The sequence below is a fragment of the Streptomyces sp. NPDC003248 genome (genome assembly GCF_055563235.1).
Window position 1 is genome coordinate 56,762 of the sequence record NZ_JBVHDT010000018.1, and the last position, 56,329, is coordinate 113,090.

Annotated in this window: 54 protein-coding genes and 1 pseudogene (1 of these 55 only partly in view); 17 read left to right on the forward strand and 38 right to left on the reverse strand. The window is 68.7% G+C overall.

Annotation, left to right across the window (positions count from 1 at the left end; genetic code table 11):
* The first annotated feature begins 37 nt into the window (after nucleotides 1-37).
* Complete coding sequence (gene hflX, locus ACZ3KJ_RS30825) at nucleotides 38-1,531, forward strand: GTPase HflX (RefSeq protein WP_467531783.1); 1,494 nt, start codon at nucleotides 38-40, stop codon at nucleotides 1,529-1,531.
* Between the two features lie 207 nt (nucleotides 1,532-1,738).
* On the opposite strand, the gene ACZ3KJ_RS30830 is transcribed toward hflX, so the two are convergent.
* Both ACZ3KJ_RS30830 and ACZ3KJ_RS30835 read right to left on the reverse strand, forming a co-directional pair.
* A complete protein-coding gene (locus ACZ3KJ_RS30830; protein ID WP_467531784.1) occupies nucleotides 1,739-2,962 on the reverse strand; it encodes a trypsin-like serine peptidase in 1,224 nt (407 codons plus the stop codon).
* 284 nt (nucleotides 2,963-3,246) lie between these two features.
* Nucleotides 3,247-4,617, reverse strand: a complete 1,371-nt coding sequence (locus tag ACZ3KJ_RS30835; RefSeq protein ID WP_467531785.1) for an alpha/beta hydrolase — start codon at nucleotides 4,615-4,617, stop codon at nucleotides 3,247-3,249.
* 621 nt (nucleotides 4,618-5,238) lie between these two features.
* Here ACZ3KJ_RS30835 and ACZ3KJ_RS30840 point away from each other — a divergent pair.
* The 4 genes from ACZ3KJ_RS30840 to ACZ3KJ_RS30855 all read left to right on the forward strand — a co-directional run bounded on the left by ACZ3KJ_RS30840 (nucleotide 5,239) and on the right by ACZ3KJ_RS30855 (nucleotide 12,238).
* Nucleotides 5,239-6,849, forward strand: coding sequence for a diaminobutyrate--2-oxoglutarate transaminase family protein (locus tag ACZ3KJ_RS30840; RefSeq protein ID WP_467531786.1), 1,611 nt, complete (start codon nucleotides 5,239-5,241; stop codon nucleotides 6,847-6,849).
* 266 nt (nucleotides 6,850-7,115) lie between these two features.
* Nucleotides 7,116-9,236, forward strand: coding sequence for an IucA/IucC family protein (locus ACZ3KJ_RS30845; RefSeq protein WP_467531788.1), 2,121 nt, complete (start codon nucleotides 7,116-7,118; stop codon nucleotides 9,234-9,236).
* A 112-nt stretch (nucleotides 9,237-9,348) separates the two neighbouring features.
* Nucleotides 9,349-9,969 (forward strand): GNAT family N-acetyltransferase, encoded by a 621-nt coding sequence (locus tag ACZ3KJ_RS30850; protein WP_467531790.1) that lies wholly within the window; start codon nucleotides 9,349-9,351, stop codon nucleotides 9,967-9,969.
* A 271-nt stretch (nucleotides 9,970-10,240) separates the two neighbouring features.
* Nucleotides 10,241-12,238 (forward strand): ATP-dependent DNA helicase, encoded by a 1,998-nt coding sequence (locus ACZ3KJ_RS30855; RefSeq protein ID WP_467531792.1) that lies wholly within the window; start codon nucleotides 10,241-10,243, stop codon nucleotides 12,236-12,238.
* A gap of 357 nt (nucleotides 12,239-12,595) precedes the next feature.
* Here the strand turns inward: ACZ3KJ_RS30855 and lexA are convergent, their stop codons facing one another.
* Nucleotides 12,596-13,375: a transcriptional repressor LexA gene (gene lexA, locus ACZ3KJ_RS30860; RefSeq protein ID WP_365458901.1), complete on the reverse strand. Its 780-nt coding sequence runs from the start codon at nucleotides 13,373-13,375 to the stop codon at nucleotides 12,596-12,598.
* A 581-nt stretch (nucleotides 13,376-13,956) separates the two neighbouring features.
* Between lexA and nrdR the strand changes: the two genes are divergently transcribed.
* From nrdR to ACZ3KJ_RS30895, 7 genes are all read left to right on the forward strand, one after another.
* Nucleotides 13,957-14,523 (forward strand): transcriptional regulator NrdR, encoded by a 567-nt coding sequence (gene nrdR / locus ACZ3KJ_RS30865; protein ID WP_467531794.1) that lies wholly within the window; start codon nucleotides 13,957-13,959, stop codon nucleotides 14,521-14,523.
* Nucleotides 14,524-14,686: 163 nt separating this feature from the next.
* On the forward strand, nucleotides 14,687-17,581 hold the full coding sequence (locus ACZ3KJ_RS30870) for a vitamin B12-dependent ribonucleotide reductase (RefSeq protein WP_467531796.1): 2,895 nt from the start codon (nucleotides 14,687-14,689) through the stop codon (nucleotides 17,579-17,581).
* A gap of 331 nt (nucleotides 17,582-17,912) precedes the next feature.
* Complete coding sequence (locus ACZ3KJ_RS30875) at nucleotides 17,913-18,056, forward strand: hypothetical protein (RefSeq protein WP_467531797.1); 144 nt, start codon at nucleotides 17,913-17,915, stop codon at nucleotides 18,054-18,056.
* A gap of 112 nt (nucleotides 18,057-18,168) precedes the next feature.
* Nucleotides 18,169-19,284 carry a tyrosine-type recombinase/integrase gene (locus ACZ3KJ_RS30880; RefSeq protein WP_467531798.1) on the forward strand — a complete coding sequence of 372 codons (1,116 nt, stop codon included), beginning with the start codon at nucleotides 18,169-18,171 and terminating at the stop codon, nucleotides 19,282-19,284.
* Entirely contained in the window at nucleotides 19,281-19,607 is a 327-nt protein-coding gene (locus ACZ3KJ_RS30885; protein WP_467531800.1) for a helix-turn-helix domain-containing protein, read from the forward strand. The genes ACZ3KJ_RS30880 and ACZ3KJ_RS30885 overlap by 4 nt, the downstream gene beginning before the upstream one ends.
* Entirely contained in the window at nucleotides 19,604-21,976 is a 2,373-nt protein-coding gene (locus ACZ3KJ_RS30890; protein WP_467531801.1) for an XRE family transcriptional regulator, read from the forward strand. The genes ACZ3KJ_RS30885 and ACZ3KJ_RS30890 overlap by 4 nt, the downstream gene beginning before the upstream one ends.
* Before the next feature lie 18 nt (nucleotides 21,977-21,994).
* A complete protein-coding gene (locus ACZ3KJ_RS30895) occupies nucleotides 21,995-22,744 on the forward strand; it encodes a hypothetical protein (protein WP_467531803.1) in 750 nt (249 codons plus the stop codon).
* Nucleotides 22,745-22,899: 155 nt separating this feature from the next.
* Here the strand turns inward: ACZ3KJ_RS30895 and ACZ3KJ_RS30900 are convergent, their stop codons facing one another.
* A complete protein-coding gene (locus tag ACZ3KJ_RS30900; protein ID WP_467531805.1) occupies nucleotides 22,900-23,433 on the reverse strand; it encodes a TerD family protein in 534 nt (177 codons plus the stop codon).
* Between the two features lie 153 nt (nucleotides 23,434-23,586).
* On the opposite strand from ACZ3KJ_RS30900, the gene ACZ3KJ_RS30905 reads away from it, so the two are divergent.
* From ACZ3KJ_RS30905 to ACZ3KJ_RS30920, 4 genes and pseudogenes are all read left to right on the forward strand, one after another.
* Nucleotides 23,587-24,192 (forward strand): YdbC family protein, encoded by a 606-nt coding sequence (locus ACZ3KJ_RS30905; RefSeq protein ID WP_467531806.1) that lies wholly within the window; start codon nucleotides 23,587-23,589, stop codon nucleotides 24,190-24,192.
* Nucleotides 24,193-24,311: 119 nt separating this feature from the next.
* The gene (locus tag ACZ3KJ_RS30910; RefSeq protein WP_467531807.1) at nucleotides 24,312-24,944 is read left to right on the forward strand and encodes a histidine phosphatase family protein; all 633 of its coding nucleotides are present in this window, start codon (nucleotides 24,312-24,314) and stop codon (nucleotides 24,942-24,944) included.
* A gap of 225 nt (nucleotides 24,945-25,169) precedes the next feature.
* Nucleotides 25,170-25,522, forward strand: a pseudogene (locus ACZ3KJ_RS30915) (hypothetical protein); the annotation flags it as partial.
* Nucleotides 25,492-25,854, forward strand: coding sequence for a hypothetical protein (locus ACZ3KJ_RS30920; protein ID WP_467531808.1), 363 nt, complete (start codon nucleotides 25,492-25,494; stop codon nucleotides 25,852-25,854). The pseudogene ACZ3KJ_RS30915 and the gene ACZ3KJ_RS30920, both read left to right, overlap by 31 nt.
* Before the next feature lie 116 nt (nucleotides 25,855-25,970).
* Here ACZ3KJ_RS30920 and ACZ3KJ_RS30925 read toward each other — a convergent pair whose 3' ends face one another.
* The 34 genes from ACZ3KJ_RS30925 to ACZ3KJ_RS31090 form a co-directional block, all read right to left on the reverse strand.
* Nucleotides 25,971-26,153 carry a hypothetical protein gene (locus ACZ3KJ_RS30925; RefSeq protein WP_467531809.1) on the reverse strand — a complete coding sequence of 61 codons (183 nt, stop codon included), beginning with the start codon at nucleotides 26,151-26,153 and terminating at the stop codon, nucleotides 25,971-25,973.
* A 2-nt stretch (nucleotides 26,154-26,155) separates the two neighbouring features.
* Nucleotides 26,156-26,368, reverse strand: a complete 213-nt coding sequence (locus tag ACZ3KJ_RS30930) for a hypothetical protein (RefSeq protein WP_467531811.1) — start codon at nucleotides 26,366-26,368, stop codon at nucleotides 26,156-26,158.
* Nucleotides 26,365-26,787, reverse strand: a complete 423-nt coding sequence (locus tag ACZ3KJ_RS30935) for an ATP-binding protein (RefSeq protein WP_467531813.1) — start codon at nucleotides 26,785-26,787, stop codon at nucleotides 26,365-26,367. Before ACZ3KJ_RS30935 ends, ACZ3KJ_RS30930 begins: the two co-directional genes overlap by 4 nt.
* Before the next feature lie 151 nt (nucleotides 26,788-26,938).
* The gene (locus ACZ3KJ_RS30940; protein ID WP_467531815.1) at nucleotides 26,939-27,787 is read right to left on the reverse strand and encodes a helix-turn-helix domain-containing protein; all 849 of its coding nucleotides are present in this window, start codon (nucleotides 27,785-27,787) and stop codon (nucleotides 26,939-26,941) included.
* Between the two features lie 10 nt (nucleotides 27,788-27,797).
* Nucleotides 27,798-28,322 (reverse strand): DUF6879 family protein, encoded by a 525-nt coding sequence (locus ACZ3KJ_RS30945; protein WP_467531816.1) that lies wholly within the window; start codon nucleotides 28,320-28,322, stop codon nucleotides 27,798-27,800.
* Nucleotides 28,294-28,536 carry a hypothetical protein gene (locus ACZ3KJ_RS30950; RefSeq protein ID WP_467531818.1) on the reverse strand — a complete coding sequence of 81 codons (243 nt, stop codon included), beginning with the start codon at nucleotides 28,534-28,536 and terminating at the stop codon, nucleotides 28,294-28,296. The genes ACZ3KJ_RS30945 and ACZ3KJ_RS30950 overlap by 29 nt, the downstream gene beginning before the upstream one ends.
* Before the next feature lie 312 nt (nucleotides 28,537-28,848).
* Nucleotides 28,849-29,736 carry a peptidoglycan-binding domain-containing protein gene (locus tag ACZ3KJ_RS30955; RefSeq protein WP_467531820.1) on the reverse strand — a complete coding sequence of 296 codons (888 nt, stop codon included), beginning with the start codon at nucleotides 29,734-29,736 and terminating at the stop codon, nucleotides 28,849-28,851.
* 73 nt (nucleotides 29,737-29,809) lie between these two features.
* Nucleotides 29,810-30,130 carry a hypothetical protein gene (locus tag ACZ3KJ_RS30960; protein ID WP_467531822.1) on the reverse strand — a complete coding sequence of 107 codons (321 nt, stop codon included), beginning with the start codon at nucleotides 30,128-30,130 and terminating at the stop codon, nucleotides 29,810-29,812.
* Between the two features lie 10 nt (nucleotides 30,131-30,140).
* The gene (locus ACZ3KJ_RS30965) at nucleotides 30,141-30,365 is read right to left on the reverse strand and encodes a DUF7620 family protein (protein WP_467531823.1); all 225 of its coding nucleotides are present in this window, start codon (nucleotides 30,363-30,365) and stop codon (nucleotides 30,141-30,143) included.
* 1 nt (nucleotide 30,366) lies between these two features.
* The gene (locus tag ACZ3KJ_RS30970; RefSeq protein WP_467531824.1) at nucleotides 30,367-30,705 is read right to left on the reverse strand and encodes a hypothetical protein; all 339 of its coding nucleotides are present in this window, start codon (nucleotides 30,703-30,705) and stop codon (nucleotides 30,367-30,369) included.
* Nucleotides 30,706-30,797: 92 nt separating this feature from the next.
* On the reverse strand, nucleotides 30,798-31,742 hold the full coding sequence (locus tag ACZ3KJ_RS30975) for a hypothetical protein (RefSeq protein WP_467531825.1): 945 nt from the start codon (nucleotides 31,740-31,742) through the stop codon (nucleotides 30,798-30,800).
* Between the two features lie 78 nt (nucleotides 31,743-31,820).
* Nucleotides 31,821-32,771, reverse strand: coding sequence for a hypothetical protein (locus ACZ3KJ_RS30980; RefSeq protein WP_467531826.1), 951 nt, complete (start codon nucleotides 32,769-32,771; stop codon nucleotides 31,821-31,823).
* Nucleotides 32,772-32,876: 105 nt separating this feature from the next.
* Nucleotides 32,877-33,035: a hypothetical protein gene (locus ACZ3KJ_RS30985; RefSeq protein WP_467531828.1), complete on the reverse strand. Its 159-nt coding sequence runs from the start codon at nucleotides 33,033-33,035 to the stop codon at nucleotides 32,877-32,879.
* 32 nt (nucleotides 33,036-33,067) lie between these two features.
* Nucleotides 33,068-33,325: a hypothetical protein gene (locus tag ACZ3KJ_RS30990; protein ID WP_467531830.1), complete on the reverse strand. Its 258-nt coding sequence runs from the start codon at nucleotides 33,323-33,325 to the stop codon at nucleotides 33,068-33,070.
* Nucleotides 33,326-33,332: 7 nt separating this feature from the next.
* Nucleotides 33,333-34,712, reverse strand: coding sequence for a hypothetical protein (locus ACZ3KJ_RS30995; protein ID WP_467531831.1), 1,380 nt, complete (start codon nucleotides 34,710-34,712; stop codon nucleotides 33,333-33,335).
* Nucleotides 34,713-34,720: 8 nt separating this feature from the next.
* A complete protein-coding gene (locus ACZ3KJ_RS31000) occupies nucleotides 34,721-36,748 on the reverse strand; it encodes a polysaccharide deacetylase family protein (protein WP_467531833.1) in 2,028 nt (675 codons plus the stop codon).
* Nucleotides 36,749-36,766: 18 nt separating this feature from the next.
* The gene (locus tag ACZ3KJ_RS31005; RefSeq protein WP_467531835.1) at nucleotides 36,767-38,068 is read right to left on the reverse strand and encodes a hypothetical protein; all 1,302 of its coding nucleotides are present in this window, start codon (nucleotides 38,066-38,068) and stop codon (nucleotides 36,767-36,769) included.
* Between the two features lie 67 nt (nucleotides 38,069-38,135).
* A complete protein-coding gene (locus ACZ3KJ_RS31010) occupies nucleotides 38,136-39,161 on the reverse strand; it encodes a hypothetical protein (RefSeq protein ID WP_467531837.1) in 1,026 nt (341 codons plus the stop codon).
* A gap of 7 nt (nucleotides 39,162-39,168) precedes the next feature.
* Nucleotides 39,169-40,413, reverse strand: a complete 1,245-nt coding sequence (locus tag ACZ3KJ_RS31015) for a siphovirus ReqiPepy6 Gp37-like family protein (RefSeq protein ID WP_467531839.1) — start codon at nucleotides 40,411-40,413, stop codon at nucleotides 39,169-39,171.
* A gap of 10 nt (nucleotides 40,414-40,423) precedes the next feature.
* Complete coding sequence (locus ACZ3KJ_RS31020) at nucleotides 40,424-41,290, reverse strand: phage distal tail protein (protein ID WP_467531841.1); 867 nt, start codon at nucleotides 41,288-41,290, stop codon at nucleotides 40,424-40,426.
* Between the two features lie 75 nt (nucleotides 41,291-41,365).
* Entirely contained in the window at nucleotides 41,366-46,390 is a 5,025-nt protein-coding gene (locus ACZ3KJ_RS31025) for a peptidoglycan DD-metalloendopeptidase family protein (RefSeq protein ID WP_467531842.1), read from the reverse strand.
* A 13-nt stretch (nucleotides 46,391-46,403) separates the two neighbouring features.
* Nucleotides 46,404-46,826 carry a hypothetical protein gene (locus ACZ3KJ_RS31030; RefSeq protein WP_467531844.1) on the reverse strand — a complete coding sequence of 141 codons (423 nt, stop codon included), beginning with the start codon at nucleotides 46,824-46,826 and terminating at the stop codon, nucleotides 46,404-46,406.
* Nucleotides 46,827-46,876: 50 nt separating this feature from the next.
* Entirely contained in the window at nucleotides 46,877-47,317 is a 441-nt protein-coding gene (locus ACZ3KJ_RS31035; protein ID WP_467531845.1) for a hypothetical protein, read from the reverse strand.
* A 59-nt stretch (nucleotides 47,318-47,376) separates the two neighbouring features.
* A complete protein-coding gene (locus ACZ3KJ_RS31040; protein WP_467531846.1) occupies nucleotides 47,377-47,964 on the reverse strand; it encodes a phage tail tube protein in 588 nt (195 codons plus the stop codon).
* Nucleotides 47,965-48,019: 55 nt separating this feature from the next.
* The gene (locus tag ACZ3KJ_RS31045; RefSeq protein WP_467531848.1) at nucleotides 48,020-48,439 is read right to left on the reverse strand and encodes a phage tail termination protein; all 420 of its coding nucleotides are present in this window, start codon (nucleotides 48,437-48,439) and stop codon (nucleotides 48,020-48,022) included.
* Between the two features lie 9 nt (nucleotides 48,440-48,448).
* The gene (locus ACZ3KJ_RS31050) at nucleotides 48,449-48,679 is read right to left on the reverse strand and encodes a hypothetical protein (RefSeq protein WP_467531849.1); all 231 of its coding nucleotides are present in this window, start codon (nucleotides 48,677-48,679) and stop codon (nucleotides 48,449-48,451) included.
* Between the two features lie 13 nt (nucleotides 48,680-48,692).
* Entirely contained in the window at nucleotides 48,693-48,998 is a 306-nt protein-coding gene (locus tag ACZ3KJ_RS31055) for an HK97-gp10 family putative phage morphogenesis protein (protein WP_467531850.1), read from the reverse strand.
* A gap of 3 nt (nucleotides 48,999-49,001) precedes the next feature.
* Entirely contained in the window at nucleotides 49,002-49,307 is a 306-nt protein-coding gene (locus tag ACZ3KJ_RS31060) for a head-tail adaptor protein (RefSeq protein WP_467531851.1), read from the reverse strand.
* 36 nt (nucleotides 49,308-49,343) lie between these two features.
* Nucleotides 49,344-49,724, reverse strand: a complete 381-nt coding sequence (locus tag ACZ3KJ_RS31065) for a hypothetical protein (RefSeq protein ID WP_467531853.1) — start codon at nucleotides 49,722-49,724, stop codon at nucleotides 49,344-49,346.
* A 6-nt stretch (nucleotides 49,725-49,730) separates the two neighbouring features.
* Entirely contained in the window at nucleotides 49,731-51,053 is a 1,323-nt protein-coding gene (locus ACZ3KJ_RS31070) for a major capsid protein (RefSeq protein WP_467531854.1), read from the reverse strand.
* Nucleotides 51,054-51,068: 15 nt separating this feature from the next.
* Nucleotides 51,069-51,695, reverse strand: coding sequence for a hypothetical protein (locus ACZ3KJ_RS31075; RefSeq protein ID WP_467531855.1), 627 nt, complete (start codon nucleotides 51,693-51,695; stop codon nucleotides 51,069-51,071).
* A 41-nt stretch (nucleotides 51,696-51,736) separates the two neighbouring features.
* A complete protein-coding gene (locus ACZ3KJ_RS31080; protein WP_467531856.1) occupies nucleotides 51,737-53,311 on the reverse strand; it encodes a phage portal protein in 1,575 nt (524 codons plus the stop codon).
* A 12-nt stretch (nucleotides 53,312-53,323) separates the two neighbouring features.
* The gene (locus tag ACZ3KJ_RS31085; protein ID WP_467531858.1) at nucleotides 53,324-54,643 is read right to left on the reverse strand and encodes a PBSX family phage terminase large subunit; all 1,320 of its coding nucleotides are present in this window, start codon (nucleotides 54,641-54,643) and stop codon (nucleotides 53,324-53,326) included.
* Entirely contained in the window at nucleotides 54,621-55,139 is a 519-nt protein-coding gene (locus ACZ3KJ_RS31090) for a hypothetical protein (protein ID WP_467531859.1), read from the reverse strand. Before ACZ3KJ_RS31090 ends, ACZ3KJ_RS31085 begins: the two co-directional genes overlap by 23 nt.
* 475 nt (nucleotides 55,140-55,614) lie before the next feature.
* Here ACZ3KJ_RS31090 and ACZ3KJ_RS31095 point away from each other — a divergent pair, with 475 nt between their 5' ends.
* Nucleotides 55,615-56,329, forward strand: the 5' portion of a protein-coding gene (locus tag ACZ3KJ_RS31095; RefSeq protein WP_467531861.1) for a TRADD-N-associated membrane domain-containing protein. 23 nt of this gene lie beyond the right edge of the window; only the first 715 of its 738 coding nucleotides appear in the window; it begins with the start codon at nucleotides 55,615-55,617; its stop codon lies off the right edge, out of view.

Sequence of the window (56,329 nt, forward strand, 5' to 3'; positions counted from 1 at the left end):
ACCATCGAATCGGCATCCCCAACGACGTAAGGACCCAATGACCTCCTCTTCTTCCCCTTCCCAGGACACCAAGCGCTTCGCGCACGCCTACCCCGAAGGTCTTCGGGCCGATGCCCTGATGGAAGAGGACGTCGCCTGGAGCCACGAGATCGACGGAGAGCGGGACGGCGAACAGTACGACCGCTCCGAGCGCGCGGCCCTGCGCCGTGTCGCGGGCCTCTCCACCGAGCTCGAGGACGTCACCGAGGTCGAGTACCGGCAGCTCCGCCTGGAGCGGGTCGTACTCGTCGGCGTCTGGACCTCGGGGACCGTGCAGGACTCGGAGAACTCCCTCGCGGAGCTGGCCGCCCTCGCGGAGACCGCGGGCGCGCTGGTGCTCGACGGCGTGATCCAGCGCCGCGACAAGCCCGACGCGGCCACCTACATCGGCTCCGGCAAGGCCGACGAACTGCGGGACATCGTGCTCGAAACGGGCGCCGACACTGTCATCTGCGACGGTGAGCTCAGCCCGGGTCAGCTGATCCACCTCGAGGACGTCGTCAAGGTCAAGGTCATCGACCGTACGGCCCTGATCCTCGACATCTTCGCCCAGCACGCCAAGTCCCGGGAGGGCAAGGCGCAGGTCGCGCTCGCGCAGATGCAGTACATGCTGCCGAGGCTGCGAGGCTGGGGTCAGTCGCTGTCCCGGCAGATGGGCGGCGGCAAGGGCGGCGGCCTCGCCACCCGAGGTCCCGGTGAGACCAAGATCGAGACGGACCGGCGCCGGATCCGCGAGAAGATGGCGAAGATGCGCCGTGAGATCGCGGAGATGAAGACCGGCCGCGAGATCAAGCGTCAGGAGCGCAAGCGCCACAAGGTGCCGTCCGTGGCCATCGCGGGCTACACCAACGCCGGCAAGTCCTCGCTGCTCAACCGTCTCACGGGCGCGGGTGTCCTGGTCGAGAACGCCCTGTTCGCCACCCTCGACCCGACCGTGCGCCGGGCCGAGACCCCGAGCGGCCGGCTGTACACGCTGGCGGACACCGTCGGCTTCGTCCGGCACCTGCCGCACCACCTGGTCGAGGCGTTCCGCTCCACCATGGAGGAGGTCGGCGAGTCCGACCTGATCCTCCACGTGGTGGACGGCTCGCACCCGAACCCGGAGGAGCAGCTGGCCGCCGTGCGCGAGGTGGTCCGGGACGTCGGCGCCACCGACGTACCCGAGATCGTCGTGATCAACAAGGCGGACGCGGCCGACCCGCTGACGCTCCAGCGGCTCCTGCGGATCGAGAAGCGTTCCATCGCGGTCTCGGCCCGCACCGGCCGGGGCATCGACGAACTGCTCGCGCTCATCGACGACGAGCTGCCGCGCCCGTCGGTCGAGATCGAGGCGCTCGTGCCGTACACGCTGGGCAAGCTGGTCGCCCGTGCCCACACCGAGGGCGAGGTGATCTCCGCGGAGCACACGGCGGAGGGCACCCTGCTGAAGGCGCGGGTGCACGAGGAACTCGCCGCGGACCTCGCGCCGTACGTCCCGGCGTCGCTCGCCTGACAGCCTCCACCACGACGGCCCGTCCCTTGCTCGGTGCAGGTGGCGGGCCGTCGGCGTGCACGGGTTCTGCTCCGCCCGGGGAGGGCGGTCGTCGTGACCGCCCCCTGGCCGTCGCCGAGCCGGTCGACGCACGCGACCGTCCTCAGCCCGCTCCGCGCCGGGCGACGGCGGCAGATGCCGGGCAGTCCCCGGCGCCCGCCGCGCGCATCACTGCCCGGCGAACTTGCCGCTCACCGAGTCGTACACGCTCTCGGCCACCTCACCCAGCCGCGGCCCCGCGAGCCAGCCCGCCTTCACCGGGCCGATCGAGGTGTTGGAGACCAGCGCCGGCTCGCCGTCCGAGCCGGTCGCCACCCAGCCGCCGCCGGACGCACCGCCGGTCATCGTGCAGCCGATGCGGTACATCGTCGGGTCCGTGGCGTTCAGCGACAGCCGCCCCGGCGCATCCTGGCACTGGTACAGCTTCTGCCCGTCGTACGGCGCCGCCGCCGGGTAACCCGTGGCGGTCACAGTGCCCACCTTCGCCACGGCCGGCGCCGCGAAGTCCACCGGCAGGGCCGAACCGACCGTCTCCTCCAGCGACTTGCCCGAACCACCCGCCTCGGGTGTCACATGGATCACCGCGAAGTCGTACGAGGCACCGTCACCACCGGTCTGCCCGCCCTGCGCGATCCACTGGTCCGAGGTCTGCGCCCAGTCACCCCACCAGACGCCGTACGGCGCCACCTGCTCCTTGGTGGCCGTCTGCAACTCCGCGTCCGTCATGCCCGAGTCGTTGTACGACGGCACGAACGCGATGTTGCGGTACCAGCCGCCCTCCTTGCCCGCGTGCACGCAGTGGCCCGCCGTCCACACCAGGTTGGACTTGCCGGGGTGTGCCGGGTCCTGGACGACCGTCGCCGAGCAGACCATCGTGCCCTCGGGGGAGTCGAAGAACACCTTGCCCGCCTCGGCGGCGTTGGCGTGGTAGGCGGGCGACACGGCCGTCGCCTCCACCACCGCGGGCGTCGGATCGGTCACGCCCTGGTCGTCCGCGAGGTCGCTGTCGTCGACCGCCCGCTCCGGATCCTCGGCCTCACGCATCCGGTCCTCGTCCCACAGACCCTCGATGATCGGGTTGATGTAGTCCTGTGCCTCGCGCAGCCAGTCGTCCCGGTCCCAGTCCTTCCAGGCGCCGTTCTTCCACTTGTCGAGGTCGATCCCGTGCTCCTTGAGCCGGTCCTTGATGTCGTCCGGGATCGTGATCTTGCCGTCGCCACCCGCCGAGGCGGACGCGGTGGCCTCGCCTCCCGCCTCGGCGCCGCCCGCGTCGCACGCGGTCGCGGTGAGCACGAGCACCGAGGCGAGAGCAACAGCGCCCAGCAAGGGGGAAGTTCCGCGGCGGGCGTCCCTCCCCCGACGAACGGTCGACGACGGCCGTATGGATCGCATGGTCTGACTCCCCCTGCTGTGAACGAACTTGGAGCGGTGGCCGTTCCCGGCGCGGAACTCATGGTGATCTCACGCCTGGTTCATATGAGCCTCACGGCCTCGTGGAACGGCCTCACACGATATGCGCTCGCCGCGGGGGACTTCCGCCGGAACGGCAACGGTTCGGCTACAAGCCGCCTGACCTGCTCATCGTCCCTGTGGGGAGGGACGGTTCCCGGTGCTGCCGACGACAGTGGGGCGAGGGTGGGGACGCGATCCGGCGCGCCCCCACCGCCGAGACACCGTCAGCGACCACCGCCCTGACGGTCACGGCCGACCGTCAGGGGCGCGGGCCGGTACACGACGTAGGCCGCCTCGCCCAGATCGAGCGCGGTGGCCGACCGCTGGAGCGCCGCCGGGGTCGCGGCGCTGCCCCAGTGCCCGGTGGTGACGCGGTGCTCCAGGGCGTGCAGGGCGGCCACCGTCTCCGCGGCGGTGAAGGTGCAGTGGCCCTGCCGCTCGACGTACGCCTGGCGCAACAAGGCGCCGTCACCCGCCGCGCGCACCCGGTCGCCGAACCGTCGCTCCTGCTCCACCGGCACGAGCGCGTCGGCCGTGGTGTGAACGTTCAGCAGCGGTACGGCCAGCCCCTGACCCGCCGACGAGGTGCGCTCGGCGGTGCGCACCGCGGCCGGATCGGCGATGATCTCCGCACCGCCCGTCAGCGCCTCCAGATCGGCGCCCAGATCCAGCCCGGCGCTCCGGTACAGGGCACGCACCTGCGGCGCGTGCACGGAGCCGGCCAGCAGGCCCGCGTAGTCGACGCCCCGGTTCCAGGAGTTGTTGCCTCCGACCGACTGTTCGACCGCGTACCGCCCTCCTTCGATGAACGACAGGACACCGCTCGCGAACCACGCGTACTGCTGTTCCTCCTGGCCCGCCCAGTCGTCCGCCGCGGGCCGGTCCCGGTCCGGGGCCCATGCCGGGAGGTTGAGGAAGGCCGCGGCCAGCGCGATGCGGGCCCGCCCCTGCGGTGTGACCTGCGCCGCTGTGACGGCGTCGGTGAGCACACGGGCGGTGTCGGCCGCCTCTGCGGCCGAGCCGAAGCCCACCAGCTCGACCTGCTCGCCGGGCAACAGCAACCGGGCGAGCGTGTACTCGGCGTCGAGCTGGTAGTTGTCCAGGTCGGTGCCGCCGGCCACCAGCCCGCAGAGCCCCAGCGCGCCGTCGATCCGGCCGGCTCCGTCCCGTGCGAGCTGAGCGTTGACCAGTCCTCCCATGGACTGCCCGACGGTGAGGGTGCGCTCGGGCTCCCCGATCTTCGCCTTGACCGCGTCCAGCGTGGCGAACTGATCGCGTTCCGCACTGGCCAGCGCCCACTTCGAGCCGTTGGGGTCGTAGGAGGAGCCGGCCAGCGCGTAGCCCTCGGAGAGCAGTTCCGCACGCACGGCTTCGGAGGGCGCGTTCTGCGCGACGAGCGAGCCGAAGCCGTGGCTGTACAGGACGAGGGTGCCGTTCCAGTCGGCGGGTACGTCGGCGATCCAGGTGGCGCCGTCGTCCAGGGTGCCGGTGAGGCGGGCGACCGCGGGTTCCGCCTGTGCGGCCGGGGCTGACAGCAGCGACGTGATCAGGAAGGCGGCCGCGGCGGCGAGGGTGAGGGCAGGACGGACACGCATGAGGCGACTCCTGTCGTGGGGGTGAGGCGTGGGGTGTGGGGGTGGGTGTGGCTACTGGCCGATGCGAGCGTCCCGGGAATGTAGGGCGATTATTGTGTCGCAGTCAATAAAATGCACAACATCTGGAAGGGGGGCGAGGTGAGGACGAAGGGGAGGTGATGGGTGAGCAGGCAACAGGTGGCCCTGACCATGGCCGAGCAATGGGGAGGGAAAGGCGGCATGCCGGGTCGCGCCCTCACCGCCTCGACGCGTCACCGCACGAGTCCCGACGCAACCCGTAACCCGCTGGACCTGCCGGGGTTGGTAGCCATGGGGCCTGCCGCCTGTGTGCTGCCCCGCGTGCGGAACCTCACCGAGGGGGTGGGGAACTCCGTCAACCGAGGCCGACGACCCCTACGCCGGCCCCCGGGGTTCCGCCACGCACCGACTCGCCTCTGCACAGCGGGAGGAACAGGAGCCGTGGCCGTGACCGAGCCTGTACCGGGGGAGGTGCCTTCGAGGTGCTCCGGCGACGACGGAGACGTCGCCCTGAGGACAGCCCCGGCCGGGGGAGCCGGCGTGGGAAGGCCCACGACTGCGACTTCCGCCGACGGGACTTCTGCCGCGGGGAAGTCCACCGCGGTGCCCGAAGCACGGAGTGCCGTCGGTGAGGGCGTCCCCGTTGAGAGGGCGTCGGCAGGGGGGCGCCCGGCCCATGAGGGGATCCTGCGGCGGCAGTCCCTGCGAGAGTCGGCGGCGCGCACCTACGCGCGCGCCCTGCCGATCGTGCCCGTGCGGGCGCGCGGGCTGACCATTGAGGGCGCTGACGGCCGCCGTTACCTCGACTGCCTGTCGGGCGCCGGCGCCCTGGCGCTCGGCCACAACCACCCCGTCGTGCTGGAGGCCATCCGCAAGGTCCTGGACTCCGGCGCACCCCTGCACATCCTGGACCTGGCCACCCCCGTCAAGGACGCCTTCACCACGGAACTGTTCCGCAGTCTGCCGTCCGGGCTCGCCGACCGCGCCCGCGTGCAGTTCTGCGGACCGGCCGGCACGGACGCCGTGGAGGCCGCGCTGAAGCTGGTGCGGGCCGCCACCGGCCGGACGGGCGTCCTGGCGTTCACCGGCGCCTACCACGGCATGACCGCCGGCTCCCTCGAAGCATCCGGTGGCGCCGTCGACGTACGGGTGACACGCCTGCCCTATCCGCAGGACTACCGCTGCCCGTTCGGTGTCGGCGGCGAGCGGGGCGCCGAACTCGCCGCCCGCTGGACGGAGTCCGTGCTCGACGACCCCAAGTCCGGAGTGCGAACGCCCGCCGGGATGATCCTCGAACCCGTCCAGGGCGAGGGCGGGGTGATTCCAGCACCGGACGCCTGGATGCGGCGCATGCGGCAGCTCACGGCCGAACGGTCCATCCCGCTGATCGCCGACGAGGTCCAGACGGGCGTGGGCCGGACCGGCGCCTTCTGGGCGGTGGAGCACAGCGGGGTCACCCCCGATGTCATGGTCCTCTCCAAGGCGATCGGCGGCAGCCTTCCCCTCGCCGTCATCGTCTACCGCGACAGCCTCGACGTCTGGGAACCCGGCGCCCACGCGGGCACGTTCCGCGGCAACCAGCTCGCCATGGCCGCCGGAACGGCGACCCTCGCCTACGTCCGTGCCAACGGCCTCGCCGACCGCGCCGCCCGCCTGGGCGTCCGCATGCTCTCCCAGCTCCGGCAACTCGCCCAGGGCGTCCCGTACATGGGCGACGTGCGAGGACGAGGGCTGATGATCGGGATCGAGATGGTGGACCCCGAGGGCACGTGCGACCGGGCGGGCGGCCCGACCGGAGTCGTCCCCTCCACACCGCACCCGCCGGCCGGTGCGACGAGTACCGCGGAGGAGGCCGCCCGTGGCCCTCACCCTGCCGCTCCCGGCCTGGCCGTGGCCGTCCAGCGCGAGTGTCTGCGCCGCGGCCTGATCGTCGAAATCGGCGGGCGCCACGGAAGCGTCGTCCGCCTGCTGCCGCCCCTGACGATCACCGACGAGCAGGCGGCCGCCGTACTCGACCGGCTGGCGGACGCGATGGAGGCGGTGGCCCGCACGCACGCCGACCGACCGTGCCAGGCCGGTCACCCCGGTCACGCCGGGCGACCTGGCCACATCGGCCGCTCGGGCCACACCCGCCACCACCGGCCCGGCCCACCGCGACAGCCGACCGGTCCACCCCCGCCGCCCGGGACCGCCGGCGCCGAAGGCGACAGCTGACCCGGCCCCCACCCGCACAGACCTGCCACGCAGGCCGAGCCCACCGGCGGCCCGTGTACCGCGACGCTCCCGCGACCCGTGACGGAGCAGCCCCACCGACCGCCCGCGGCCACCCCCGTCACCTCGGGCCGGCCACTTCCGGGCCTTTCCGCCGAGAACCCGCCTCTCGGCCTCGACGCGCATCCTGGCGTCTTCCGACGAACACACGCACCCTCGCACCTCGCTTCGTCGCCGACCGAGCCGCTCCCATCCGACGAGGAACGACCTTGACCACGTCCCCCCAGTCCGCCGGTTCCGCGCCCCGGACACCTGCCCCGTCCCCCGCATCCGCGTCGACCCCCTTCGTTCCGTCATCGTTCTCCGCCCCCGCTCTCCCCGTCCCCCGCCGACCGGAGGACACCGACCGCGCCGACCACGGACACCGCACCGAGCACGCCGAACCGCAGGGTTCCGTCGACGCCGGTCCTTCGGGTGCGACCGATCTCCTGCACGACCCCGATCCGTCGACGGCGGCCCAGGCGGCCTCCGTGGAGAACCTGCTGCGCTGCTGGGTCCGCGAGAGTGGCCTGACCGCCCCCGACGACAGCCTCCTGCGTGTTCCGCTGCCCGCCACCGGCACCGAGCTGATCACCCCCGTCCACTACTGGTCCCCGACCGGATGGCACCGCTTCGGCCTCCCGCGCCTGGTGGCCGCCCCTGAGCACAGCCCACCCGTGGACCCGGTCACGGTCGCGGCCCTACTGGCCCACGAAGCGCTCGCCTCCCGCACCGCAGCCGCAGATCCTGCCGAGCGAGCCGCCGGCCGGGGGCCGCACCCCGGCTCGCGTCAGGCCGCACCCACCTCCGGGATCCCGGCACCCCGTTCTTCACCGACCGAGCAGGACGCCCTCGACAGCGCCGACCTGGTCGCCCGCGTCGCCGACTCCGTCCGCCGCACCGCGACGTTCATCAGCGCCCACCGGGAACGCCCGGCCGACCGGCCCGACCTGTTCCTCTCCGCCGAACAGGCGCTGACGCTCGGGCATCCCCTCCACCCGACCCCGAAGAGCCGCGAAGGCCTCTCCGACGCCGAAGCGGCGTTGTACTCACCCGAGGCGGGCGGCTCTTTCCCGGTGCACTGGCTGGCCGTCGCCCCGTCCCTGATCGCTTCCGACTCCGCCTGGACCGAGCGCGGTCGCCGTGTGCCCGCGGACCGGCTGACGTGCCTGCTCGCCGGTGCCGGGCTGCCGCTGCCCGACCGTCATGCCGCCCTGCCGCTGCATCCGTGGCAGATGCGCGCAGTCCGCCACCGTCCCGAGGTCGCGGCCCTGCTCGACGCCGGACTCCTCCGGGACCTCGGTGTCCACGGCCTCCCCTGGCATCCCACCTCCTCCGTCCGAACCGTCTACCGTTCCGGCGCCCCGGCGATGCTCAAGCTGTCGCTGGGGCTGCGTATCACCAACTCCCGCCGTGAGAACCTCCGCAAGGAACTCCACCGTGGTGTCGAAGTGCACCGCCTGCTGCGCACCGGCCTGTCCAGGCACTGGCAGGCGGCCCATTCACGCTTCGACATCGTCCGCGACCCGGCATGGCTCGCGGTCGACGGACCCGACGGCCTTCCGGTGACCGGACTCGACGTCGTCATCCGGCACAACCCGTTCACACCGTTCGACGACGTCACCTGTGTCGCGGCCCTTGCCGCGCCCAGCCCGCACGTCCAGCGGAACGCCGGACCGGAGTACCCCTGTGCCGAGGCGGACCGGCCGGTCCAGGACCCGGCTCCCCGTCTGCCGTCCCGTCTCGCCACACTCGTCACGCGTCTCGCCCGGAAGACGGGCCGCCCGCTGGGGGCCGTGGCCACCGAGTGGTTCCTGCGCTACCTGGAGCAGGTCGTCCGTCCGGTGCTGTGGCTCGACGGCGAGGCGGGCGTCGCCCTCGAAGCACACCAGCAGAACACCCTTCTTCTGCTGGATCCGCACGGCTGGCCCGGCGGAGGCCGCTACCGCGACAACCAGGGCTACTACTTCCGCGCGTCCCGTCGTGCGGAACTCGACGCCCGACTGCCGGGGATCGGCGAACGCAGCGACACCTTCGTCTGCGACGAGATCACCGACGAGCGCTTCGCCTACTACCTCGGGATCAACAACGTCTTCGGACTCATCGGCGCCTTCGGCTCCCAGAGACTCGCCGACGAGCACGTGCTGCTCGCCGCCTTCCGCCGGTTCCTCACCGACGCCGCCCACGGCCGGGGCCGGACGCGCAGCCCACTCCCCACCCGTCTGCTCGACTCACCCGTCCTGCGCTGCAAGGCCAATCTGCTGACCCGACTGCACGGTCTCGACGAACTCGTCGGCCCGGTCGACACCCAGTCCGTGTACGTCTCCATCGCCAACCCCCTGCACTCCTGACACGTTCATCCGCCTGGCCACTACTGCCACCGCCCCGGGGAGCCGGTCCCCTTCCTTCCTTCCTCCTTCCACCCGGCCCAGCCCCCTCCTGCCTTCAGAGAGGAGCCTCACCATGGCCCCTACAACCGTCGAGGACGTGAGGACCGCGCGTCCGCCCGCCGACGACCTGCTGGACCGCCTCGACGACGCGAGGCCGGTCACCACTGCGGTCGGCGCCTTCAGCCTGGCGTCGGTGCGGATCAAGAGGGACCTGCTCCGCATCGTCGGCTGGATGAACGACCCCGCCGTCGCCGCGTTCTGGGAACTGGCCGGCCCGGCGTCCGTGACTGAGGAACACCTGCGGCGCCAACTGGACGGCGACGGCCACAGCGTCCCCTGCATCGGCCTGCTGGAGGGCTCACCGATGAGCTACTGGGAGATCTACCGGGCAGATCTCGATCCGCTGGCCCGTCACTATCCGGCCCTGCCTCACGACACTGGCATCCACCTCCTCATCGGCGGTAACGCCGACCGCGGGCGCGGACTGGGCGGCGTTCTGATCGCAGCCGTGGCCGACCTCGTCTTCGGCGGCAGACCCGCCTGCGCACGCGTCATCGCTGAACCCGACCTTCGCAACATCGCCTCCGTATCCGCCTTCCTCAACGCCGGCTTCCGGCTCTCCGCCGAGATCGACCTGCCCACCAAGCGAGCAGCCCTCATGCTCCGGGACCGGAACCCACCCTCCCGGTCATGACTCTCCGCGATCGAGCAGTCACACATGGAACGGACCGGCCTGCGAGCCGGTTCCCGCCGTCCGAACTTTTTTCCGCACCCGCCCTCTTTCGCTCTCTTCCGCTCCCTCGGACTTTCCGTCCCTTCAGCCTCCAGTCCCGTCGGCCCCCTTCATCTCTCCGGCCCGCGCCCGACCCGAGAAGCGTCCGAACAGTGATCACGCCTCCGTCCTCACCACCGGTCACCTGCATGGCCACCCGTTTGTCAGTGCCGGGCCGTAGGGTGGTCGCGCTATGACGAAGCACTCACTCCCCGAACTCCTCCATGCCGCCGTCGCCGCAGTCGGCGGTACGGAGCGCCCCGGCCAGGTGGCCATGGCCGAAGCCGTCGCAGAGGCCATCGACGACGGCTCCCATCTGCTGGTCCAAGCCGGCACCGGTACCGGCAAGTCGCTGGGGTACCTCGTGCCCGCGCTTGCGCACGGGGAGAGAGTCGTCGTGGCGACCGCCACCCTGGCGCTCCAGCGTCAGCTCGTGGAACGCGACCTGCCGCGCACGGTCGACGCGCTGCATCCGCTGCTGCGCCGCCGCCCGGAGTTCGCCATGCTCAAAGGCCGGTCGAACTACCTCTGCCTGCACCGTCTGCACGAAGGCATGCCACAGGACGAGGAAGAAGGCCTCTTCGACCAGTTCGAGGCTGCCGCACCCACCAGCAAGCTCGGTCAGGACCTGCTGCGGCTTCGCGACTGGGCCGACGAGACGGAGGACGGTGACCGCGACGACCTGACCCCCGGCGTCTCCGACCGTGCCTGGAGCCAGGTGTCGGTCTCCTCCCGGGAGTGCCTGGGCGCCTCGAAGTGCGCGTACGGCGCGGAGTGCTTCGCGGAGATGGCCCGCGAGCGCGCCAAGCTGTCCGAGGTCGTCGTCACCAATCACGCCCTCCTCGCCATCGACGCCATCGAGGGCGCCCCGGTCCTCCCGCAGCACGAGGTGCTCATCGTCGACGAGGCGCACGAACTGGTCTCGCGGGTCACCGGAGTCGCCACCGGCGAGCTCACCCCGGGCCAGGTCAACCGCGCGGTACGCCGCGCGGCGAAGCTGGTCAACGAGAAGGCCGCCGACCAGCTCCAGACCGCCGCGGAAGGCTTCGAGCGGCTGATGGAGCTGGCGCTGCCCGGCCGGCTGGAGGAGATCCCCGAAGACCTCGGGTACGCCCTCATGGCGCTGCGCGACGCTGCACGCACCGTCATCTCCGGGATCGGCGCGACCCGTGACAAGTCCGTCCAGGACGAGGACGCCATGCGTAAGCAGGCGCTCGCCTCCGTGGAGTCGGTGCACGACGTGGCGGAGCGCATCGTGAACGGCTCCGAGTACGACGTCGTCTGGTACGAACGCCACGACCGCTTCGGCGCCTCCCTGCGGGTCGCCCCCCTCAACGTGTCCGGCCTGCTGAGGGAGAAGCTCTTCACGGACCGCTCCGTGGTGCTGGCCTCGGCGACCCTGAAACTGGGCGGGGACTTCAACGGCGTGGGCGCCTCACTGGGCCTCGCCCCGGAGGGCACACAGGGTGAGGACGTTCCCCAGTGGAAGGGCATCGACGTCGGCTCGCCCTTCGACTATCGCAAACAGGGCATTCTGTACGTCGCCAAGCATCTGGCGCGCCCCGTGCGCGACGGCGACCGGGCGGACATGCTGGACGAGCTGACGGAACTGATCCAGGCGGCCGGCGGCCGCACTCTCGGCCTCTTCTCCTCCATGCGGGCCGCCCAGCTCGCCGCCGAGGAGCTGCGCACGCGCATCCCCGGGTTCCCGATCCTGCTGCAGGGCGAGGAAACCCTCGGCGAGCTGATCAAGAACTTCGCGGCGGACCCGATGACCTGCCTCTTCGGCACGCTGTCGCTCTGGCAGGGTGTCGACGTACCAGGGCCGAGCTGTCAGCTGGTGGTCATGGACAAGATTCCGTTCCCGCGCCCCGACGATCCGCTGATGAGTGCCCGCCAGAAGGCGGTGGAGGACGCGGGCGGCAACGGCTTCATGGCCGTCGCCGCCACACACGCCGCGCTGCTGATGGCGCAGGGCGCGGGTCGGCTCGTGCGCGCGTCGGGTGACCGCGGTGTCGTCGCCGTACTGGACCAGCGCCTGGCGACAGCCCGCTACGGCAGCTACCTGAAGGCGTCCATGCCGGATTTCTGGTACACCACGGACCGCAACCAGGTCCGGAAGTCGCTGGCGGCGATCGACGCGGTGGCCAAGAAGGCGGAAGGAGAAGCGGTGGCGGCGACGGCACGGTGAGGGAGGTCTGTCCCGGCTCCGGGGCGGACCCACGCGCAGGGGCCGATCGGGCCGGGCAGGGGCTGATCGGGCAGGTTCGATACGGACTGGTCGGACGTTCCGGACATGGGGCTGGGTCGGTCGGGTAAGCCGGACAGGCCCGATCCGGCAAGACGGATGCGGGTCGGCCGGGCAAGCCCTCTCCGTGCCGGACGCGCCGGAGCGGCAGGCCCCTGGCTGGTCGCACGCATCCGGGACGGACCTGAACCGATGGGGGCACGGTATCCGGCCGGGCGCAGCACAGGGCCCCGGAACCGGCGCAGGGATCCCGGGGCCCAGTCAGGGGGGCGGGTCGAGAAGGCCCGTCCGTCGCCGGTGTCAGACCCGGCGCAGAACGGCCACCACCTTGCCGAGGATGGTCGCGTCGTCGCCGGGGATCGGCTCGTACGCCGCGTTGTGCGGGAGCAGCCATACATGGCCGTCCTCACGCTTGAAGCGCTTGACGGTGGCCTCACCATCGAGCATCGCGGCCACGATGTCGCCGTTCTCGGCGACCGGCTGGCGGCGGACGGTCACCCAGTCGCCGTCACAGATCGCGGCCTCGATCATCGAGTCGCCCACGACCTTCAGCACGAACAGCTCACCGTCACCGACCAGCTGCCGGGGCAGCGGGAACACGTCCTCGACCGACTCCTCGGCGAGGATGGGGCCGCCGGCGGCGATCCGGCCCACCAGCGGAACGTACGACGCGGCGGGCTTTCCGGCGGTGTCCGTGGGCTGCACGGCGGCCGCCTGGTCGGAGCCCCGCACCTCGTACGCGCGCGGGCGGTGCGGGTCCCGGCGGAGGAAGCCCTTCCGCTCCAGCGCCATCAGCTGATGCGCGACCGAGGAGGTGCTGGACAGGCCGACCGCCTGGCCGATCTCCCGCATGGACGGCGGGTAACCGCGCCGCTGCACCGAGTCCCGAATGACCTCGATCACCCGCCGCTGCCGATCCGTGAGCCCCGAGCTGTCCGCCCGGATGCCTGGAGGTCGGCCCGGCAGGGAGCGCTTGTGCCCCTCGGGATTCGTGGCTTCGTTCATCGCATGCACCGGCTCGAGTCGGCCCTGGGAGCGGTCCTGGGCGGTGATGGTGGCACTGTCTGCGGTGGTGGTCACGTCGGCCCCTCTCGATGGTCTCCCTGCTGGACAACGGTAGTTGCTTTCGAAAGGTTGCGCCAAACACACGTTCGAGTGAAAAAGCGTGTATTGCCTGACTTGATCATGTGTTTGGGTGTATGGCTAACGCGCTGACCGGCGGACGGGGGAGCTCATTGTTGTACTCTTCCCCGCCGGGGCCGATGGCCTTGCGGGGTGTCGCCCCAGTCTGCCATCCGCCCTCCCCTCGTCCGGGAACCGGGCCCAGCTCTGCGCGAGAGTCCCACCGGTCCTCCTTGTGGTGCTCACCGTATCCCCGTGGGTGCGGTGGCGCGGGGCCTGTGCGCGCGCGTGAGCGTCGCTTTCGTGTGCCCGGTGTGACGCCCGAACAGCGGTGCGTAAGCGCCGTGGGTGCGACACGCGAAACGGCCTGGGCGAATGGGCCAGGCCCCATATCTAGTGGTTGGATGGCGGCAGCGGCCCACAAGTTGTGGTCCCCCGGGTCATCGCATGCTGATGGATCGCCTATGCTTGGGGCTGCTTCGAGGGGTCCATGAGGCCCCTGGGGCGCAAGAGTCTGCTGTGAGGAGGGTTGGGAATTCATGCACTGCCCCTTCTGCAGGCACCCCGACAGCCGCGTCGTCGACAGTCGCACGACCGACGACGGCACGTCGATCCGCAGGCGCCGCCAGTGTCCTGACTGCTCCCGTCGCTTCACGACCGTGGAGACGTGCTCGCTCATGGTGGTGAAGCGGTCCGGCGTCACCGAGCCCTTCAGTCGCACCAAGGTCATCAACGGCGTGCGCAAGGCCTGCCAGGGCCGGCCCGTCACCGAGGACGCCCTCGCCCAGCTCGGCCAGCGGGTCGAGGAGGCGGTGCGGGCCACCGGAAGCGCCGAGCTGACCACCCACGACGTCGGGCTGGCCATACTCGGACCGTTGCAGGAACTCGACCTCGTCGCCTATCTGCGGTTCGCCTCCGTCTACCGGGCGTTCGACTCGCTCGAGGACTTCGAGGCCGCGATCGCGGAACTCAGGGAGCAGACGGGACACCCCGCCGCGGACGACGACCGCGAGGACGCCGAAGGCGCTGTCGCGGGGGGCCGGGAAGACGACGGCGGGCGCGGAGGGACCGTGCAGGTCCCCGAGCCCGCCCACGCCGCCGACTGACCGGCGGGCCGGGACGGGGCCAGGACCCCCGGATCCGGCCGGGCGGCGGCGAAGAAGACTTGCTGCGGGCGCAGGCGTGTGGTTGCCCGCAGTACCAGACACAACACCGTGCCACGGAACATCGTGGCATTTCAGGGCGTTTTTGCCTGTACAGGGAGGCGGCATGACAGAGACGGCGAGCGGTCCGGCACGAGGTTCCCGAGCGAAGGGCACCAAGGCCACCAAGGGGCTGCGTATCGAGCGCATCCACACCACTCCCGGCGTGCACCCGTACGACGAGGTGGCCTGGGAGCGCCGTGACGTCGTCATGACCAACTGGCGCGACGGCTCGGTCAATTTCGAGCAGCGCGGCGTCGAGTTCCCCGACTTCTGGTCGGTGAACGCGGTCAACATCGTCACCAGCAAGTACTTCCGGGGCGCCGTCGGCACCCCGCAGCGCGAGGTCAGCCTCAAGCAGCTGATCGACCGCATCGTGAAGACCTATCGGAAGGCCGGAGAGGATCACCACTACTTCGCCTCGCCCGCCGACGCCGAGATCTTCGAGCACGAGCTCGCCTACGCCCTCCTGCACCAGATCTTCAGCTTCAACAGCCCCGTCTGGTTCAACGTCGGCACCCCGCAGCCCCAGCAGGTCTCCGCCTGCTTCATCCTGTCCGTCGACGACTCCATGGAGTCGATCCTCGACTGGTACAAGGAAGAGGGCATGATCTTCAAGGGCGGCTCCGGCGCCGGCCTGAACCTCTCCCGCATCCGTTCCTCCAAGGAACTGCTCTCCTCCGGCGGCAACGCCTCCGGCCCGGTCTCCTTCATGCGCGGCGCCGACGCCTCCGCCGGCACCATCAAGTCCGGCGGCGCCACCCGTCGCGCGGCCAAGATGGTCGTCCTCGACGTGGACCACCCCGACATCGAGGACTTCATCGAGACCAAGGTCAAGGAGGAGGAGAAGATCCGCGTCCTGCGCGACGCGGGCTTCGACATGGACCTGGGCGGCGACGACATCACGTCCGTCCAGTACCAGAACGCGAACAACTCGGTCCGCGTGAACGACGAGTTCATGCAGGCCGTCGAGCAGGGCGGTCAGTTCGGCCTGCGGGCGCGGATGACCGGCGAGGTGATCGAGAAGGTCGACGCCAAGTCGCTCTTCCGTAAGATCGCCGAGGCCGCCTGGGCCTGTGCCGACCCCGGCATCCAGTACGACGGTGTCATCAACAACTGGCACACCTGCCCCGAATCCGGCCGGATCACCGCGTCGAACCCGTGCAGCGAGTACATGCACCTGGACAACACGTCCTGCAACCTCGCCTCGCTGAACCTGATGAAGTTCCTGAAGGACGACGGCCAGGGCAACCAGTCCTTCGAGGCCGAGCGATTCCAGAAGGTCGTCGAGCTCGTCATCACCGCGATGGACATCTCCATCTGCTTCGCGGACTTCCCGACCCAGAAGATCGGCGAGAACACGCGCGCGTTCCGCCAGCTCGGCATCGGCTACGCCAACCTCGGCGCCCTGCTGATGGCGACCGGCCACGCGTACGACTCCAACGGCGGCCGCGCCCTGGCCGGTGCCATCACCTCCCTGATGACCGGCACGGCCTACCGCCGCTCCGCCGAGCTGGCCGCGGTCGTCGGCCCGTACGACGGCTACGCCCGCAACGCCGACGCCCACAAGCGCGTCATGAAGCAGCACGCCGACGCCAACGGCGCGGCCGTCCGCATGGACGACCTGGACAACCCGGTCTGGGCCGCCGCCACGGAGGCCTGGCAGGACGTGCTGCGCCTCGGTGAGAAGAACGGTTTCCGTAACGCCCAGGCGTCCGTGCTCGCCCCGACCGGCACCATCGGTCTCGCGATGTCCTGCGACACCACCGGCGTCGAGCCCGACCTCGCCCTGGTCAAGTTCAAGAAGCTGGTCGGCGGCGGTTCGATGCAGATCGTCAACGGCACCGTCCCGCAGGCCCTGCGCCGCCTGGGCTACCAGGAGGAGCAGATCGAGGCGATCGTCGCCCACATCGCCGAGAACGGCAACGTGATCGACGCCCCCGGCCTCAAGCAGGAGCACTACGAGGTGTTCGACTGCGCCATGGGCGAGCGCGCCATCTCCCCGATGGGCCACGTCCGCATGATGGCCGCGATCCAGCCATGGATCTCCGGTGCCATCTCCAAGACGGTCAACATGCCGGAGACGGCGACCGTCGAGGAGGTCGAGGAGATCTACTACGAGGCCTGGAAGCTGGGCGTCAAGGCGCTCGCGATCTACCGCGACAACTGCAAGGTCGGCCAGCCGCTCTCCGCCAAGACCAAGGAGAAGGAGAAGGCCGAGATCACGGAGAAGGCCGAGGACACGATCCGTACCGCGGTCGAGAAGGTCGTCGAGTACCGCCCGGTCCGCAAGCGCCTCCCCAAGGGCCGTCCCGGCATCACCACCTCCTTCACGGTCGGCGGCGCCGAGGGCTACATGACCGCCAACTCCTACCCGGACGACGGTCTCGGCGAGGTCTTCCTGAAGATGTCGAAGCAGGGTTCCACGCTCGCGGGCATGATGGACGCCTTCTCCATCGCGGTCTCCGTCGGCCTTCAGTACGGCGTTCCGCTGGAGACGTACGTCTCGAAGTTCACCAACATGCGCTTCGAGCCGGCCGGTATGACGGACGACCCGGACGTGCGGATGGCCCAGTCGATCGTCGACTACATCTTCCGCCGCCTGGCGCTCGACTTCCTGCCCTTCGAGACGCGGTCCGCACTCGGCATCCACTCCGCCGAGGAGCGCCAGCGGCACCTGGAGACCGGCTCCTACGAGCCGGCCGAGGAGGACGTCGACGTCGAGGGGCTGGCCCAGTCGGCTCCGCGCCAGACGGACCTGAAGGCCGTGGCCACGCCGAAGGTGGAGGTCGAGGCGGCCGCGCCCGCCCCGAAGCAGGCCCACACCAGCGCCGAGCTGGTGGAGATGCAGCTGGGCATCCAGGCCGACGCCCCGCTGTGCTTCTCCTGCGGCACGAAGATGCAGCGGGCCGGTTCCTGCTACATCTGCGAGGGCTGCGGCTCGACCAGCGGCTGCAGCTGATACCGGGCGGAATTGCGTCGGATGCAACACCCGGCGTAGCTGAACCCGAAGCATGATCTCTGTGAGGGAGGGGCGTCGGCCCTGGGCTGACGCCCCTCCCTTTCCGCGGTCTGTACACCACGACTGCGTTCGAGGAGCGCGCGTGTCGCGCCGAAGGCGCGAGAAGAGATCGTTCTGGGGGCGCAAGCCTCTGGAATGACGAACGCCCAGCCTTGTAGGGGGCCGGGCGGTCGTTGCAGTCAGGAACGTTGTGTCCTGCGCGGTGTAGGAACCTGCATGACATCACGTCCTGGTCTGCGATGCAAAAGCAACCAGGAAGGGAGTGATGAACATGGCGAACAAGCGTCAGACCAGCAAGAAGGTCGCGTCGAAGGCCAGCAAGCAGCTGGCTAGTTCGAAGTCGACGGCGGCGCAGAAGTCTGTGGCGGCCAGTGCCTTGTCGCAGACCAAGTCCGGCAAGACCAAGAAGAAGTGATGCCTGGCCGCCCTGGGCCTACCCCCGGGGCGGCCAGTCCCGTTTTCGCTGGCCAGACGCGCCGCCGTAACCGATTCAACGATGTTGCGTTAGATGCATCGTGAGTCGAGGGGTGGATTTGCCGGGTGCCGCGCACCTGGTGCTGGCGGACGGGGTCGTGCATCTGGACCCTGAGCCGGCGGTCTTTGAGGCAATGCTGGACGGCTGGGCCCGGCAACAAAGGACCCGGTTCCTGGACGAGGACGGGACGATCAAGCCGCGACTGTCGGTGGTGCGGCGGTTCGCGGAGTTCACCAATCAGTACCCCTGGCAGTGGGAGCCTGCCGAGGTTGAGGCGTTCATCGACCATCTGAGGTCGCGGCGGAAGAAGTTCGCCGTGTCCACCGGGCGGAACTACCAGAACGCCCTCCGGATGTTCTGCGAGTACGCCACTGACGCTCGCTACGGCTGGCCCGCGCGCTGTCTGGAGCGCTTCGGCCAGGCGCCCGTGCAGATCCTGCACGAGTGGAACACGGTCACCCACAGCAGCGAGTACGAGGGCGACGCCGGTCGGCGCCCGCTGACCTACGACGAGGTCCAGGCTCTGTTCGACGCGGCGGACGCACGGGTCGCCGAGATCCGGGCGCGGCGCCGCAAGGGTTCGCTTGCCGCCCTTCGGGACGCGATCCTCCTCAAGACCGTCTACGCCTACGGGCTGCGCCGCCAGGAAGCCTGTGGGCTGGACCTGGCTGACCTGTGGCGGAATCCGAAGATGCCGCAGTACGGCCGGTTTGGCGGCCTGTTCGTGCGCTACGGAAAGTCCTCCAAGGGCGGCCCGCCCAAGCGCCGCACCGTCTTGACCGTCCCCGAACTGGACTGGAGCGTCGGCCTCCTCAACCAGTACCTGGAGGAGATCCGCCCGGCCTTCTCCCCGGGAAAGCACCCCGCCCTCTGGATTACCGAACGCCGCGGCCGGATGTCCGTCCGACGCTTGGACGAGGCTTTCGAGACCGCCCGCAAAGCCGCGGACCTGCCCGAAGAACTCGACTTGCATGGGCTCCGCCACAGCTATGTCACGCATCTTGTCGAGTTCGGCTACCCCGAGCGGTTCGTCCAGGACCAGGTCGGCCACGCCTACGCCAGCACCACCGCGATCTACACCGGTGTCTCCGACGAGTACCGCAACCGGCTGCTGCAGCGGGTGCTGAAGGAACGCCATGGCGATCTCTGGGAGGACGACGAGACGTGATCAAGAAGATGGGCTATCACTGGCACCTGCGGCAGATCATGGCCACCCGGCAGATGTTCCAGACCACGGACCTGGTCGGGCCGCTCGTCGAACGGGGCATCACGCTCTCCCGTGAACAGGTCTTCCGCCTGGTCACCCAGCCCCCGCAGCGGCTGTCGATGGACACCCTCGCGGCGCTCTGCGACATCCTCGACTGCCAGCCCGGCGACCTCATTGAGGTCCGGGTCGTCAACGAGGAGATTCGCAAGACCGCAGACGAGGCACCGGTCCGGCCGCTGCCGACTGCCCGCCGGACCACGATCCGCCGGCCCGAGGGACTATGACCAAGGCCCGCGACCGCCAGCGAGCCGAACAGCGACAGGCGGCTCTGGACCGCGTGATCACCGCGCTCACTGCCTCACTGCCGGGCCTCGACCGGGCGGAGGCCGTTCAGGCTGTCTCCGAGGCACGGGCCGGCCGGGGCATCGCGCTCCGCGACCTCGACCAGCACCTCGCCGACCACCCCCAGGCCCTGATCTCCGGTGAAGCCCACTGCCCGCCTGTCATCGTCCGCCTTGCCAAGGTCCTGCACTCCACGGGACACACAGCCGTGGTCCGGCCGGCCTGCACCGACTGCGGAAGGTCCAACCTGGACCTCCCACGGCTCGGCCCCAACGGACGCCTCTGCGTCAACTGCTCCGCCCGCAGCAGCAAGGGCACCTGTGATCGATGCGGTCGCACCGACACCAGGCTCGCCGCCCGCCGAGCCGAGGGCCTCATCTGCTACTCCTGCTACCGCGTCGACCCGGACGTCGTCGAAGAATGCGTCGCCTGCGGCCAACTTCGCATGCCGGTCACCCGCCGTCCGGATAACTCGCCGCTCTGCGCGTCCTGTTGGACCGGCCCTCAGTACACCTGCGTGAGCTGCGGCACCCTCGGCCAAGCCAAGACGAACGGCCCCGACGGGCCGCTCTGCGCGTCCTGCCACCACCAGCAACAGAAGCCGGTCAGGGAATGCGGCCGCTGCGGACAAGTACGACGCATCGCTCGTCGGGCCACTGGCTCGCGGCCGGACATCTGCGAGGACTGCTGCAACGGGCCCACCAAGACCTGCTCCACCTGCGGGAAAGTCCGCCCCTGCCACCGCGCGACGGACGGCGCATGGACATGCCGGACCTGCCGTCCCGGGCTGACCCAGGAGTGCTGCCGCTGCGGTCGGACCCGCCGCGTCCACACCCGCTGGCCGATCGGCCCGGTCTGCTCGACCTGCTACACCGTCGTGCTGGACGCGCCCGCGACCTGCACTGGCTGCGGCCGCCACCAGCCACTGATCGGCATCGCCGAGGACGGCACCGGGATCTGCGGAGCCTGCGCGGGCACCGCCTTCGACTACACCTGCCGCACCTGCGGACTCGGCGGCCGGACCTACGCCGACGCCCAATGCGCCCGCTGCGTGCTCACCGCCCGCCTCCAACAGTTGCTGGCCGGCCCCGACGGGCACATCCCGGCACAGCTACAGCCGCTGCGGGACGCTCTCGCCCTTGCCGAGCGGCCCCGCGGCATCCTGCACTGGCTCAAGCACAGCCCGAACGCCGCCCTCTTCGCCAGCCTGGCCGCCTCCGGAGAACCGATCACCCACCAACGTCTCGATCAGCTTCCACCCAGCCGACACCTGCATTACGTCCGCCACACCCTGGTACACCTCGGAGCCCTCCCAGGGCGAGATGAGGAACTCGACCGCATCCCTGCCTGGCTGGACACGGTCCTGGCCGACCGTCCCGTCGGCCACGTCCAGATGGTCCGTCCCTACGCGCACTGGCACCTGCTGCGGCGAGCCCGACGACGTGCCGCCCAGCGACGCCGCCCGGCGGAGCCGGGCTCGTTCCTCCGCACCCGTGTTCTGGTGGCTCTGGAGTTCCTCGCCTGGCTGGACGAGCACGGCCTCGACCTGGGCGGACTTCGGCAAGACGGCCTCGACCGCTGGCTGGACGCGGGCAACACCCGCACCTACGCGATTCGCTACTTCCTGTCCTGGACCACCGGCCGCGGCCTCACTGGCAAGCTCACTGTCCCTTCCATTCCGCGTCAGCAGCCCAGCCAGCTGATGGACGAAGACGGCCGCTGGCGGCTGCTGAAACGGTGCCTGACCGACTCCACGATGGCTCTGGACACCAGGGCCGCCGGCGCACTGATCCTGCTCTTCGGCCTGCACGCGTCCCACGTCCGGCACCTGACCGCGACCCAACTCGTTCACCGCGATGGCAACAGCTACCTCACCGTCGACCGGCACCCGATCCTGCTGCCGCCCCGGCTCGCCAGACTCCTCCACCAGCTGGCCGAAGCACCCCACACCCGGGCCGCCCTCACCCGCACCAACCGCGGCGAGCCATGGCTCTTCCCCGGTCTGGTCCCCGGCCGCCCCACCTCTCAGACCGGCCTCAGCTCAAAACTCCTGCCCCACGGCATCGACACCAGACCGGCCCGGAACGCGGCCCTGGTCGCGCTCGCCGGTGACCTGCCCGCCCCGGTCCTCGCGAGCATCCTCGGCCTCTACCCCAACACCGCAGTTCGCTGGGCTGGGTTCGCCAAGACCTCCTGGGTCGACTACCTCGCCGCCCGCGCCCACGACATGCAGAGGCATTCAGGCAAGGATGTCCAGGACGGAGTCCCCCGTCTCCCTTCAAGCAGAAACACGCAGGACAACTGCCACTGACTCCGAGACCATCAGCCAATGACCACAGAACCGCATCTGCTGTCCCTCCGCATCGTCGTGCCACCGCTGGGAAGCCGACACGGCGCCGTGGAATGCCGACCGATCATCAACGGACGAGACATCCTGGCCGACGTGTTCGACGAGGGGCCGGCAGATGACCCTCGGTATCTGTTGGGGCAGCATGCGCCGCTTCACGCGACAGACACGCCCCGCGAGGTTCGGCTTGCCGAGGCCGAGTGCACGGAAGGATGCTGCGGCGCTGTCTACGTGACCATCAGGCGCGAAGGACAGCACGTGGTCTGGAGCGGCTGGCGCAACCCGGATGAAGACGATGTCGACCTCCCAGAGCTTCGATTCGACGTCAATCAGTACGACGCGGAGGTCCGCCGGGCCGCGACCGACCGCAGCTGGGAGTGGCCGGCCCGAACAGTCGCCCGGCTTCTTGAAGAACGGCTCCGGGAGCGTGTCGGCTGGCTGACGACCTGGGAATGCGAACTGGGAGCCGTCTCAGCTTGGCACTGGGAACCTGACCAGATCCGCGTCTTCCTGTTCCATCCCGGCCGCTCCGCGATCAGAGAAGACCGCCCCTGGCTTCAGTTCAGGATGACCCTTCCGGTCTCCGGAGACGACCCGGGCGACCAAGCAGAGCGCCTTGAGGCTTGTCTCACGGCCGAAGACCCCCGCGAGGTCGCCGAGGTTTGTGGCGGCTCGAAGGAGTTTGCCGATCAGCTCGGCTACCCCTGGCCAGGTCCCCGGCGTCGAGCATGAAGAGCGGCTGAGGCGAGGAATACGACACGCCAGCAATAAGTGGTCTCCGCCAGTATCCCGGGCGCCGTCGTGGCGTGACCTGCTGATCAGGGCGGTGGAGCCGGTTCCCCGGCGCCACCGCCCTGGTGCATGCGTACGCGGCTCGCGCGCGCGGATCAGTTCCGGTGCAGTCGGCCCATGATCTGCGTGAACGTCGCCGGGTCGTCCTCGAAACCCCGGACACCGGCGTCGAACGCCCATCCGTCGGCCGAGACCCGCCTGAACTCCGCGACCGTCGCCGCCGTCGCGCCGAGGACGCCGCCGAAGTCGTCCACGGCCAGGTCGGTGTAGCCCTCGCGGATACGGACGGCGGGGTTGAGCACGCTGACGAAGGTCCGATGGGCGGGCTGCTGCTGGATGACCACACCGACCACCACGCGCGCGTAGCGGGCATCCAGCCGGTTCAGCTCCACCACCATGACCTCGTCCCAGCCGAAGCCCTTGCCGTCCTTGCTGTCCCGGTTGAGATGGACGGTGCCGTCGGGGGACCGGCTGTCGAAGTGCACCACGTAGGCGGGGGCGCCCTGCGGATCGTCCGCCAGGTAGGCCGCGGCCACCAGATCCAGATCGGTGGGTGGCTGTCCCGCCGGACTGGGGTCCCACTTCAGCGCTATCTCGACCTTGCCGATCCCCTTGTTGAGGCCGCTCACCGGACTGCCCTCCCCGTTCCCCGTCTGTCGTCGCCCCGAACTGCCGGATCGTCAGGGCCGGTTGTCCATCCTGCCACGCGCGCGTGCGCCCGCGCAGGACCGCTGGGTGCCCTTGGAGACCGGCACCACGCCCGGTGGCCGTACGATGGCGCGGTGCTGGTCAAGTGGATTCGCTGCACCGTGGTCGACCGCCGCGGTTTCGAGCGGGGGCAGCGGAAGTGGGCGGGGCTTCTGGGGGAGCCGGGATTTCGGGGACAGGGCGGGGGCTGGAGCAGGACACGGCCCTCCGTCGCGCATGTCTTCGCCTTCTGGGAGAGCCGTGCCTTCTACGACTCCTTCATGGCGCGCTCCCACGACCGGCTCGCGGCCGCCCAGGCGGGCACCTTCACGGATGCCCAGGTCCGGCTGTTCGACCACCGCTTCGACGTGAAGACGGGCTTCGAACCCCGCTTCACCGATTCCGACCTGCTGCGGGTCGCCCTGTGCCGGGTGCGCGAGGAGCGCGCCGAGCACTTCACGCTCATGCAGGAGAAGGTGTGGAACCCCGCCATGGCCGGTTCCCCGGGGATGATCCGCGGCCTGTTCGCGGAGGCGCCGGGCCACGAGTTCCTGGTGCTGTCGATGTGGCGCTCGGAGGCCGAGCACGGCAAGTACCGTACCGAGCGGGTCGAGCGGCTCGCGCTGCGCGCCCAGATCGAGGCGGACATCTCCTCCCTCACCGGTGACATCGTGCCCCTCGAACCGACCTGGACGGTTTGAGAACCGGACTCGCGGTGAGTGCGGCCTCGTGGGCGTTCCGGCGTGGGATCCATGTGACGTACGCCGTACAGGGACCGTTCGATTGCCCGATCGGCCGCCACCCGATCTAGTGTTTCGGCATGGCACGACCACGGCGCATCGTCCTTGTCCGACACGGGGAGTCAACGGGCAATGTTGATGACACCGTGTACGAGCGTGAACCGGACCACGCACTGGCTCTGACCGAGCGGGGCTGGCGGCAGGCGGAGGAGACGGGGAAGACCCTCCGGGAACTGTTCGGCTCCGAGCGCGTCAGCGTGTACGTCTCGCCCTACCGGCGGACACACGAAACCCTTCGCGCGTTCCACCTCGACCCCGACCTGATACGGGTACGCGAGGAGCCCCGGTTGCGCGAGCAGGACTGGGGCAACTGGCAGGACCGCGAAGACGTCCGCCTGCAGAAGGCCTACCGTGACGCCTACGGGCACTTCTTCTACCGCTTCGCCCAGGGGGAGAGCGGGGCCGACGTCTACGACCGGGTCGGCGGCTTCCTGGAGAGCCTCTTCCGCAGCTTCGAGGCACCGGACCACCCGCCGAACGTCCTCATCGTGACCCACGGCCTCGCCATGCGCCTGTTCTGCATGCGCTGGTTCCACTGGACGGTCGCCGAGTTCGAGTCGCTGTCGAACCCGGGGAACGCCGAGATGCGCGTGCTCGTTCTCGGAGACGACGGCAAGTACCTCCTTGACCGGCCGTTCGGGCGATGGAAGTAGGGCACCCTTTCAGTTTTCGGTGCTTCTCGCTGTCTGACCTGCTCAAAAGAGACAGCCTCGGCTTTGGCGGCTCTCATCATGGTGGGAGTACCACACTGAGATTCGGAGCCGGACACCTACCCGAGGACGAGTTCCCAAAGCTGGAGATCTTCACGGGGGAGACTCCGAGCCGGACCACAGGAAGGAGCCCCGACTGCACGGGACGGCCGGAACTCTTCTGTGCCCTCATGGGAACCGCTGGAGCCGCCGGCCGCGCCGGGCACCCGTCGCTTCCCGAACCGGAGAGCCCGAACGACGCGAGCGTGACGCTGCTGGTGCGGTCGGGCGGGCTGCGGGTGCTGCTGCTCGGGGACCTGGAACCCCCGGGGCAGCGGGCGCTGGCACGGTCCCCGGCGGCCGGGCTGCTCGGCGGGGTGGACGTGCTGAAGGTGGCCCACCACGGGTTCACTCAAACGTATCTACTTGAGGGTTTTCCACCCGTTCCGCAGTGGGTGATCCCCTGTCGGACCGATACTGGCGCTCTTGCATGTTCTCAAGGGGAGGGACCATGGCGCAGAAGCCTGTACCGAAGCATCTGAAGATCACCATCGACTTCGATCTCGCCACCGAAGGGTCGACGGTCCGCTACAAGCGGGCGCATGAAGCGTACGAGGTCGCCGTCGAGGCGGCGATCCGCGAGGCGCGAGAGGTGTTGCCGTCCGACAGCATCCGGCAGATCACCAGCGAGATCGACTGGTCGTACCGTTGGCAGCGGAATGGTGACGTCCGCTTCACCCGCCCTGATGCCGCTCCTGAAGAGGAGCACTTGACCGAGGACGATTTCTACTTTGACGTCGAGAAGGGCGAGTGGAGGCGGCAGTGGCTGGATGAGCGCGGCGACATGGTCACAGAAGGCGAATTCGACGACTGAGGCAGCGCGGCAAGACGGCTGCGAGACCGTAGGCCGCGTGCTCTGACCACGCGAAGGAGCCCCGACCGTCCGAAGACGGCCGGGGCTCTTCTCACCTCACAGGGCCGGGGGAGCCTCTACGGCATGACCCCGTGGGGGAGATTGGGGAGGGGCGCGTGCTGGGCCACGAGGACGTCCAGCGCGTGGAGGAATGCGGTGTGGGTCCCGGCGTCCTGAGCGGCCTTGAGGACCTGGTCGAGGAACTCGTACGCCTGCTCGTCGGTGATCTCTCTGAGCCAGGTGAACGCGATGCTCTCCACGGCTACGCCTCTCGGTTTCTCTTGACGCGCTCCTGGCGCGACACGGTGACGGTCAGGTCCCGGGCGTCAGACGCCGTCCAGGTCTGTCCCCAGTGGCTGCGGACGGGCCGCAGGATGTACGTCCCGCTCTTCACGTCGGTGACCACGCCCTCCTTGTCCGCGTTGGCGTCGTACACCTGATCTCCGACCCATGCCGTGGGCGTCTCCTCGGTCATCGGGCCGCCTCGCTCATCAGCTCAGCCCAGACCTGCTTGCCCCAGCGGTAGACGTCGGTGCCCCAGCGCTCGGCCAGGGCATCGACCAGGAAGAGTCCCCGGCCGCAGGTGAGGAGATCGTCACCGGGACTGACCAGTTCCGGCAGTACGCGGGCCTTGTCGACGACCCCGATGCGCACCGACCGTTCACTTGGACGGAGGATGACGACCCGGATCACACGGCTGTTGGTGTGCTTGACCGCGTTGGCCACCAGTTCCGAGACGAGCAGTATGGCGGTGTCCGTGAGTTCCTCCAGGTACCAGGCCGCCAGGGCCGTCCGGACGAGCTTGCGGGCGACCTCGGCACTCTCTTCCAGACCCGGGAGGGTCTCGGAGTAGCCGGGATGGCCCGTATGGTGCGGCTTCGCTGGCAGGATCATCGGAACCTCGTCCGCTGTCGAACGATCAGGACCGCCTACTTCGCATCACAGGTCGGCCCGATCGGCAGAATCCCCGGAGCAAGTCGGTTGCAGTGACCGTAGAAAAGGCGTCAGCGGGACCTCAAGGAGTTTCTACGGTTTTCTATGTGGTCTACCCGAGATGGGCAATCGCCTCGGTGACCAACTCGCGGGCCTGGGCGCCGTAGACGGCCGAACGGCTCAGCATCTTGCAGGCCCTCACGTACTGTTCGACCTCGCTCGGAGCGGTGATCTTGACCGCTGCCGACAGGAGTTCCACGTGCACTCGGGTGTCGTCGAAGACGCTGAACGTCTCCAGAGGCCATGCCGGATGCTGTGCGGAGAAGGGGATCACGCCGAGGCTGACGGACGGCAGAGACATCAGCGTGAGCAGGTAGCCCAGTTGCCCGGCCATCGTCTCGGCATCACCGATGCGGTACCGGAGTACGGACTCCTCCACGAGCACCGAGAAGCGGTTCCCCGCCGTGAAGAGCACCCGGGACCGCTTCATCCGGGCCTCAACGGCCTCCGCCACGTCGTTCGGGGTGCGGTGGAAGCGGGCGATCGACTCCAGGAGAGCAGTGGCGTACGCGGACGTCTGGAGCAGTCCGGGGATGACGGTGGAGCAGTACACCCGGAACAGACTCGTGCGCTCGTACAGCTCGACACGGGACTCCTGGAGGTGGCGCAGCCCGGTGCGCTGAAGGCGACGCCACTCCATGTACATGGAATCGGCGGACTGGGCGGAGGCCACCAGATCGTCCACGGCACGGTCGGCCCCGCACGCCGCGCACCAGGCCCTGATGTCGGCTATCGCCGGCGGAGTCCGGGCGTTCTCGATGCGGGAGACCTTCGAGGGGTACCAGTCCAGCCGCCGAGCAAGCTCCGTGGCCGTCAGCCCCGCCTCCGTGCGGATCTCCCGCAGACGGGTGGCGAGCTGGCGTCGGGCAGCTTGTACGGCGGCTGTTGGCGACTCGGTCATACCTCGGTACTCAGACGGTGTAGCGGTCGTGCGGAAGCGCGCGGTTCCAGATGGCCTCGAACGACTCGGACACGTTCTTGATCACAACGGGATCGTCGCAGAGGGCGTGCTCGACGAAGGCCCCGTCACCGGAGAACAGGCCGAACCGGATCAGGTCGTTGTCGAACAGCCAGAAGTCGTTGCCGGGGATCAGCAGGTCGGAGGCCAGACGGCGAGGCAGCCAGCGGACATCCTCGCCGGCCGCCAGGTTCTGCGGCGTGCATGAGTGTTCGTAGCGGATGTACTCGGTTACCGGCTCGGAGACGACACGAGCACGACGAACGGTGACTCCGCGGCTCACCGCATCGGCCACGGAGTCGTGGAAGCCGTTCCACCACGACGAGCGATCTTCGAGGTCATACTCCCGCCCGGCCCGCCAGGCCGCGAAGTCCTCATCCTCCTCCGGTACGGCGTAGACGTCGCGGGTCTCCAGGTGGACGGCACTGCGGCGGCAGCGCGCCAGCAGGTCAGCGAACGGAGGAACCGTCTGCGGCATCACACGCCTCCCTGATCGCGGCCATCATGCGGGCGGGCAGCCGGACCACCGCCTCGGTGTCGGGGATGCTTCCGGTCTTCAGGCACTCCCGCTCCGTCTCGTCGTCGGCCTTCCACCCCTGGATGACGAGATCCTTCGTGTCTTCGTCCACCCAGACGGTCGGGCAGTTGTCGCCGTTGGTGTTCGGGTCCTTCGCGATGAACCGTAGCGTCATGGCTCTCCCCAATTCCCGTGGCTTCTACGGACTTCTACGACGGTCACTCATCGGGACAGTCACGGTCAATACCGAACGGTTGAACCAGGACTCCGCCCGAACGAAGAAAACGCCCCGACCTCCGCGAGGGAGATCGGGGCGTAGTGGTGTTTCTCGCCAGAGAGTTCACCAGGAGCACCACGGAGGCGCCACCGGGGACGATACGCGAGCCGGATCTCCGGAATCTTCGGTTCGTCCGAGATGATCAACTCAGGTCGTTTTCGCGCACGACGTGATCAACGCCTGCGACCGGATGCGACAGGTCCCCGAAGGTCAAGCCGTCACGGTGAAGCCGTGCTTGGCCGCCAGCTTCTTCAGGGAGGTCTCCCCGGGGATGCCGTCGGCAGCCGAGCCGGTGTAGCCCAGAGTCTGCTGGAACCGCTTGTACGCGGCCACGGTGGTGGACCCGAAGGATCCGTCCGAGGCGTAGGTGGCGGACAGGAGCCCTTCGGCCTTCAGAGCGGCCTCCACGGGCTTCACGTCGGCGGGATGGGTGCCCTGGCCCTGGGCGAGCTTCGGGTCCTTCTGAGCCGCCTCGACGACGTGCTTCAGGGAGACCTTCGTCTTGGTTGCAGGAGAGGCCGGGAAGGCGGGCCAGGTTCCAGGGTCCGTGTGGTTGTTCTCGGGGACGTGAGCGTGCGCGTACCATCCGGCGGTGGTCCTCCATACGCTCTCGCTGCGGTGGCCCGTGAAGCCGGTCGGCTTGCCCATCGGCCAGACCTCCGGGACGCCCCAGGACTTCACCCAGGCGTGCAGCTCGTCCCAGCCCTTGCACGGGGTGTCGGTGAGCTTCTCGTACACCTTCCCGTTCACACGGCACCAGGGGAAGAAAAGCGCCTCGATCTGGAGGACCACGGAGCCGGCCCGGTTGGTCCGGGTGCCGCCGGAGACGTCCGCGAGGGACTTCGAGCGGTTGTTGGCCGGGAGGAACTGTACGAAGCGGCCGGTGAACGGATCCCACAGGATGTGGGGCGCCGAGGCCTTGCCGCCACCCGAGAAGTAAGAGCGCAGGTTGGCGTACGGGACGAGGTCCTGGGGCTTGGCCTTGGATGCGTTGCGGTCCCAGGTGATGTGCGCGATGGCCTTCGCCGGGCCGCCGTGGGTGGGTGCGTGGTCGCCGGTGTCGAGTTTCTCGGCACCGGGAAGCCAGAGGTTGGACATAGGGGCTCCTCGGGTGTCTGGCGGGCATGAAGAAGCCCCCTGCGGATGAGACCGGAGGGGGCGGTGGGGCGGCTCAGGAGGCCGTGGGTGGGTCCTCGGGGTGATGCCGGAGGTACCGCAGGTAGGAGAGGAACCGGACCAGGAGGAGCGCTGTGGTGCCCGCGAGGAGCCCGAGGGACAGGACGACGTCCCACCAGGGCTCCGGGGGAGAAGTGCCGCGGATTCCCAGCAGCAGGAGCGACCGGGCGTAGATCAGGCCGATGATGACGACCCAGCCTGAGGCGTTGACCTCGGTGACCCGGAAGGGATGCCGGGGACGGTGGAGGACGAGGAACCCGATCGAGGCGGCAAGGCCGACGCCCAAGAGGACGTAGAGGGTCAGGGCGTAGAGCATGGGACCTCCTTCAGCCGCCGCTGAGCCGGCCGAGGACGACGGACTCGATCCAGTCGCTGTACCGGTTGGCGCGGTTGTGGGCCTGGAGCTGCTCCTTCACCCGGCGGCTCTCGGTGAGCTTGGCCTCCACCTCGGGGTGATGGGCCAGCGCGTCTCGGAGGGACTTCTCGGCGGCCCTCTTCGCGGTCTCCGCTTCGACGGAGGACAGGGGTGTACGTCGGGTGAAAGGCCACATGTCATGCGCTCCCGGGCAGTGCGGGACGGTGGCCGAGTTCTTCAAGGAGGTGGGTTAAGGTCTTGCCCTGCTCGACCGCGACGTCTCCGCGCTCCTCGGCCTTGGCGAGTTGCTCTCGCGTTGCCTGGTGCGCCTCCCGCTCCCTTTCAAACGCCTCTCGCCACTTGTCGCGGTCGGCCGTGAGAGACGTCATGACGTACTTCGGCACGATGACGCCGAGGATCAGCAGGACCACGACCAGGCCGACGACACCGTACTGAGCGAACTGGCCTATCAGCTTGCCGACGTCGGGGCCGGAGTCCTCGGCTGCGGCGATCCTGAGCAGATCAGAGATCGACAAGGGGACCTCCTTGCGGGGTGTGCGCAGGAGGATCCAGCGCTGTGGGGGTATACGAAAGCCCCGGCTGGGGGACCGGGGCTTGGGGGTCTGGATCAGCTTTCGGTCGCCGGTTCGGGATCCCGGACGGGTATAGGTCCAACGCCGGTGATCGTTATGAGCCGAGGATGTGTACTGCTCTGAAAAGGGCTCCTCGCGCCGGACGCTTTCACCTCGCCCTGCCCTACCAGGTACAGATTGCATAGATTGCAGTGCAGCATGTCCATGCCGGTAGGGGCGGTGTCCTGCTCGGAAGGCAGGAGTCTGACCATGGCGGGCCCCGCGCATGCAGGACAGTCGACCGTGGAAAGATGGAAGTAATGTCCACTTGCGGGCAAATCGTCCAGCCATCTTGCGTCCAGGCCTGGATCGAACCCTAGGGCCTGCGGCTTAGCCCCTTCGAGGACTTGATCCTTAAGTTCCTTGGGTAGCCCCTTGAACTTATCCTCGAAGACGTGTCGGGCCTGTTTGATCCGGATCTCGACGTCCCGCTGGATTTCGTCACGCTCCTTGTCGACGGCAACGAGCACCGCGCTCGACCACCGACCCCAGAACGCGTGGAAGTTCGTGCCGACCTCCACCAGCAGGGTTGCGACGGTCTCGGTGAAGGGTGGAAGGAGCGTCTTGGCCTGATTTCCAATGGTTGTGTGAGCCGTGCCGTTCCGCAGTTCGATCAGCAGGTCGAGCTGAGGGTCGGGAGGAAGGACGCCTATGCGTCGAAGACGTTTAAGGGCTTCACTGGCACTCACGGTGCGGACCTTGTTTATGTCCAGCTCTAGGTCGCCGCCGAAGTGCAGCAGCAGGTCTGCGTTGCCGTTGCGCATCTCGACCAGGTAGATCGGGTTCCTCATGACCAGAGTGGCCTTGGCGAGCCGCTCGATGGCGACACCAGAGTGCAGGGCGAACTCGTCGTACTCCCGGCGTCCGTGGTCCTCCATGGCCTTCCAAGCGGCCTTCCGGGCCCCCTCGTAGAAGCTCTCGAACGAGAGTGATTCGTCCATGGATGGACAGTAGCGGGGCCTGTACTACAGGGGCGATCGGATTGAGGGGGAAGCCATGGTGGGGGGAGGGCCCGAAGGTCACTCCCAGTCGTCAAGGTCGGAGTGGAGGAATTGCGCAACCTTGCGCCGGAACGCGACGTTTGAGATCTCGGATCCGCCGAGGTAACGGGCAGCTCGTGCTGCAAGTCGCTCGTCAACGGTTTCAAGATCCATCCCAGCGGCTGCGAGTTCCTCTCGTGTGGCCAGTTGTAGGCGGCACAGGTGGCATTTCAGCGCGAACACGCTGACGGGCGACGCCTCCCCGGCGCTCTGCCCCACGGCGAGTACGTCGGCTACGCAATCGCAGGCGGGGCAGACGTTCTCCCCTTCGATCCAGATGCCAGCCTCCGTCTCGGACACCGAGACGTTGATCCGGCTGAACTGCTTGACCACGAGACGCCGGTGAAGGTGATCAGGAAGATCCGAGAACCGATCGTCGTAGTGATGCTTTGCCTGCGCTATCCGGATCTGTACGTCTCGCTCGATCTCGCTCTTTCGTCGATCAAGAGCCGCGCTCACAGTGCTCTCCCAGCGCCCCCAAAATCTGTCGATGGCGACGCCAACCTCCGCCAGCAGGGTGGCGACGTTCTTGGCCAGCGGCGGAATCATGGACTTGGCCCCCTCGCCGCTGCTGGCGTGAGCGGTGCCATTCCGCAGTTCGATCAGTTCGTCGAGCTTCTCGCTCGGAGGCAGCACCCCTAGCTTACGAAGCCGCTTGATCGAGTCGGTTGCCCCGACCGTGCGGACCTTGTTCGCATCCATGTCGAGGTGGCCGCCGAAGTAGAGGAGTAGGTCGTGGTTCCCCTTGTTCATGTCCAGGAGGTACACGGGGTTCTTCGAGACCAGCACGGCCTTGGCGAGCTTCTCGATGGCGATACCGCCCTGGAGGGCGAAGTTGTCGTACTCGCCGCGTCCATGGGCTTCCATGGCCTTGTGAGCGGCCTTGCGGGCACCTTCGAGGAAGCTCTCAAACGAGAGCGCATCGTCCATGGATGGACGGTAACCGTCCCTGTGCTACAGGGGCGATGAGATTCTAAAAAGACCCGGCCCCAGGGCGAACCACACCCAGGAACTCCCCGAGACCGGGGCTTAGGGTCAGCTCTCGGGGGAGCTGGCCGGCTCGGTGGACTCGGCGAGCTGGGCCCGGAGGGAGGCGTTCTCGGCCTCCAGGACGGCCATACGGCGCCGGGTGAGGTGCAGCTCCAGGACGGTGTCCCGGTACTCCTCCACGAGCTGCTCGGGGGTCATCTGCATGACGTGCTCCAGGGGTGTGGTTCGAGAGGGGTTCAGAGCGAGCTGGTGACGTCCTCGGTGACCTGGTCGTACTCGACGACCTGGACCGACGTGACATTCGGGAGCGCGGCGACGGTGTCCTTGATGGCGCCGAGCAGGTCTTCGTTGCCGATGCTCGTACCGGTGTAGTTGCTGACCACGAAGTAGCTCGACCACGGATTGCCTCCGGTCGTTCCTTCGAGATTGAAGCGGTACAGCGGGTAGGACATCCCGGGCGAGGACGTCAAGCCGAGGCCGTTGTTGAAGGACATGACGCTCCTAGGCAGTCGTGGAGTCAGTGATCAAACCGGCCGAGGCGAGGGCCGTGAGGAGGCTGGCCAGGGCCGCGTTGGCGCCGCGCGAGCCGGTGACAGCCCGCTTGGTGGTGTCGAAGATGTCGCCGGACGAGCCCCGGTACTTGAGCGAGCCCGCCTCCACGTACAGGTATCCGCCACCGGTGGGGTTGGAGGACGGGGCCGCCGTGGTGTTGCCCAACAGCAGGACGTTCGTGCCGTCGTTCCACTGGGAGGCACCGATGTTGATTGTGCCCTTGGCGGCGTTGCTCGTGGAGCGCAGGGTCATCGTGCCGCCGGACGAAATGGAGCCCTGAATCGTCGGGGCCCGCAGGGTAACGCCGACTACGAACGAGTCGTCCGTCTGGAGGGTGTCTGCGCTGCCCCGGTACAGGTTCGTGTCCCGGCTGTTGGCGCCATCGCCCCACTCGTGCTTACCGTCGCCATAGACGACCAGACGCCCGTTGGCGTCGCCGCTCACGCGTCCGTCGAACAGCTTGTTCGTTGCCAGGCCGAGGATGCCGGAATACGCGGCGTACACGACGCTGCTCGTGGTCGTCTGGGTCGACTGGACCGTGTGGTATGAGCCGGCCGCCGAGACGTCGAGCTTGGCCAGCGGCGAGATGACGGCTCCGATGCCGACCTGGCCGGTGGAGCGCTTGATGAACAGCGCCGCGTCGGTGAACAGTCCGGAGTCGTTGTACCGGTTGATCTGGAAGTCCGTGCCGACGTTGGCCCCGGCCTCCGAGGTGCCGTTGGCCTGGATACCCCAGCGCTTCCCCGTGGAGCTGGCATCGCTGACCACGGTGGAGTCGTTGGTGAAGTACAGGTTCTTGTTCGTTCCGGCGCTGGCGGCCATGTACAGCGCACCGTTGTCCTGCGCCACCACGACATCGGCGGCGTTGAACTTGGCGATCGTGCGGTTCATGCCGAAGACCCCGGTGGTGGGGTCCCAGATTCGGATCTCGAAGCGGGTCTGGAGGTCGCCGTTCAGGTCCGGGGACTCCACCGACCAGTGGCCGTGGGCCGGGCCCGGGTCGTTCGGGTCGTAGTGCGCTCCCATCCAGAACCAGGCGGTGTCCGCTGTGGAGGGATCGCCGTTCCCGTCGTACGCCGTGGGCCCGTACCAGGCGATCATCTGTTTGGAGTTGTGCTTGCGGGAGTAGATCCGCAGCACCTCGCCGAAGTGGGCGTACGTCGTCCCGTCGGCGGCCAGGTGTTGGGCTCGCTGATACGAGAAGAGGTTGATCCGGCTCGTGGAGTCGGAGGTGTTCTCGCCGCCCGTGAAGGAACTGGTCAGGGAGAGCGACTTCCCCGAGGTCAGCGCGCCGCCCTTGCTGTACCTGAGGTCGATGTCCTGGAGCATGGGCCCTCCTAGCTGTAGTACCGGAGGACGTCGCCCACCGGCAGCACGGGGATCCCCCGGGCCGCGATGGCGTCCATCAGCGTGTTGAAGCCCGCCTGGCTGATGTGGGTGGCGTCAGTGACGGCACCCAGCGTGGGCTTGATGTCGTGCATGGCGAGGATCAGCCAGTCGCCGTTGTTCGCGCAGCGGTCGAGCTTGCCGCCGACGTTCGTCATGCTCGTCAGCGGGATGCCGCCCAGCCCCGTGCCGTCGTTGATCCCCGTCGGCGACTTGAGCCGGAAGGGCATCGCCGGGGCGAAGGTCTCGATCGTCTCCGAAATGATCGACCGGGCCGAGGTGAAGTACTGGGCCGCGAGCTGGTCCACCGGGACGCCGTCCGAGGTCAGGCCGAAGGCCCCGTGGGGGTACGCGAAGTGCTCGCTGGTGAAGCCCTTGTCCACGAGCCAGGCCCTCATGAGCTGGAAGTCCCTGGCCACCACGCTGGAGGACAAGGCCTGGAAGCCCACGCCGTGGTTGGCCGCCGAGTAGCTGTGGCCGCCCATCTCCCAGCCGGAGAAGTTCTGGAGGCTTCGCATCTCCGGCAGGGTGAGCCTCGTGGGACCGGAGCCGATGTACTCCACGATGTTGTAGATCGTTCCGGCGAAGCCGAGGGCGTCCATCTTGGGCCGGGCCAGGTCGTACACGCTCTGCCAGGAGTCGTCGAAGGTGATCGACACGACGCCGTTGGGGAAGGTCGTGGTGGTGTCCGGCACGACCTCCACGGCCTGGAGGTGGAAGGTCAGGCCGCTCGTGGACGCCTTGTCGTACAGCGCGAAGGACATGTCCGTGAAGCCTGTGGTGGTGCTGGGCGTCCCGTTCGAGTTGATCGAGTAGGTGCCCGACGCGCCGCCTACATCGGCCCACGAGATGTGGACCGTGACCCACTCGCCGCTCTGGACGTAGTTCGTGGAGGCGGTGGCGCTTCGGGTGTGGAAGTTGAACTGGAAGTAGTTCGCCAGGTTCGAGGTGCCGAGGTAGAAGACGATCCGGTCCAGGTTGGTGACGTCGTCGACCTTGAAGATCAGCCGGATCATCTTGCCGGTGAGGTCCATGGGCGTCATCCCGGTCCTGCGGATGTTCGACTGGAGCCCTGTGCCGTTCGTGGTGACCCTCACGGACTGAGTGCCCTTGACGTAGTCCGTGCCGTCGTTGGCGTTCGAGGAGGTCACCCCGGAGCCGCCCGGAACCCAGCCGTGCCCCGACTGGAAGATCTGCGACCAGGTGGCCTTACGGCGTGCGGGCAGGCGTCCTTGCCGGGGCAGCATCGGGACCGGGAAGCCGTTCGTAGTGAGCCGGCCAGCAACCGAGAGGTTGCCCGAGACCGTTCCGCCGGAGGCGCTCAGGAGCCCGCTGACGGCCGTATCGACGTACGCCTTGGTGCTGGCCTGGGTCGGGTCCGTCGGGTCCGCCTGAAGGTTCAGGGGGCCCTGCATCGTGCCGCCGAGGATCGGCAGAGCGTCCACGTCCTCGGCTCCCAGGGAGACGATTCCGGAGGCACCGTTGACCGAGGCGACGCCGCTGCTTATCGACGGGAGGTTCTCGACCGGGACTTTGCCGTCCTCACCCAGTGGGGCGTACTTCCCCGTGAGGTCGACCGTTCCCGTCTCACCGTCGATCGAGGTGACGATGTACGAGACGTTGTCCGCCGGAAGGACGGGCGCCACCGTCACCAGGTCGATGCCCGGCTCCGGAGTGTCCTGGGGGACCGCGATCGAGAATGTCCGCCCGGACTTCCGGTTGAAGGACTCGACGACCTGCCACGTGAAGCCCTGCGGTGTGACGTCCGGGTCATCGGTCGCCGGGACCTCGATGGAGAAGGCGCCGTCCGCGTCCAGATTCGCCACCAGCGGAGCGGAGAAGATCAGGACGTCCGCCGTGGGATCGGTGACGTACTTCTGGCTCGGGGTGAAGGTCACCGTGCCCTGCATGGGGGTGCCGGTGAAGTCGATGTACCGGCCGAAGACCGTCACCGTGCTCAAGTTGGCGGGCAGCGCCACAGGGGTGCTCCCTTCGGATCAGGCCAGGCCGACCCAGTACGCGTTCGCGTCCGGGGTGGCTGAGGCGATGCTGAGGCTGCTGGGCAGCGAGGTCTGGCCCGTGGCGCCGATGCAGTACCGGTAGCCGCCGGAGGAGAGGTTGGCGTTGCCGGGGGTCCGGGTCGCGCCGAGCGTGGTGGCGCAGACGAAGCCGGGCCGGGTGGTTCCGTTGGCGACGAAGGCCACGTAGTAGTCCCCGGCCGGTGCGCTGTACGAGGCCGTGAGCGCCATCGAGAGCGTGTTGTTCGCCGTGGTCCAGGCGCTCGCCTGGCTGGCCGTGACGCCCACCCGGGTGCCGCTCGCGGTGTAGAGCCCGGCGTAGTTCTGGTTGGCGGTGAGGCCCGAGCCGGCCGCCACGGTCATCATCACGATCTTCGAGATCACCGTGGCCTGCCGGAGCTTGACCCGCATCAGGTACACCGAGCCGCCGACCGGGGCGGACTGGAATCCTGCCTGGGACGGGTCGTACGTCCACGCCTTCAGTCCCTGGTCGGCAGGTCCCCACTGGTTGCCCCAGAGGTCCTCGAAGGCCAGGTACACGGTCGTGAGATCGGGGAGCTGGGAAGCCGGCACCTTCGTGCTCGCGTCCAGGGAGGCCACGCCGCTGGCGGATCCGCGGGCTGTGCTGGCCAGGGCTCCGACGTTGGCCGCTGTGAGGTTCACGGCGCCCGTCTGGCCGTTGACCGAGGAGACCGCGCCGCCGACAGCCACCGAGTCCACGTACTGCTTCGTGGCCGCGTGGAGGGGGCTGGTCGGGTTCGAGGGCAGCGTGAGCGGCCCCGTCATCGTGTCGCCCGCCTTGGAGACCTTCAGGTCCGTCTTGGTGTCCGTGTACGCCCACGCGGAGTTCAGGGTGGCCGTATCCCCGGAGGAGACCTGGGAGTCGACGTACTCCTTGTTCACGGCCTCGCCCGTGGCGGACGGGGCGCCGCTGGTGATGATCGGCCCGAGCATCGTGCCGCCGGTGAGATCCAGCTTGTTCGTGTTCAGGTCGTCGATCTGTTCGCCGAGGTCGACGGCCATCATCAGGAACCGCCGGGAGTACCCGAAGTCGGCGTAGACCGTGCTGACGTCGTCGGGGCCGTAGAAGCCCACGGCCGCCTCGGTGTCGGCGGTGATCTGGGTGATCGCGTTGCCGCTCAGGTCGGTCAGGTCGGTGAGCTGGGAGCCGCCCACCAGGGCGTCCCAGACCGTACCGACGGCCCCGGCCCGAAGCCGGACCTCGTCCCCGACCTTCTCCATGGCCAGGTCAGCGGCCGACAATCCGAAGAGATGCCGCACGGCCCCTCCTTTCGCTCATGAAAAAGCCCCCGGAGGCAGCGCCTCGGGGGTGCGTGGTCGGACGGGGTCAGGCCAGTTCGTACGAGCCGGTGATGGTGAGCACGTCGGCGGCGCGGATGTTGAAGGGCGAGTTCGTCAGGAAATTCCGCGAGTTGACGTCGCCCGAGGAGCCCGAGGCGTTCTCCGAGACGGGTACGCGGATGCGAGCGATCTTCGCCGTCGACTCGGTGGGGAAGGTCATCGCCGTTCCGAGAGCCGACAGACCGCCGTTCGCCGGGTCCTGCGTGAAGCAGAAGTTGAACAGCTCACGGTACTTGTTCTGGCACGCCAGGGGCAGCGTCACCTGGATCGCGGAGGTGTACGCCGGAGGGTTGCCGGTAGGGATCACCTGGATCTTGACGAAGCAGGTCTTGCCGATCACCTGATACCGGCCGATGTTCTGTGAGCCGGAGCCCCAGTTGATCGTGGTCGATCCCGCAGTCCACACCGGCGTGTAGGTCTTGTACGACGGGTCCCCGGCCGTGGCTACGAAGTTCCAGCCGACGCCGTCCCCGAGGTAGATGTCGTTGCCCTCCACCAAGAGCTGTCCCTTGCGGGACGGACGGCGGGCCCCAGATGTCCCGTAGGCGACCGGGCGGCCTACTCCCCAGCGGCGGTCTGCGACGGCTCCGGAGGCGACCACCGAGGCGCCGGCGGCCACGGTGCACTCGGCGAGCGGAATCTCCACCACGCCCGTCCCAGGGCTGTTCGTGACCCCGGGAGCGCTCGTGCCGCCCGTCTTGTACGCGGGCGTGATCGAGTCGGCGGAGGCGTCGTACCGCAGGACCACGAGGTCCTTGCGGGCCGAGGAGCCACCGGAGTTGGAGACCACCGGCAGGGAGTACGGGCCGTCGTTCTCGACCGTCGCACCGTTGACGAAGGCTGAGCCGGCCGCGATGGACACGCTGCTCGTGCCGTTCGCCGTGACCTTCAGGGCAGTGCTCGTGAGGTCGTCGGTGTGGACCCCGTCGTTGCCCCAGCGGCTGGCCGTCAGGGCGTACTGGGCCTCGGTGGCGAGGGGCGATGAGCTGAAGGGGTACGAGATGAAGGCCACGCCGACCTCACTTTCGGGTGTTGAGCTTCTTGACCATGTCGGCGAGCGTGTTCAGCCGCTTGGTGGAGCCGGAGGTCTTGCGGGAGGTCGTGGCTTCGGTGCCCACGGTGATCTCGGTGGTGAGGCCGCTGCTGGCGTTGAAGGTCAGCTCCACCTCGCGGACCTGCTCCTGCACCGCGTCCACGTACGGCACGAGGACCTGGACCTGGTCGCCCAGGAAGAAGTCCTTGCCGTAGGTGAGCTGGGGCGTGTCCTGCGGCTTCATCGTGATCGAGATGGACGTGGCGCCCGTGTACAGGGCGTCCTGCCCCTTCTCGTCGAGCTGCGCCTGAGCGTCCGCCGCCGCAGGATCGACCTCGCCGACGTCCACGAAGCCCTCCACCCGGAAACCGGGGAAGACAGGCTGGGTGTCGACCCGGCTGTACCCGAACAGTTCCTTGGCCACGACGGCCGCGTTGGTGGATCCGTCCACGGCCTCCCGGCCAGCGCCGAGGATCGCGTACGTCATGGTCGGCGCGGTGGCCTGGTATGAGGTGGAGATCAGGTTGTTGCGGCCCTTGGAGAACGTGGCCGTGCTCTTGCGGTCGGTGGTCGTGTAGACCTGGAACTCGATCCCGGCGGAGGTGTCCTTCTGCCGGACACGGAAGCCGAGATACCCCGGAGGCGACCCGATGGGGGCTCCGCGGGCTATCTCGGTGAGGGCCTCCAGGACGGGCTCGAAGCGGTACTTGAAGGACTGCCCGGTGATGCCCCGGTTCGCCGACGTCTCCACCGTGAGGCCGCTCTTGCGGCGCTCCGTGATGGCCCCGGGCCCCAGGTTCAGGTTCACCAGGTTCTTCATCAGGGTCTCGGTCGACGACGTGGAGGCCGTGACCGCGTAATACGAGGCGGCCTGGGCGTCGATCGCGTGAGCGGGGTCCGGCCAGACCAGAGCGTTCGCGAGGTACTGGGTGTCGTCCGGGCCCGCCAGCGTGAGCTTCGCCGTCCCGTCCTCGTTCTCCGCGTACCCGAAGGTATGGATCGGCCCGGACAGGAGCGTGGTCCCGTAGCACTTGAAGACCAGGCCGCCGTTCGGGTTCGAGCCCGGGGAGAGCAGGGAGGCGTTCCGGGACGTCGCCGAGACATCCAGGGTCCAGTTCGAGACGGCGTTGTACCGCAGGACCAGTTGGACCTGGGTGAAGTCGTCGACCTGGCCGATGATCTGGTGGCTGGAGTTGCGGACGTAGACCTGGAGGTCGCGGGGACCGTACATGCCCACCCCCTCAGAACGCCGTGAGGTACCGCGAGGTGTACGTGAGCTGGACCGAGCTGGTTCCGCTCGTGCCGGTGACTGTCAGCCCCACGTCATTGCTGCCGGGCCTGAGCGACCACAGGACGGGCGAGGAGCCGAGGTTCGGCCAGAGGTTGGTCGAGCCGTTCAGGCGGGCGTCCTTGACCCCTTCACGGGTGTCGATGACTGCCGTGTCTGAGCTGGAGAGTGTCCGGGTCAGGGTGAAGCTCTCGCCCGTCGTGGTGTTCGTGATTGTGGCGGCCGTGGCCGGGCCCTTGATCGTCCACACCGGGTAGGTGTCGACCTCGCCGAGGTTGAGGATCTTGACGGCTCCCAGGACCTGGGAGTCGCGGACCTGCAACGGCAAGAACGGCAGGAACGTCCCCGAGCCGCCACCGACGTGGAAGGTCAGGGTCTTGTCTTCTCCGAGCCAGTACGGCGACGGGGCGATGAAGACAAGTACCGCCGTCATCCAGTGGCGGCCCGTTCGGTCGTCGTCCTCCTGCCCTGTGAGACCGTCGGAGTAGTACGCCGAGATGTGCCGGGCCGAGCCGTCCGACTCTGTGAAGGTCAGGGTGCCGGGCCCGTACGCCGGGTTCAGATCCTGCACCAGCCGGTGGTACCGGGTCAGGCACGAGGGCCTGTCCGGTCCCCATAGGTGCAGAGGGATCGTGATCTGACGCTGGCCGGCTCGTACCCCACGGACCACCGAGCCGTCGAAGGCAGGGGACTGGTCGCTGAAGTACGTGTATTCCGGCAGTCCGGTGCCCGCCACGCCAGGCATGACGAAGGCACCGGACTGCGGGTCGTCGAAGTCGGACAGCGACGTGACCCGTCCCGAGGAGGATGTCCAGGTCACCGTGGTGGCTCGGACATCCGGTACCCCGGGTCCGGTAGGGAGGGTGTTCGAGCCGCCGACGAGCAGGGCCACGGCTCACCTCCCCAGGAGTTGCATGCGGTACAGCACGTCCGCCACCTGCTTTTCGGCGGTGGGCTGCGGAGGGTTGTTCACCGTGATGTGGTGGCCGCCCGCCTGGTCGCGCTTCACCTTCTGGGCGAGCGTGATCATGGCGTCCCACTGCTGCGGGTTGAGGATCGCCTCGGGGACACCGGTCTCGTTGACCACCGGGGTGATCCCCGGCGGCAGCCATCCGCCCTGGTCGTATCCGCCGGGGCGGTTGTACGCCTGGGAGAGGCTGCCGTACGCCGAGAGGGCGTAGCGCATGGAGGAGTACACATTGGCGAGCGGGTCGATCGAGGTCCCGTAGAGGAACGGGCCCTTGTTCTTGAACCGCCCCGCGTACGCCCGGAAGGTCGGGCCGATGACCTGCATGAGGCCGACCGAGGGATGCCCGGCCTTGGCGTTGGAGTCCCAAAGGTTGACGGCCCTCGGGTTGCCGCCGCTCTCCTGGTTCATCCGGCGCAAGGTCGTCTGCACCAGGCTCTCGGGCTGGCCCACCAGGCCCAGAGCCTGCTTGACCACCCCGGCCCACCGCTGGACACCCGAGCCGGGCGTGTTCAGCGCGCTGCCGCCTCCGGTGAGGTACGGCATCGGGTCGACGGCTTTCCCGTTGACCCGGGCCTCCAGGTGGAGGTGAGGGCCGGTGACGTTGCCGGTGGCCCCGACCTTGCCGATGAGCGAGCCGGCCGAGACCGTCTCCTTCGCCTTCGCCACGATCTGGCTCATGTGGGCGTAAAGCGAGGAGAGCCCGCCACCGTGGTCGATGGACAGATGGTTGCCGTACGGACCGGTCCGGCCGACGGAGGAGACCCGACCGGCGGCCACGGCCCTGATCGCCGTGCCGATGGCAGCGGGGAAGTCCAGGCCCGTGTGGTACCCGGAGGACCACATGCGGCCCTTGACCCCGAACTTCGTCCCGTAGGCGGCGTTGACGGGCTTCATCCAGGAGCCTGAGCCCCCGGCTTCCGCCTCCTTGCCCCGGATGAAGTCGACCATCTTGTCCGCTAGGACCACCGGGATGTTGCCGACGAGCTTGGACCAGATCTGGTTCTTCGTGTCGACCGTCAGGGACTCGACCCCGAGGAGGGTCTTCAGCGCCTTCTCGGCCAGGTCGCCGACACCGCCCCGGGCCCAGTCGACGCCCTTGTCCAGCAGGTCGGCACCCTTGCCGACGGCTTCCTTCACGGCGTTCGTGACGGGGTTGTCGGTCAGGTCGTCCCAGATGCCGCCGCCCCAGAAGGCGCGGTGCGGGAGGCCATCGGCCAGGAGGGACTGGACACCTGCGACGCCACCCTGGCGGGCTGCCGCGTTGAGAGCGTGGATGCCCCCTCGGCCGACCGCCTTGGTGACCTCCGGCCGCATGATGCTCTCGCCGCCGGAGAGATCGAGCACGCCGCCCGTGGGGGAGACGAAGCGATGGACGTCCCGTCCCGGCGTGTAGCCGGGGAGGATGCCACCTGAGGCGAAGCCCTTGGGGAGCTTCATCTCGTCGATCTTGCCGATGCCCGGGAGCTTGGCCGCGGTTGCGTTCCAGACCGCACGCAGGCCGTCGTTGAAGACCGTCTGGATCAGGAACTTCACGGGCTTCTTGGCGACGTCCTGGAGCTTGCCCCAAGCCGTCTCGACGCCGCTGACCGCCTTCGCGAAGAAGCCGACCACCGCGTCCTTGAAGTCCCGGACCTTGCCCTCGACGGTCTTGCGCATCGAGGTGACAGTCCCGGAGACGCCGGACCAGAGTCCGTTCCACTTCTCGCTGGCCCAGCGCTTGGCGTCGTTGAAGCGGTCCCGGACTCCACGAGCGAAGCCCGTCACCTTCTCGGCCACGGTCTGGGCGGCCGAGATGGCCCGCCCGATCGTGTTCTCCCAGACGGCGTTCCAGATCTCCTTGATCCACCGCTTGCCGGTGTCGAACCAGTCCCGGATCTTCTTGATCAGGTCCGGGATGATCGAGTGGCCGACGAGCTTGTCGTAGAGCCACTGGAACTTCTCGGCGATCCACTCGGTGACGTGCCTGACGGCGTCGATGAAGGGCTGGAGCTTGCGCCCCATGTCCTTCACGAAGTCGATCAGGCCCTGGATGGCAGGGAGGACGATCTCCTTGATCGCCCAGACGGCCAGCTTCACGAGCAGGTCGACGAGCTGGAGGATCGGCGGCAGCAGCGGCAGGATCGCCGGGAGAAGCACCAGGAGGAGCTGGGTGCCCAGCATGAGCATCTGCGGCAGCAGCGGCGCGATGGCGAGGAGCAGTTCGCCCAGGGACTGGGCGACGCTGAGCAGGGGCGGGATCAGCTCCGGGATGACCGGGAGCAACTGCTCCAGGATCGCGAGGAACTGAGTCGCTGCCGTCTCGGCGACCTCCACCAGGATGTCGCCGACGATCCCCAGGATGGGAGTCAGGGCCTTGCTCAGTACGTCGGCCAGGATGACCACGACCGGGGCCAGGGCCTCGATCAGCCGGCCCACCACCTGGACGATGGGCTTCAGCGGCTCCAGCGCCAGGGCGACCAGTTCACCGATCACGGGGATCAGGGGCGCGACGGCCTCCAGGACCTGGCCGAGGACCTGGGCGACGACTACGAGGATCGGGCCCAGGGCGTCCATCACGGGTGCCAGGGCGTTGCCCAGGGCCACCACGACCGTCTCGATCGGGGGACCGAGCTGCTCGAAGATCTGCCCGATGAACTTCAGGGCCGTACCGAGGAGCGGCGCCACCTGCTGGGCGAGCGTCCCCATCACGGAGAAGAGCGCCTTCAGTCCGGCCTGGACCTCGGGGCTTGAGGTGATCTCCGAGATGGCCCCGGTGATCTCCTTCAGCATCCCGATGGTGCCGCCGCCGGTGCCCTCCCCGGCCATGAAGATGTCGCCGAGGATCGAGAAGACGTTCCCCGCGACGTCCATCAGGTCGCCGAGCAGGGTGACCGCCTGGTCGATGGCCTTCTCCATGGCGCCCGACTCGAACGCCTTGGTGAGCTTGCCGAAGACCTTGTCCGCGGCTCCGGCCGCGCCCTCCGTGATGCGCTGGAAGGCGGGCTGGGCCGCCACGGCGACCTGGCCGAAGGCCGTGACCATCTGGCCCGGGATCCGGCTCAGCGGCGACAGGGACTTGGCGGCCCCGTCGAAGATCTGCTTGAGCATCCCGGTCTTGGCCAGGTTGTTCACCGCGTCCAAGGCGCCCTTGGCCATTCGGTTCAGGACGCCGGCAGTGCCCTCCAGACCGCCCCGGAGGATCGGGATGACCCGGGAGCCCACGTCCGTGAGCCGGCTTCCGATGCCCGCGAACAGACGGTCCTGGACACCGAGCTGCATGGCGTCCCAGGCGGGCTTCAGGCCCTTCACGGCGTTGACGAACGACTGGGCGTTCGGGCTGAGCTTGGCGAAGTTCTCCGTGAGCTTGGCCGTCTGCTGGGCCTGGGCCTGCTGAGCCTCCGCCACGGCCCGTGAGGCGTCCGCGACTGCGTTCTGGGCGTCCTCCATGGCCCGAGCCCCGGCCACCTGGGCGTCTGCCACGCCCTGCTGGGCATCCTTGACCGCGTCCTGGGCGTCCTTGATCCGGCGCGCACCCTCCACCGCAGCGTCGGCCTGGGCCTGCTGGGCGTCCTTCAGGTTCTGCTGGGCGTCCGCCACCGACTCGGCGGCGTCCCGGCGGACCTTGGCCGCGTCGGTCTCGGCGTCCTTGACGGCCTTGGCCTTGTCGGCCACCGTCTGCTGGGCCTTGGAGAGCCTGTCCTGGGCGTCCTTGACCCGGTCGGAGCCTTCGACCCCGGCCTTGTTGGCCTCCTCCACCTGCTGCTGGAGAGCCTTGTGACCCTCCTGCTGCTGCTTGAGGGAGAAGGCCGCCTGGTCGTACCGGAGCTGGGCCTCGTCCAGCTCGCGCTGGGTGGCCAGAGCCCCACGGGCCTTGACCCTGTCCAGCTCCTCCTGCGCCTGCTGGAGTTCGAGCTGTGCGTCCCGCTCCTCCAGCGCGGATCGGGTGAGCTGGTCCTGGAGGTCCAGGAGATCCTGGGCCGCCTGTTTGCGAGCGTCGGCGAGGGACTCCTCCGCATGGAGGGCGTCCTTCTTGACGTCCAGGAGGTCCCGTTCGGCCTCGGCGACCTTCTTGGCCGCCTCCTTCTGGGCCTCTGCGGCGTCCTCTACGGCGTTGCGCAGGGACCGCTGGGCGTCCTGGACGGCGCGGGCCGCACGCTGCCTCTCACGGGCCGCCTGGATCTCGGCGTCCTTGACGTCCTGCTGGGCGTCCTTGACGCGCTCCTGGGCGTCCGAGATGGCACGCGCGGTGTCCTGCGCTGTGCGCTTCAGGGAGGTCTGAGCCCGGCCCAGCGAGCGCTGGGCGTCGGCCACCGCGTTGGTAGCGCTGACCGCCTTGGCGGCCCCGGAGGCGGCCGGAGCGAACGCCTCCTTGAAGGCGTCTCCCAGGCCGGACGTACCGAGCTTGATGGCTCCGGCGGCCGAGCCGAGGGCGACGACCGCCGGAACCGCGAGGGCCGCCGCCGGAGCAATGGCGGCGACCACGTTGACGAGGGCCCCCACTGCCGGAGCGGCAGACCCCAGGAGAGCCACCTTCGAGGCGAGGCTCCCGATGGCGCCGATGGCCGAGCCGGCCGCCGAGGTGATGCGGCCGATGGTGCTGGCCGCCCCCTGGTCGACGTCGACCCGGATATTCGCCCTGCGGTCCTGGGCGAGCCGGACCAGGCGGGCATGGGCCTCGTTCTCGCCCCGCAGGTTGACGTCGACGTTGACCTGCTGGTCCCGCGTGAGGTTCGCGACCTGGGCCCGGTAGGTGGCCAGCGAGGAGCGGTCCATCTGGACCGCCACAGGCACGACCACGCGCCGGGTCAGGTTCGCGAGCTGGGCACGGAACTGCGCCAGGGAGGACCGCTCGATCTGAACCGCGACCTGGACCGCAGACGTCCCACGGGCCCTCAGCTGAGCCGACAGGTCCGCGAAGAACTGCGAGGTGTCGGGCCGGACACGGAGCGAGACAGAACCGGCAGAGACCACGACCGCCCCCTCTTCAGGTGGTAGTCGCGCCTCCCGCCTCGGGAAGCTGCTCTGTGCTGCTCGGCGGCTCCTGCCGGTGGGCAGGGATGCCGCTGACCCAGTCGGAGGCCTGCGGGGCCTGCTGGCCCGCCAGGGCGCCGCTGGAGAGGAGTTCGAGGTACTCCTCGGCCTTGGCGTCCTTCTCGGCCTCTACGGCCTTCCGCTCCAGATCCGCTGCTGTCTCCGGACGCGGGAAGGTGGCGATCTTCGGGGGCTGCTTGTGGGTGAGCCCGACGTACTGGACGCCGAAGATGGCCACCAGCAGGTCGTGGATGTTGGCGAACATCGAGTCCCGAAGGCCCCACTGCTGCCCGTCCGTGATGCCGCTGACCTTGGACTTGTACATCGAGTCCGAGGGGAGGCCGTTGATCAGCACCTTAAGGCGCCGGACCGTCATCTCGCCCTGGTAGAACTTCAGGAGGTCGGCTTCCCAGCCGTACTCCGCGATCAGCGACGCTTCGAGTTCGTCCGAGAACTCCGCGACGTGCGCGCGGAAGCCCGCCGTTCCCCCCGGTTCGCCCCCCGCTTCCCCGTCTCGGCGAAGATCTCCCCGACGCGCTTCAGGGCCGGACGGATCACCCAGTTCGGCTCGTCCAGGAAGTCCTGGGCCAGCTCGGCGTCACCGTCGAAGACGCCCATCGCCCACGTGGTGACGTCGCCCTCGTTCAGGGCCATCTCCATCCGCAGGGACCACAGGTCCGGGTGGGGGATCTCGTACACGGTCCCCTGGGCTCCACGGAAGCGGTACGGCTTCCTGGTGGCCTCGCGCTTGGCCAGGTCGGCCCCGCTGAAGTCGTCGTCCAGGTCGATGTCGTCGACCTCGTCCTCCGGAGCGTCGAACTCCTCCGGCTCGTCGTACTCGTACTCGTCGTCCCGGTACTCGGGCATGGGTGACTCCAAGAAGGGTGGGTGTGGTTCGTCGTGCAGGGTGAGCGGAGCCGCTCAGATCACGGGGTCACGACCGGGACCACGAGGCCGCCGATCTTGTAGTGGACGGAGGTGCCGTCCGAGGCGGTCAGCGCCGTGAAGGTCATCTGGTAGGAGACCAGGGTGTCGCCCTTGTAGACCTTGTTGCCGCGCTCGGTGACCTCGCAGCGCGGGATGATGATCCGCGTGTGGAAGTTGCCGTCCACGATGTCCAGGCCCAGGGCGCGGACGTCCGGCTCGGTGTTCTGACCGGTGGAGAACGAGGTGTACGCCGCGTCCCCGGTGCCCGTGCTGGTCATGTCGTCCAGCGCCACCGAGTGGTACAGGCTCATGACGTGCGGGTTGCTGGTCTGGATGAACGTGAGCTGGAAGGTGGTGGTCTTGGACGTGAGCTGGGTCCGGACGGGGGCGTCGTAGCCCCACGCCTTGAACTCGGCTCGGGCCTGGTCGGTCGCCTCGGTGAGGCCGTCCTCGGAGACCTTGCCGAGGTCGAACCACTCGTCCGCGTCCCAGGCAGACGTCAGGTCGGTGGGCACGGTGGCACCGACGGCACCGATGTACGCCTTGCCCGCGTATCCGACCCGGACGCCGTCACTGGTGTCAGCCATGATGGGTCCCTCCTTCAGGGGGTGATGGTCCGGGTCAGGCCCGGGAGAGAGTCGGTCACGCGGGGCGCACGAGGAGCCCGGCGGTGAAGCCGATGCGGTAGACGGATGGGTTGTCCTCCGGGCGTCTACCGGGCCCGGAGATCTCGGTGGTGTAGGTGCACAGGCCGCCGTCGCGCTGGTCTCCCGCCATGTCCGCCACGGCCGCACGGGCCTGGTTGGCGGTGAAGCGGGCGGAGGCCAGGGAGCTGGCCCAGACGTCGATGTCGACCATCGGTTCGTCCAGGGACCTGCGGAAGCGCCAGGAGCCGCCGATCCGCATCACGCGGATCACGGACTTGTTCTGGATCAGCTCGTCGAAGTGGGCGTCCTCCGGCAGAACGGTGCACAGGTGCGCCTCGTCGCCGAAGAACTCGGCGAGGAAGTTCCTGGCCATCAGCTCCGCGTCCGGGAAGACCTTCACGTCGCTGAGGGCCACGGCGACCTCCTACGCGGAAGGGGCCTTGTCCTCGGCGGCCTTGCGGGACTGCTCGGTCTTGGCGGGCTTGGACTCGGCCCTCGCGGCCGGCTGCCGGGTCGCCCCGTCCACGCGGCGCACGAAGCCGTCCCGGACGCGGGTGTCGGCCTCCTGCTCGGAGCACGAGTAGACCTCGCCCACCTCGTGGGGGTTGCCCTGCCAGTCCTTGTGGGGGAAGGAGACCTTCACCTGGACGGACATGTCGTTCCTCTCGTCATGACGTGCCGCCGCTCTTGACCATGGAGTCGAGCGTCCGGCCGAAGATGTGCTGGCCCTCCATGTGCCGGGTGCCGTACTCCAGGTGGGCCGCGTAGTCGACGTCCGAGACGATCTCCGCCCCGTCGCCGTCCTTGCGGACCTCGATCGAGTCCCGGTACCGCCCGGTGTCCACGGGGGCGATGGAGCGGGCGAAGTCCCGCCCGCGCTCTGCGGTGTCCTCGACGGCCGCCTGGACCGTCTCGTGCCGCGTCAGGGCCTTGATGGCCCCCTCATCGAGCTGGATGCCGCTGATGCCGTCCACGGCTCACCCCCGGATGCGTACGGCGGTGAGCTGGAGGTGGTCCAGCGCTGCCAGGCCCAGCCAGGGGAGCGGGTCTCCGGTGACCTCCAGGGTCATGCCGCGCCACTCCAGCCGGTCCCTGGGGCCCACCGCAGTGCCCGGAGGGAGCCTGACCAGGTAGGTCGTCGCGACCTGATCCCGGTTGTCGCGGTTCTCCGAGGAGGCCGCGGGCTCCACCTGGCCCTGGATGGTGGTCCGCTGAGTGCTGGACCAGTCGGTGTTGCTGTTCCCCTCGGCGTCGAAGCCCTCGGGGGCCCTCACCACGGTCACCGCGTGAGGGGAGAGGAGGAGCGCCACGGCACCCCCTCAGCGCGTGCGAGGACGGACGGGCAGGAGCCCCTGAGCCCTCAGCGCCCCGATGGCGTTCTCCGAGTACCTCGGTGTCCTGCCGGAGCCGAAGGAGCGGGCGATACTCAGGCCGCCCTGCGACATGGAGGAGACGTTGGCGTTGGCCCCCGTCTCGTCTCCTGTCGCCATCAGGTACTGGGCCTGGTAGATCGTCGCCTTCGTCAGGGCGTCGGCGAGCTTGGGGGACACCGGGTCGCCTTCGGCGTCGACCTCGTACACGGCGAACCGGATCAGCTCGTCGATCTGGTCCGAGGCCGTGTCGAGCAGCCTTCGGGCGTGAGCCGGCGGGCTGTCGGGATCCAGGAACGCGGCGAATTCTGCCTCCGTCGCGTACGCCATCGGGACCTACTGGACCTTGATGTTGCGGAACACGGCCGCCGCCTTGGTGGCCTTCAGGACCACGGCGATCGGGCCCATCTCGACCTCGCCCTTCTTCACAGCACCGGCGGTGGTGAAGTCCGGGAGGTAGGTGGAGACGATCTGACCACCGACGGTCGTGACGCCGTGGAAGCCGTCCAGGCCCATGCGGACCGCGTACAGGTCGGTCAGGCCCGACACCGCGCTGTCTCCCGTCTGGGCGACCGTGATGCCCGGCGAGGTACCGCCAGTGAGGCCCGAGCCCGAAGCCGTCACGGTCACAGGCGCGTCGACCAGGTCCCCGGTGAAGGTGAGGGTCTTCACGGCCGAGCCGGTCACGGTGGCGTTGCCCGAGCCCACGTTGGAGAGGGCGGTGATGGCCGACTGCACGGTGGCGGCCGAGGCGTTGTAGGCGATGCCCGAGGTCGTCTGGGTGTTCCCGGCGATGGTCACGCTGACGGTGTACGTACCGCCGGTGGGGGAGCCGGTGACCTCCAGGGACCAGGTCGAGCTGTCGGGGTCGCGGCTCTCGATCGGGATGATCGGGGACGAGGAGCCCGCCTTGTCGCCCGGGTCGACGAACACGATGTCGCCGTACGACTCGCGGACGATCGGACGACCACCGGGGCCCATCAGGCCTTCCACCGGGTTCCGGGTGTAGACGCCGGCCCGACGGGCGAGGGCACGCACGCGGGCCAGGGCCTTGGTGTTGCCCAGGACCATGGTCGGCGTGCCGTCGAGCAGCGACAGCCACTCGTCGAGCGCGTCCAGGGCGACCTGGGCCGAGGCCGGATTGGTGTCGAAGTCGGACCAGTCGGTGACCTCGGTGGGCCGGAACTCCGTGCTGGAGCCCGAGAGGGCCTTGTTCAGACCATCGAAGCCGTTGGCGGCGTCCGCGTCCGTGCCGTCCACGACATCACCGTTGATGACGGCGTCCTGGAAACGGGTCTTGGTCGCCTTGATCTTCTGGGCCATGTTCAGCGCCACGGCACCGGACGCAGCCGGACCGATCTTGGCGATGACGCGGTCCACCTCGAAGCTGCCACCGAGGACGGCCAGGTCGACGCTGTACCGCTGGCTCTGGACCTCGCTGGGCGTGTACTCGGTGTTGAGCGCACGGAAGGCCGCGGTGGGCTGGGTGACGAGCCGGCGGTAGCCGTAGGTCAGGGTCGCGCCGCCACCGGCAGGGTTCACGACGTCGTCGAAGGTGAGCGCGTCCAGGACGGCGCTCTCCTTGCGGAACTCGTCGATCACCTGGACGTCGATGTCGTCCGTGGCGTTGTTCTTCGCCTCGTTCAGGGTGACGGGCATGGGTTCTTCCTTCGATCAGTTGCCGCGCATCCGTGCTGCGACGGCGTCGGCGAGGTTGATGGGCTTGCGGGCTCCTTCACCGCGCCCGGACATCTCCGTCCCGCTGCGAGCGGGAGGGGCGGGGGCGGTCTTGAGCTTCGGGTTCGACTCGACGGCTGCCTTGATGGCGTCGCCGACCTTCGCGGCGAAGTCCTCGGAGTCCGGGTCCAGGCCGTCTACCTGCTTCAGGAAGCCCCGGCTGTCCAGCAGGGCGTCCGCGTCGGCGCTGTGCTTCCCGGCCGCGCGGTACACGGCCAGCTCCACGGCGCTCTGACGGGCCTTGTCCTGGCTCGCGCTGAGCTGCTGAGCGAGCTTCTCGGGGTCGGCCTTGCCGTCGTCCAGCTCGATGCCCGCCTTCTGCGCGAGCTTGGCGAGCAGGTCCGCCTGCCGCTGGAGTTCGGAGTTCGTGGTCTTCGAGCGGTCCTCGTGCTTGCGGGCCTGGGCCTTCCACTTCTCGGCCTCGGCCTGCCAGTTCGTCTCGCTGCTCTTGGTGCCCTTGTCGTCCTTGCCGGACTCGGGCTGGGTCGTGCCTTCCGGAGATGTCGTGCCCTCCGGGGTGGTGCTGCTCTCCGCGCCCGTGCCGGGCTCTGCGGGTGTCGCCATGGTCGTGCTCTCCCTTGTCGGGTGGGGTTGCCCATGCGGGCTCAGCGGACCGCCAGGGCCTCGCTGACGTCTTCACGTGCGGAACCCTCGGGGCTCCTGCCGGGGCGCGCAGCGGGCTCCGGGGCCCTCGCGGGCGCCTGGGAAGGCTGCGGCTTGGCCTCGGCCTGCTCGGTCTTGATCCGCGCGACCTCTTCGAGGACCTGCTCCTCACGCCAGTCCGGGTTGAGCCGACGGACCTTCTCGAAGGTGGAGATGGCTCCCGCGCGGTTCAGCAGGTCGAGCTGCTCAGCGGTCTCACCCGGATCCGGGGCGACCAGGTCAGGGAACTCGACGTGCGGCTCCGCCGGAATCACCGAGGTCCCGAAGACGGCCCGGTCGATCTCCAGGAGTACCCCGAGAAGGTGCACCAGGGCGGGTCGCCAGTAGCTGGCCTTGTTCGCCCTGGTGGTGAGCGACTGTCGTTCCCGGGCCGCGATCTCCGTTGCTGTGGGGTTGCCGCCGCCCTCGCTTGTGACCCCGAAGGTCTGGAGGCTGTACCCGGCCCCGAGGATGATCCGCTCGGCCAGGTCGGCACAGAGCGCGCGATGCTCCTCCGTGCGGATGTTGAACTGGACCTGCTCGATGACCGAGCCCCTGTCCTCACCGGGGGCGAGGTTCAGCGGGGCGAACAGCTCACGGTCGATGTCGAAGTACCCGCCCTGGCCCTTGCCGAGGTTGTCGAGCACCTCCGTGCCGACGAGCAGCCGGGCCTTGCCCGTGCGCAGGTCCCGCATCCAGTCGCTGTAGGCCTCGTCCAGCGCGTCCATCAGCGCCTCGACGCCGGAGAAGTCCGAGCGGCCGAGGTGCGCGGCTGCGGGGAGATGGCGCCAGAGCTTGTTCGGCTTGAGGTTCGGCACGTACTGCGCGGTGAGCTTGAGCGTGCCCGTGGGGACGCCGTCACCGTCGACCACCAGATCCGCGAGACCGGCCGTCTCCGGGAAATCCGTCAGGGCCATCTGGGTGCCCAGCTCGTTCTGGGAGCCGACCCAGACGGAGTGCCGGATCCAGCCGGGCTCGTGGCGCTCAAGCCGGCGTACGACCGTGTTCGCGTCCTCGCGGATGACGTTCCAGAACGTGACGGCGCTCAGCCGGCCCCACTTCCACTCCGGGACCGCGATGTCGGGGGAGGCCGCGACCAGCCAGGGCTTGTCCTGGACACTCTGGTCCCAGACCACCCGCAGGTACACGCCTCCGAGGGCGGCACAGATCTCGGCGGCTTCCCTCAGCACGGCGTACGTCGTGTCGTCGGCGAGCTGGTCCAGGCGCTCCTGGGTCGCCTCGTCCTCCGCCGTGAGGTTCAGCGGCGACCCGAAGAGAAGGTTGGCGCTGGTGGCGGCGATGGCTCCCGCGAGCGGGACGTGGAGTTTGGAGGGCCGTTCCCCGATGGGAGTGGGTTGTCCCCAGAACCACCGACCCAGACGGGCCAGGAAACCCTTCCGTCGAACGGCGGGCCTGTCGTTGGGCGCGTTCAGGTACGCGTCCGCCAAACCTTCCGGAGTCCCGGCGTACCAGGCGCTCCAGATCCCCTGCTGGGCGAAGACATCGGCGAGTTCCGGAGGAGGCCATGCGGTAGCCATCTCAGACCCCCCTTACGCAGCTCGTTCGTCCTCGCGGTCTCCCTGCGAGAGCGGGATGTTGATCTGGGGGCGCCAGAGGTGCTGTGTGGTCTTGATGGCGTAGCGCAGGGCGTCCACACCGTGGTCGTTCTGCTTCAGGGGCGCGTCCTCGCCCTTCTCAGTGGCTCGGGGGTCCCAGGCGTAGCCGTCGATCTCCTTCAGCAGCTCCTTGCACGAGCTGTGGATGCGGAGCTTGTCGGCGGCGAAGAGCGCCATGAGGATGCGGATGCCGCTCAGGACCTTGTTGTGAGCCGGCCGGGGGCTCAGGCCGTCCAGTCGGAGCTGGGCGTGGAATGAGGCCGCGGAAGGGTCCACTGCCACGATGTCCGGCCGTATGCCGCGCTCTCGCGTCCCTGGGGGGCTCACGGAGCCCAGCCACTCACGCAGGCGCTCGGAGGCCTCCATGTCGGTGATCTGGCGCTGGGCCTTGCGCCCGTCGTACCGCCACTCCGCAGCCGCGTAGAGGCATCCGTCGCTGCCGAAGCCCACCAGGATCGCGTGGGTCGGGTTCGAGGTGCCGTAGTCGACGCCGAGGGAGAGCCACCGCGTGATCGGCGGCAGGATGTCTACCACGTGCCGGGACCGGTCGAACATGTCGAACACCGCACCCTCGGCCGCGCACCACTCGCCGAGGATGAACCGCCGGTAGAACAGGCCTTGGTGGCTGGCCTTGATGTCGGCGACGTACTCCGGCTCCAGGAGGGTGTTGTCGTCCAGCGCGAAGGAGAAGACCTTCATCGACCGCCGCTTCTCGGGGTCGTCGATGTACTTCTCTTTGAGCCAGTGGGTCGGCGCGTCCGGGTTCGTCGTGGCGAAGATCCGGGCTCCGGGGGCCCTCATACGGGTCCGGAGCATCTCCCAGAAGGTCTCCGGAAGCAGCGTGGCCTCGTCGACGTAGGCGCCGACGCAGGTCATGCCTCGGATCTTGGTCTCGGACTTGATGTCGTTCGCGCCGATCACGTGGACCGTGCGGCCGAAGATCTTCGCTGTAGTGGCGCCCTTGTTGGCCTCCACCTGGTCGGCCAGTTCCCCGAAGCGCTCCGGGTTCATCAGCGGGACAAGGGTGTTCTGGTACACGGTGTCCCGCGTCTTGCCGATCATCACCAGCTCGCCGGACGTGGAGGCGCTCTCCACGAACATCAGCCAGGCCCACAGGGAGGCGATCGTCTTGCCCGAGGAGACCGCACCCTCCCAGAGGGAGATCCTCCGGCTGGTCGTTCCGATGCTCAGGATCTGCTTGGGGCTGAAGTGCTCCAGGAGGAACTGGGTGCTACGAGCCGTACTCGTCGACATCGTCGACCCCCAGGTCCTGGGCAGCGACCGTCATGGCCTCGCCCAAGGTCCTCAGCAGGCCCTTGGCGTTCTCCCGTCCCTGGTCCCCCGCGTCGACCGCGAGGAGCCGCTCAGCGGCATCGGAGGCCGCCTTGGACGCCTGGAGGAGGTCCTTGGTCTCCCGGGCCGGAGGGAGGTCGACGAGCTGGGCCACGAACTCGCCCCGGCTGTCGAAGGTCTCGATCCGGTACTGGCCCATGGAGCGGATGGCGGCCAGTTCGGCGGCCTCCATGTACAGCTCCGTCAGACGCTGACGCCTGTCCGTCAGGTCGATCTGACGGGCCTCTACCGCTGCCCTCGTGGCGGAGCGGTCGAAGTCGAGTCCCAGGCGCCTGGCGTAGTTCGTGACGACGCCCACCGAGCGGCCCATCTGACGGGCGATCTCGTTGCGTCCCAACCCGTCAGCGTGGAGCTGACGAAGGCGGTCGAGTTCCTCGGGGGAGAGGGGCTGGGCCACGGCCGGCTCACCCCTCACGCGCGTGTGGTGACGGGTGACTGGTCAGGCACTGAGGGCTACCGAAGGGGCGACTCTCCAACTATCCTTGGAGTTGCTGTCCAACACCTGAACCCATCGGGGGGATGCGAACCAAGAAGAGCCAGGCATGTACCGCACATGCCGGGATCTTGGTCGCTGTGTTGGGCGGCGTTCGGGGTCCCGGAGAAAGGGACCTTCCGCAGTGGAAACCTTCAACGCGGCTCTTGGTGCAGCCGCCGCAGCCCTCGCGCTCGGAGCCGAGGTCTTCCGCTTCTGTCGTGACCGCCGGGACCAGAGGCGTTCCCAGGCGTCCGAGGAGGCCGAGGACGAGAGCTGAGTGAGTCGGCCGCCTGGCGCTCCGGGAAGGGGCGTCAGGCGGCAGGTCAGGGGCTGACGGCCGTCAGCATGTCCACGGAACCTGAGCCTTGTTTGCGGCAGATCTGGCATCGTGATGAGCGTGAGCGCTGACGCAGTTGTTACTCAGGTTGCTTTCTGGGCGGCCATTTTGGGTTTGCTGATCCTCGGGGGCCGATACATCGTCAAGGCCAGCAACCGCGCAGCCCAGGAGGTTGCTGAGGAGCGGACGCGCTTGCGTCAGGAAGTACTCGGTGAAGCTCCTACATCCGATGCTCACGTAGACATCACGCTGGTACCTGAAGAGGGTAGACCGAAAGACGACCAGAACGACGAGGCGGAGACGCGGTTCGCCAAACTGTTGATCGAGTACTACGCCTACGGGCTCACCCAGGCCCGTCGGAGTTTCAGCGTCAGCCTGACCTGCTCGATCCTGGGCGGTCTCGTCCTGATCTCCGGCATCGGCATGGCGATCTTCAGGGCTGAGACCACGGGGGACCAGTATGCCTCTGTTACGGCGAGCGTTGCCGGTCTCCTGATGACGGTCATCGGCACCTTGTTCCACCGGCGGGCAGACCTGGCACTGAAGCACATGGAGTCGCAGACCCAGTCGCTCCGGCAGGACATGAAGGTCGAGCGGGACGCCGGTCAGGCGATCCGGCTGCTGGAGGACGTGAAGGATCCGGCGCTCAAGGCACATCTCCAAGCCGCGCTGATCCTCAAGTTCTCCGCTGCCAAACTTCCCGAACTGGGCGGTGTCCTGAAGCCGGCCGGTCCTCTTCCGCAGGCGAGCGTCAACGGCACTGTGCCGCAGCAGC

Excerpts from the sequence above, each read along its gene's own strand:
- hflX (WP_467531783.1), top strand. The coding sequence starts at position 38 with ATGACCTCCTCTTCTTCCCCTTCCCAGGACACCAAGCGCTTCGCGCAC.
- ACZ3KJ_RS30830 (WP_467531784.1), bottom strand. The coding sequence starts at position 2,962 with ATGCGATCCATACGGCCGTCGTCGACCGTTCGTCGGGGGAGGGACGCC.
- ACZ3KJ_RS30835 (WP_467531785.1), bottom strand. The coding sequence starts at position 4,617 with ATGCGTGTCCGTCCTGCCCTCACCCTCGCCGCCGCGGCCGCCTTCCTG.
- ACZ3KJ_RS30850 (WP_467531790.1), top strand. The coding sequence starts at position 9,349 with ATGGCCCCTACAACCGTCGAGGACGTGAGGACCGCGCGTCCGCCCGCC.
- ACZ3KJ_RS30855 (WP_467531792.1), top strand. The coding sequence starts at position 10,241 with ATGACGAAGCACTCACTCCCCGAACTCCTCCATGCCGCCGTCGCCGCA.
- nrdR (WP_467531794.1), top strand. The coding sequence starts at position 13,957 with ATGCACTGCCCCTTCTGCAGGCACCCCGACAGCCGCGTCGTCGACAGT.
- ACZ3KJ_RS30870 (WP_467531796.1), top strand. The coding sequence starts at position 14,687 with ATGACAGAGACGGCGAGCGGTCCGGCACGAGGTTCCCGAGCGAAGGGC.
- ACZ3KJ_RS30875 (WP_467531797.1), top strand. The coding sequence starts at position 17,913 with ATGGCGAACAAGCGTCAGACCAGCAAGAAGGTCGCGTCGAAGGCCAGC.
- ACZ3KJ_RS30890 (WP_467531801.1), top strand. The coding sequence starts at position 19,604 with ATGACCAAGGCCCGCGACCGCCAGCGAGCCGAACAGCGACAGGCGGCT.
- ACZ3KJ_RS30895 (WP_467531803.1), top strand. The coding sequence starts at position 21,995 with ATGACCACAGAACCGCATCTGCTGTCCCTCCGCATCGTCGTGCCACCG.
- ACZ3KJ_RS30910 (WP_467531807.1), top strand. The coding sequence starts at position 24,312 with ATGGCACGACCACGGCGCATCGTCCTTGTCCGACACGGGGAGTCAACG.
- ACZ3KJ_RS30920 (WP_467531808.1), top strand. The coding sequence starts at position 25,492 with ATGGCGCAGAAGCCTGTACCGAAGCATCTGAAGATCACCATCGACTTC.
- ACZ3KJ_RS30930 (WP_467531811.1), bottom strand. The coding sequence starts at position 26,368 with ATGACCGAGGAGACGCCCACGGCATGGGTCGGAGATCAGGTGTACGAC.
- ACZ3KJ_RS30935 (WP_467531813.1), bottom strand. The coding sequence starts at position 26,787 with ATGATCCTGCCAGCGAAGCCGCACCATACGGGCCATCCCGGCTACTCC.
- ACZ3KJ_RS30940 (WP_467531815.1), bottom strand. The coding sequence starts at position 27,787 with ATGACCGAGTCGCCAACAGCCGCCGTACAAGCTGCCCGACGCCAGCTC.
- ACZ3KJ_RS30945 (WP_467531816.1), bottom strand. The coding sequence starts at position 28,322 with ATGCCGCAGACGGTTCCTCCGTTCGCTGACCTGCTGGCGCGCTGCCGC.
- ACZ3KJ_RS30950 (WP_467531818.1), bottom strand. The coding sequence starts at position 28,536 with ATGACGCTACGGTTCATCGCGAAGGACCCGAACACCAACGGCGACAAC.
- ACZ3KJ_RS30955 (WP_467531820.1), bottom strand. The coding sequence starts at position 29,736 with ATGTCCAACCTCTGGCTTCCCGGTGCCGAGAAACTCGACACCGGCGAC.
- ACZ3KJ_RS30960 (WP_467531822.1), bottom strand. The coding sequence starts at position 30,130 with ATGCTCTACGCCCTGACCCTCTACGTCCTCTTGGGCGTCGGCCTTGCC.
- ACZ3KJ_RS30965 (WP_467531823.1), bottom strand. The coding sequence starts at position 30,365 with ATGTGGCCTTTCACCCGACGTACACCCCTGTCCTCCGTCGAAGCGGAG.
- ACZ3KJ_RS30975 (WP_467531825.1), bottom strand. The coding sequence starts at position 31,742 with ATGGACGAATCACTCTCGTTCGAGAGCTTCTACGAGGGGGCCCGGAAG.
- ACZ3KJ_RS30980 (WP_467531826.1), bottom strand. The coding sequence starts at position 32,771 with ATGGACGATGCGCTCTCGTTTGAGAGCTTCCTCGAAGGTGCCCGCAAG.
- ACZ3KJ_RS30985 (WP_467531828.1), bottom strand. The coding sequence starts at position 33,035 with ATGCAGATGACCCCCGAGCAGCTCGTGGAGGAGTACCGGGACACCGTC.
- ACZ3KJ_RS30990 (WP_467531830.1), bottom strand. The coding sequence starts at position 33,325 with ATGTCCTTCAACAACGGCCTCGGCTTGACGTCCTCGCCCGGGATGTCC.
- ACZ3KJ_RS30995 (WP_467531831.1), bottom strand. The coding sequence starts at position 34,712 with ATGCTCCAGGACATCGACCTCAGGTACAGCAAGGGCGGCGCGCTGACC.
- ACZ3KJ_RS31015 (WP_467531839.1), bottom strand. The coding sequence starts at position 40,413 with ATGTACGGTCCCCGCGACCTCCAGGTCTACGTCCGCAACTCCAGCCAC.
- ACZ3KJ_RS31030 (WP_467531844.1), bottom strand. The coding sequence starts at position 46,826 with ATGACGGTCCGGCGCCTTAAGGTGCTGATCAACGGCCTCCCCTCGGAC.
- ACZ3KJ_RS31035 (WP_467531845.1), bottom strand. The coding sequence starts at position 47,317 with ATGCCCGAGTACCGGGACGACGAGTACGAGTACGACGAGCCGGAGGAG.
- ACZ3KJ_RS31040 (WP_467531846.1), bottom strand. The coding sequence starts at position 47,964 with ATGGCTGACACCAGTGACGGCGTCCGGGTCGGATACGCGGGCAAGGCG.
- ACZ3KJ_RS31050 (WP_467531849.1), bottom strand. The coding sequence starts at position 48,679 with ATGTCCGTCCAGGTGAAGGTCTCCTTCCCCCACAAGGACTGGCAGGGC.
- ACZ3KJ_RS31065 (WP_467531853.1), bottom strand. The coding sequence starts at position 49,724 with ATGGCGTACGCGACGGAGGCAGAATTCGCCGCGTTCCTGGATCCCGAC.
- ACZ3KJ_RS31070 (WP_467531854.1), bottom strand. The coding sequence starts at position 51,053 with ATGCCCGTCACCCTGAACGAGGCGAAGAACAACGCCACGGACGACATC.
- ACZ3KJ_RS31075 (WP_467531855.1), bottom strand. The coding sequence starts at position 51,695 with ATGGCGACACCCGCAGAGCCCGGCACGGGCGCGGAGAGCAGCACCACC.
- ACZ3KJ_RS31080 (WP_467531856.1), bottom strand. The coding sequence starts at position 53,311 with ATGGCTACCGCATGGCCTCCTCCGGAACTCGCCGATGTCTTCGCCCAG.
- ACZ3KJ_RS31085 (WP_467531858.1), bottom strand. The coding sequence starts at position 54,643 with ATGTCGACGAGTACGGCTCGTAGCACCCAGTTCCTCCTGGAGCACTTC.